Source organism: Streptomyces sp. NPDC058279 (genome assembly GCF_042881255.1).
In the GTDB taxonomy this organism is placed as follows: Bacteria; Actinomycetota; Actinomycetes; order Streptomycetales; family Streptomycetaceae; genus Streptomyces.
In genome coordinates this window covers 233,793-291,183 of sequence record NZ_JBHVYA010000005.1, presented here as the reverse complement: position 1 = coordinate 291,183, position 57,391 = coordinate 233,793, and the positions used below count along the sequence as shown (strand labels likewise).

The window sequence follows — 57,391 nt, the reverse complement described above, 5'->3', positions numbered from 1 at the left end:
TCGAGCCCTGCGGTGGAGGTGCCGTGTGAGAAGTGCCCCGGTGCATCCGGCATGAGCTGCTCCTGGCTTCACATCGGGCATCCGGGCGACCGGGAGAGGTCGGGAAAGGCCGTGCACAGCACCTGAGCCCCGGCCTCGCGGAAGTCCTCGGCGGCGTCGACCGCCTACCTCCTGGTTCCGCTGGAATCCGCCTACTCCCGGGCCGACCAGTCGGCGGGAAAGATGACGATCTCCGAGCCTGCGTCCCGCCACATCGGTTCCGCCCTCGTGTCAGCCCCCTTGGGACAGTGCCCCGAAAGAAGCCCCGGCCGACCGGCCGGGTGACGTTCTTGGGCCCCCAGCCACGCCCGGCGTCGTCGAATGTCTCAGGCATGCTCTTCGCCTCGTTCCAGCTGCGGGAACCGGTGACCAGGACGACGTGCGAGAACGACTCTGGAATCATTTCAGCAATCATTCGAGTCTCCTCTCCTGGTGACTCGGCGGTCTCCACAGCCGGAGTCGAGAGCCGCGGTCCTGGCGTCTGTGCAGGCGCGGCGGCCTGCGTGCCGCTGCCCCATTCCGGCCGCCCTCTCCCGCTGGAGCTCGACGCCAATCCGAGCGTCACCACACATCGGCATGAGGTGGACGATGTACATCCCGTCACCGCTGCGGGGGATGTTCACGGTGACGACCGTGCTGTTCTCGTCATCGGTTGAGTCGACGTCGTCGACGTCCCCGACTTCGCCGGAGCGCATCCTCGGCAACGGCTTCGCTGTTCGACTTCCACAACTTCGGCACGCAGCGGGCTCCTCCATCGCAGGACGAGTTCGGACCGGGGCTGTGTCGTCGTGTGCCTCTTCGTGGACTTGGGCGGACTAGCGACCATCGAGTGCGGACCCGGTGGGTCCGTGTGATCTCGATGTCCAGCCCAGCTCCTGCGGCGACCCTGCCGGCTGACGACCCGGAAGGTCCCGCTGGAGTGATCCACCACGGGTCGATCGCACTGCCGGCCACCGCGCGGAGCGTCACTCCTCGGCTGAGCCAGGCGCTGCGTGCCTGCCCATCCACTACGGCCCCCTTCACCCCTGCCCACACGTCTGTGGACGACTGCGGCGAGGCGGTGTCGGGGGTTGCCTCTCAAGCGCAGGGCCGGCATGGCCAGAGGGAGCGCCGGCGACCGACGGACCGGCGAGCCAATCGACCGGTGGGACCCGTCGGCCACGTCTGACACGCCATCGGAGCGCGGTGAAGAGGCCGAGCGGAGCGAGGATCCGCAGGACACGTGTTATCAGATTCCCTTATGCCCTTTCACGTCTCTGTCACCGTCCCACCGTTCCACGGCTGGAGCCTTGGCGGAAGCCTGGAACATCAGGGGAAACGGGCCGTACCCTCTCGACTCGTACCCCTCCCCCCTTTCGCGCCGCGGGGGTACGGGGCAGGCTGTCTCGCCTGGTCATCACGTCTTCTGGCGGTACTGCTGTTTCGCCGTTCGGGATAAGGCCGTACCCCGTGCCGAGCCGTCCTCGTGAGGCACGAACGAGGCGGGGTACGGGTCTGCTCCCGACGGGGCACAGCTCCGGTGCATCCCCTTGCCGCCGCAGGCGGCAAGGCCCTCGCCCAGCAGCGGATCCGTCCTCTCACGACGCCGTCTCTTCGGCTGTCGATGACGCTCGACTTCATCGCTCGCCGCTGACGGCATAGCCGGCCTCTCACCATCGTGCTGCGCCGGCTGCACCAACTGGCTTTGTGTGCTCCGGTCGTTGCTCCGGTGCTGCTGCGGCAGCGTGCCGACACGTCACCCGCACCGCGGCCGAGGCGGGCGTTCGGCACTACCTTGTCGAGACCATCGGGCCCCGGGCCGTGTTTCGTTTCGCGCTTGCGCGGCAAGCCCGGGGCGATCTCTCGTGGACGCATCGGAAGAAGAGGGCCCCGGCTGCCGCGACCAGCCGCCCATCGGGCACGGCGAGCAGCTCGAGCGGTATCGGAGCGTTGTCGCCTTCCTCCAGGCGGTGGCCTCCGCAGCGATGCCTCCGAGCCTCTTCCACCCCACGGCCCATGCTGCGCAAGCACGTCGTTCCTCCCACGCTCGCCGGGCGTGGGGGCCTACTCCCCCCTTCGACCCTTCTCTCTCCGCGTAACCTCGTCGGGTCGATGACACCCCTGCGCCGACCGCCGCGCCGGCACCGCGTCGGTGTCTCGCTCAGAGCTGTGCCGGCCACGCTCGGCCGGCGTCCGTGACCGTCGCGACGTACCCGCCGAATGGCTGCGGCAAGAGGTGCGGTCAGGCCTGGCGGCCCCAGGAATCAGCCCTCACCTCGCGTCTCTGTGGTGACCCATCGGAACGCGCAGGGGCCGTGACCGGGACACGCGCAAGACGCCGGCTGCTGCTACTGGGTCCCTCGAAGTCCCGCGCGTGTCCGCACGGCATCTCGCGCGCGCTCCAACGGTGCCGCCCCGGTGTCGCACACAGTGCCCTCGGAGGACACATCTGCGTCGGGAAGTCGGGCGGTGTCTCTCACGAGACACAGTCAGGACACGAGTGGAAGCCCGCGTGTGCCCCCGTGCGGCTTCCCCGAGACCACGCCCTGACGCCAGGTGTCTCGCAGATGTCCCGTGGGAGCCCTTGCCGCGTTGCCTGTGGGACTCATGGGCGCGTGGCGCCGCCTGCTTGCGCCCAGCCGTCTCCGGCTGGGGCACTGCGGCGTATCACGGGTGCCCCACCAGAGACGACTGGTGACACCAATAGAGTCTGACTCGTGTATCGAGTAGGACTTGCATGGGCCTCGATAGGGACACTAGAGTCGACTCATAGCGATTCACATTCGAAAGAGGAAATGACGGGTGGTGAGTCCGTGTGACAGAGCGAGAGACATCCCGCGAACGACCGGATGGAGTGCAGGAGCGAGTGGCAGGGCGAGGTGGGTGCGATGACGAATCGGCCGAGTGAACCTCGCAAGGTCCGCTGGACCGTGCCCGCTGCCGACACCTCGGTGATCGAGTGGCTCGATCAGCAGGAGAACATCTCGCAGTCGCTGCGACTGCTCATTCGGGAGTCCATCCAGCGCGACGGATACGTCGACGTCTACTACAAGCCCGTCGAGCAGCTGCCGCGTCGCGGCCGGCCGCCCCTGGAGAGCACCGAGCAGCGCGAGGACGACGAGGCGGTCACCGAGCGCCGTCCGGCCGCCATGCCTGTTCGGCGGCCACAGCCCGTGGTCGCCGACCAGGCCGACGCCGTCGAGAGGACGGCACCAGCGCCGGTAGCCCAACTCGAGCCGGTTACAACACCTGTTGAGACGGTCGAGGGTCCTGCGGTAAGTGCCACCGGCCCGAACCCGGAGCCTCCGAAGCAGGCCTCCATTGACGAAATCATGGCGAGTACTCGGCGCTGAGTGACGCGGTGAATTGCATTTTCCAGGCAGACGACACAGACACCGAGGGACCGAATTCATGAGCGCCAACAGCAACGACATCATCACCCTCACCGGCGGCATCGACGTCGGCAACGGCTACGTCAAGGGCGTCATCCAGAATACGAAGCGGGAGATCTTCGACGAGATCGATCTGCCCAGCGCGGTCGTCTCGACTTCCCGCACCTCGCCGAAGGTGCCGCTCCCCGACGCGGATGCGGCCTCCGTGATGGCCGGCGACTTCTACAACCAGATCGACTGCTCACTCACCACAACCCTGGTGGCGGCGTCGGACCGCCGAATCTTCGGCCGGGCAGCGCTGAGCGTGCGCGGCTCGAAGTTCACCGAGTTCGAGGTACTGGGCAAGCACTCCAAGGCTGATCAGGAGCTGAGCAAGGTCCTGGTCCTGGGTGTCTTCGCCGCGAAGGCCCTGCGCGACTACGTCCGCGAGAACGGCGCGCTGCCCGCTCACGAGCTGCGCGTGCAGGTGCGCGCCGGCCTGGCACTGCCGATCTCCGAGTTCGTCGCGCGCCGCCACGCCTACGCCGCAGAGTTCATCGGTCTGCTGGGCAGCTCCGACCCCGCGGTGCACCTGGTGACGATCAAGAACTTCAGCACCCCGGTCTCGGTGCGCCTGCAGTTCATCGACGTACAGGTGATGGCCGAGGGTGCCTCCGCGCAGTTCGCCATCACCGACAAGGGCGAACCGCTGGCCCAGGCTCTTCTCGATGATCTGCGTACTCGCGACGCATCCGTGGTGGAAGGGGTCTCGGCCTCCGATCTGGTGGCGGTGCAGAACACCATCGGTGTCGACGTCGGTGAGGGCACCGTGAACTTCCCGGTCTTCACCGATGGGCGGTTCAACCCCGAGGCGGCAGCCACGCTCGACGAGGGCTACGGCACCGCGCTGATGAACGCCATGGAGCGCATGAGTGAGTCGGACGCCACGCTGCAGTTCTCCTCGCGCAAGCAGCTGGCGGACTTCCTCCACGCGAAGCCGTCTGTGCTGGTGAAGAACCGTCACCAGCGCGCCGCCGGCTTCGTCGAGGACGAGGCCGGCTACCTGGTCGAGGAGATCGCCTCCTCCTTCGGCGACGTCCTCTCCCAGGCCGGTGCGACGACCGAGGTCGTCTACGTCTACGGCGGCGGCTCGGGCCCCATCAAGCACCTGCTGCACCCTGCTCTTCTGAAGGCCGCCGGCGATGTACCTGTGCTCTACCTCGACTCGAGCTACTCACGGCACCTGAACCGCGAGGGCCTGTACATCGCGGCACGGCACGTCGAGCAGCAGGCCCTCGCCGCGAAAGCCGGCGGGCAAGCACAGTAAGGAGGCGGCCTGATGTGTGAAGCACTGGACGCGACCTCGAAGGCCGAGGTCGAAGAGATCAGTCGTCCGAACACTGATACGCCCTGCCACACGAGGACGCTGCGTCTCCGCGGGTTCTGTTTCGCGAGCAGGCCCGGCTGAAGCCGCTCGGGTCGGATGAGGAGCTTCCGAGCATGGCGGGCAGGTCCCGGACCAGGTGCTCGAGGTCACGGGAGCCGCAGACCCGGCGCTACCCGCGGGCAGCGGGCAGCGGGTGACGGCCAAACGCGCACGCCGAAGAGGTACTTCGCGACCCGCGCCTGATCGTGGGCATCGAAACAGGGCAGGTAGGAGGAGGCGCTCGGGGCCTGGCGATCTCCCCCGGACGAGGTGATGGATTCGGCAGTGAGACTCCCGGCGCTGCTCTGCAGCGGAGCGCCTGGCTCACGGCTGTACTCCTGGCGTGGACGTGATCTTCCGAAGGCCAGACCGGATCAGCTCCGCTGATCATGCAGAAGAGAAGAGCCTGGCGCAGTTGCCGGCCACCGTTCGAGAAGAGACCACTCGGGCTTGCTGTGACGGAGCCGCTCGGTCATGGTGGCCGACACCTCGGAACACTCGCCGCCCGCGGCGGCCGTGCTCCACGTGGTGCCGCGCGCGCGGTCGCCCCGGTCGCAAGTTGCCGGCGTCGCCGTCTCGGGCGCGGCGGCGGCCGTTGGGCGACTCACCGGGAAGGTCGAACAGCCGGCCGTACGCCGTATTCGGCGCCCTCCGGCGCATGGCCGTTGGTCGGGGTGTGTCGGCGGTAGGAGCGGGGCACGATCTCCCGAACGATGCTGCGTGCCGTCGTGGTGGTCATGGTTTGGGATTCCTTCCCGAGTGCTGCGGTGGTCTCCGTACGCCGACCGAGGTGCGGTCGGCGCCCCCGCCCCGCCTCGAACCGGGAGGGACCGGCCAGAGGCCCCCGGATCCGGAGGCGCCGTGGCGTCAGAACGGAGGGCAGTAGCAGCGACCGGCGCACACGTGCGCGGCGGTCTCGGCTCCCGCCTCACACGGCGCGTTGTCGCACCGGCTGTGTCCGGTGATCCCGTTCGTGGACCGGTCAAAGCGGGTGATCAGGCCGTGGTCTTCGCACGAGCCGCACAGCGGTTCCGGGGCGTGCGGAGTCCTGCCGGACACGCGTGACGACGGGGCCGGGCGGTGGCGAGATCGACCTTCCGGCCTCGGGCGGCCTGGTGCGTGCGCGGCTGCTGCCAGGGCAGTTCGACGAGCAGGTCCTTCGGCCCCTCGTCTATGGTCACGGGCGGAGTTGGCAGGTAGTGGTTCAGCGAGCCTTCGGGGGCCTGGGCCAGCCGGGTCCTCAACGAGGTCGTCCGGCTTCGTCAGCCAGGAGAGGAACACCTCGGCGTTGTCAGTGCAGTTCCGTGGTACGGATGCTGGAGTTGCACGGGCCGGCACAGGACACGGCAAGGCGGTAGCCGCTCATGGAGTCGGCCAGGCCGACTCCTGGCGGAACGAGGATGTTCTTCGACGTCAGATCCGGATCAGCTCTGCTGATCCCTTGTGCTCACGGCCTTCACGGGGCGAGTAAGGCGAGCCACGAAGAAGAAAAGACAGCACCCCGGCGCCGCGGTTGCCCGAAGGCAGCGCGCGCACCGGGGTGCTGGGGTAGTTGGAGCTGCATAGATCTCCAGGGACACGCCTCAGGGATCATCTGCAGCGCTCAGGAGTCGAACCTGTTCCGTGGGTGGCCTGCACGGTGTTCCCAATGGCGTACGCCGAGGATCAGCCGGCGCACTGCGGATTAGAACCGCTCCGTGCAGAGCTTCACGCCCATTCGGACATGACCTTCTGGATCAGGGGCAGCACCCTGGGAGGCTGGAGGTTGAGGGTGGCCAGGGCCTCGGGGGTGGTGAGGGGGGTCTCGACGAGTTCGTAGGTGCCGCGATCGGCACGCGTGAACTCGCTGCCGGTACGGTCGTCGAAGGCCCAGGTGCGGACCTCGGCGAGATAGATGTGCTGGATCTCTTCGCGTTCGGTGTCGGCAAGAGTGCCCAGCAGCCGGACGATGTGAGCCTTCCCGGCAATCTCCTCGTGGATCTCACGGTGGAGAGCCGCTTCCGGTGTGGGGTCGCCGTCCTCGATGCCGCCGCCGACGAGGACGTGGTAGACGTCGCGGCCGGGGATGGTGCGGCGGATGATGAGCATGGTGCGGGCCGGTGTGATCAGGACGGCACGGACGCGTTCTTTCACTGTGTCTCCTCAGGCGTTGCTGTCGAGGAGATCAGTTCATCATCCGGCCGCCATCACCGTGGAGAATTCGACCGGTGGTGAACCCGGCCGAAGGAGATCAGCTCATCACCCACCCGCCATCAACGTGGAGGCTCTGACCGGTGATGAACCCGGCCGCAGGACTTGCCAGGAAGGCGACAGCGGCGGCCACGTCCTCCGGCCGCCCGCGGCGGGGAACGCACTGGCGGGCGATCTGGTGCTCGGGGGACACCCGGGCGGCGGGCGGGAGGGCATCTTCAGCAGGAACCTGGATCGCTCCGGGCAGGACCGAGTTGACGGTGATCCCGCCCACTCCGACATCGCGGGCCAGGGACCGGGTCAGTCCGATCATCGCGGCCTTGGCCGTGGCGTAAGGGGTGAGCAGGCGACGGCCCACGAGGGCGTTGATCGAGCCGATGTTCACGATCCTGCCCCACTGGCGTGCCGTCATGCTTGCGGTGACAGCCTGGCACAGGCGGCGCGGAGCGTGGAGGTTGACGGCGAGGGACTGCTCCCAGTCGGCCTCGTTCAGGTCTTCCCAGGCGATACGCGGGTAGGCGCCGGCGTTGTTGATCAGGATGTCGACGGGTGCCAGGGCGTCCGTGACGGTGGTGATCAGGGCGGCCGGGAACTTCGGATCGGTGAGATCACCGGAGACGGCGATGCCTCGGGTGGGCAGCTGGTCCAGGAGGTCGGCGGCGGCCGCGTCCTCGTCGTAATGGGCGACGGCGACGTGGGCGCCGGCGGTGGCGAGGCCACGGCAGATCGCGGTGCCGATGCCACCGGTGGCTCCGGTGACCAGAGCAGTTCGGCCGAGCAGGGGTCGGGCGCTCAGCGACTGATCAGTGATGGAGAGGGTGGGGTTCACGGGAGCTCCGTTTCGAATGTGTGCTGAGTGAAGAACTCGGTGGCGTTGCTGCTCGGCTGATGGAGTTCGGCAGCTTTGATCAGCGTCAGGAGGGTGTCGGTCGTCGTGATGGGCCAGGGACGGACGACACCGAGGACGCGGAGGGTGAGGAAGGGGCGCAAGTCGTGCCAGGGGATGTCGGGCAGGGCTCGCAGGGCGGTGGTGAGGGCGGCTCGGCGGCCGGGGCCGGTGTTCCAGCGGTAGTGGATGTCGAGGTGTCGGAGTCGGGGGTGGTGGTCCAGGTGGGTGATCCGGGGGGTCGTGAGGGGCGGGAGGGCGAGGCGCATGGTGCGCTGGTAGGTGTCGGGTTGATAGGTGGGGACGAGCCAGCCGCCCAGGCCCATCAGGTACCAGAGGAGGTTGGCGGCTTCGCCCGGAAGGGTGTTGAGGCCGGCGAGTGCGAAGTCGAGCCAGCACAGGGGGTCGGCGATGTTGGGCTCGGTGGGGTCTCCCTGAGTGTGTCCGCACACCCAGCTGCTGTCCGGTGTCAGGATCTGGCGGGTGGTACGGACGACGTCGGGGAGGTTGATGGTGAGCGGCCGACCGTTGACGGTGATCGTGTGGTCGGCGAGGTCGGCCACAGTGAGAGCGGGAACGTTTCCTCCGGCCGGAACGACGGAGTGGCCGGGGTTCAGGTACCAGGTGTCCAGGCGTCCACCGGGTCGGATGCGGTCGGCGTAGAGGGTGGGAACGCAGCTGCTCAGGGGGTATCGGCGTTCGTGCGTGAAAGCGGTGGTCAGGTCGTGACACACGGCTTCAACGAGCTTGACGAGACGGGGTATATGGCTCGGGTCGCGGTCGGCCAGGGCGATGAGGTCGCCGAGGAGGAGTTCGCACCGTCCCTGAGCGAACACGTCGTCGAAGACCACCTGGCTGCCGTCCGGCCCGTCGTGAAGACCACGGAGCCGGGGTACGGAGAGGCGGTGTTCGATCAGGCGGTGGCCACGAACCTCCCCCATCGCGGCCGTGCGATTGGGGAAGTCCTTCGCGAAGACTGCGTCGGTCACTGCTCCACTCCGTTCATGGTGTCGTCCCACAGGTCGAGGATGATCCGGGCGACCTCGAGGGCGGCGGCGCGGTCGGTACGGGCGGTGCGGGCCAGGGAGGTGTCGTGGCCGTGGGCGCCGAGGAGCGTGGTCAGGGCGTCCTCGTCGGCGGAGACCGGTACACGGCGGAACTCCAACTGCACCTTCGCGGACAGCGCCGTCACCTTGTAGAGGGCGTGCAGATCGCCGGCGCCTGCGAGGATCTGGCGGCGGATGTCGAAGGTTGCCTGGACCCCGTTCATGACGGTGGCGGCCACGATGGCGGCCGGGTCCGGAGCGGGGAGCCGCAGGCCGTTTCGGACCCACAGCGGGGTGATGGCACCGGCACCGATCTGGGCCAGCACGTGCTGGAGTCGAATGGACACGTTGCCGGTGCGACATTCGGCGAGCGTGACGACGCTGACGCCGACCTTGACGCCCTCCAGGTCGGCGCGGAGTTCGGCCAGCACGTCGGCGAGGGGACCCAAACGGGCGTTGTCGGCGACGACGAGCACGTCGAGGTCACTCCACCCGCTCTGGTACCTGCCCTTGGCGGCGGACCCGGTGACGGCCAGCAGGTCCACCACCGGGTCAGCGCCGCCGGTGGTGCGGTCCAGCAGCTTGTGCAGGTAGGACTCCAGGCTGATCGGGAGGCCCAGCATGTTCACGGGCTGCGTCTCCGGGTGCCGTGCGGGCCAGTGGTGATCGAGGACCAGCGCGTCCAAGCAGCGCTCCAGGCGGAGCCGTGTACCGGAGTTGTCGATCACCCGGTCCGCGATGCCCGCGATCCTGTCCGCGCCTCGACTCTCCTTGACGAGGTCGCGCACGGCCACGTCGTCGGCTCCGGTTTCGCTGCGTGCGCGGCGGGCCGCCATCGGTGTGTCGAGGTATGTGACGGTGACCTGCCGTCCGAGCAGTCGTCGCAGTGCGGCGGTGGACTCCAAGGAGTGCAGCGACTCGATCGTCACGTCGGTCAGGTAGTGGTGGGCCGTCAGGTAACGATCCAGGGCGTCGACGATCAACTCGGCCTGGACGTCCTCCGTGACCGCGTATGGGTCGGGGAAGCCGGCGTGCGCGGCGGCGGTGTCGAGCAGCCACCCGATCTTGAGGCGGGCGTGGCCGTGTCGCATGCGCAGGTACTCGCCGGCGCTGCTCTTGCCACTCTCGGACAGCCCGGCGAGCGCGATGACCTGCACCCCGTCCAGGGCACGGGCAGGGACGGCCGGGTGCCGCGGGTGCAGCAGACGCCGGATGTCCCGCTGCACCTCGACGATGGAGCGGCCACCGATCAGCACCGTGTGCGAGAAGCGGCCCTCTTCGGTGGCCATGACGTGGAGTCGTTCGTGCAGGGCCCGCTGGTAGCGGTCGTAGGGCGGGGTGACGCTCGCCTGATGGGCGAGGCTGTGGGTCACGTTCTTGTCGATCTCGTTGGAGAACGCCAGGTAGAGGGAGAGCTCAGCGTTCTCGGCGACGCGAAGGTCCGTGGCCCACGGTTCGAGCAGGGCCCGTGCGCGGTCGGCCGCCGCCGGGGCGGCCAGGTTCTCGCGGACGGCAACGGTCGCGGCGACCGACGCCTCCAGCATGGGGATGCCCCGGTCGAACAGTCGCAGGCTCCCGACGCCGGGGGCGGCGGATCGCGCGAGGTAAGAAGACGCCAGGACGTCCACGAACTCCTCGATGCGGCTCTTCTCGAACCACCACCCGGCCATGTCGCCCTGGATGTCGGTCCATCGAGAGTCGTGGTCGTGCAGGGCGCCGGCGAGCGCCGCAGCCGGACCGATCCGGCGGCCCAGCAGGCCGATCTGCGTGGTCTTACCCGTGTTGTCGGCCCCGCTGAACGCGACCGACAACTTCGTGGACTCGTGATTCATCAGGTTTCTCCTCTTACTGCGCGGGCAGCACAAAGCGCTGCCCACTACATGGGTGTTCAGGGAAAGGGGTTCAAGTGCGGGATCAGGTCTGGTCGCGGCCAACCCCGATGGGTTCAACACAAAGCCGGACGGGCCGTTTTGCCACACGCTCGCTACCGAATCCGACGGCTTCGAGATGCGCACCACGGCCGTACAGAGCCTCGAACTTCACCGAACCGACTACTGCCAGGTTCTGGCCGAGACCTGTCTGGGCCGCGCCAACGATTGGCCCCGCTGTCCGTTGTTCGGAGCGTTCGGAATGAGTTCTTCTCCTCGGATACAGCAAAGCGCCCGGATCGACGACGTCGTCCGAGCGCAGTTGGCTGATTGGGCTGAGATATTCAGTTGTCCGTCATGCCCCCATCCGGATCGGCTTCGCCGATCAGATGATTTTCTCTTTCAGTGCTTCATCCGAATCAGCTGCGCTGATCGAATGCGTCGTCATTCCGAGCCCCGGATCGGCTTCGCCGATCAAACTCGCGTTCTTCGCCGAGCAACCGGCCACTCCCGACCAGACCACGGCGTGATGTCCCCTGGCTCGGCATTCACTTGACCTGCGCCAAGGCGTGCCTTCTAGGGGTTCTGATGCGGGATCATGTCGGCACGGGGCGTCATCATGAGTCGACGAGTTCCGAGACAGCCGCGCTGACCGAATACCTCGCCATTCCGAACCCCGGATCGGCTTCGCCGATCAACTTCACTTGACCTGCGCCAGGGCGTACCGCCAAAGGGTTCTGATGCGGAATCATGTCGGCATGGCACGTCATCATGAGCTGACGAGTTCCGAGACAGCTACGCTGACCGAATACCTCGTCACTCCGAACCCCGGATCGGCTTCGCCGATCAAAATCACGCTCCTCGCGAGCAACCGACCACTCCCGACCAGACCACGGCGCGACGCCCCCCAGCCCGGCAACGAGGTTGGACGACCGGCGGGTGCTGAACGGAATCGTGTGGAAGCCGCAGACGGGGTCGGCGTGACGTGACGTGCCGGCACGGTACGGGCCCTGGAGGACCCTCTACACCCGTTTCCGCAGGTGGGTGCTGGACCGGACGTTCACGCGAATGCCGGCCGCCCGCCCAGGCCATGAGGGACGCGACCGGTGACGGCTGGCTGGTGTCGGTCGACTCCACGGTCCCGCGGGCCCACCAGCATGCCGTGGGCGCCCGTAAAGAGGGGCAGGACGGCGGGACGAAATATGTGATCACGCCCTTGGACGATCCCCAGGCGCACTGACCACGAAAGTCCACCTGTCCTGCGACGGCCGCGGCCGGCCTCTCGGCTTCGTCCTCACCGGCGGCAACGCCGCCGACTGAACCCGCTTCGAGGAGGTCATGGACACCGTCAAGGTCCGCCGGGCCGGCGGACAAGAGCCACAGCTCCCGGCAGCCGTCACCATCCCGCAGACGTTCACGGCTTGCGGATGGATCGGTTCGTGAAGCTGGTGAGAGTGGTGCGGGAGCGGGGCGGGAAGGGACCCGGTGGCGGCCGACCGTGATGTTTGCCGCTGGCGGGCCGCCTTCTGCCGGTGGCGGTGTACTACCGCACGAACCTAACGATGCGGCAGCCGGCCCCGCTGTTCGGTATCTCCTCGGCGACGGTCGGCCGGGGCATCCAGCGGCTGAGGCCGTTGCCGGCGCTGGAGCCGGCAACGCGGCCCGTCGCGGACGTACACCCGGCTGGTCATGGCATCGGCCCGGCCGGCGCCGAGAACAAGGCCGATGCCCACGTGTGGCGGGAGTCGAACCTGCCGGCCGTGGCCGCCGGGACGACGGTGATCGGGGACGTTGCCTACCTGGGCACCGGGCTGATCACCCAGCACCACAGAAGGGCCGGTCGGCCCGTTGCCTGGGGCAGGAGGGGGACAACGCCGGACACCGACGGGTCCGTGCCCGCGTCGAGCACACCTTCGCCCGGATGAAGACTTGTACGTGTCCGAGATCCGTGATCTCGCCCCCGCGGAGCGTTGCGGTGATCGGCATGACACCGGGCCGGCGGATCAGGGTGAAAGACCGCCGCGGCAGGTGTCCCGCTCGCCCCGAACCAGGGCGTTCACCCAGCCGAGCCGGCCGGGGTCGATCGGGACCGGTGCTGCTCGCCTGTCGCCGGGTCGGTGACTTTGGCGATCACGGGTGCTGTGCCTTCCGGGTCGGTCGGGTATGCGGCGGCCGGCCCGGCGAGCGTCTGGGCGAAACCGGCGGCGGCCGAGGTGGTCGCGGCACTCATGCGTCGGCTTTCGTTCGCTGGGCGATCTCTTCGTCGAGTAGGTACGCCTCGCCCCACTGGTTCGGCTCCTCGACGGGGCGGCCGCGCCCGATGTCGCGCAGCCGTTCGCGGCGGCGGTCCTGGACGTAGCCGCGGCAGAGCAGGGCGTCGTGCTGGGAGGTGGGCCAGTTCGAGGCGGTCGCGCACCACCCGCTGTGCGGCGTGCGGGTCAGGCTGCGCCGGATGGCGAGGGCGAGCAGAGTGGCCACGCAGCCGAGCAGCGCGTCGATCGCGAGCACCATGTCGTGTCTCCGTCCGTCGTGGTGGTGTTGGCGGCGCGGAAGACGCCGGCGGCGGCATCTGCGCTCGTGTCGTATGTGAGGTCCTCGGGTGCCTCGTGGACCTTGCGGTTCGCGGTGGTGGCAACTCACCACCGGGACGGGCTCACAGCCTCGGTGCTGACCGGTTGGGGCCGGCGCTTGCTGCGCCCTGGCGGGTCGTACCCCAGGCAACGCCAAGGTCTGGGTGGTGCGCGCCGTGCATTGTCCGGCGCTCTCCTTCCGAAGTGGACACGCGTCAGAGCGTGGCCCCCTGCATGAACTCCAGGCCTCCGGCGATGGACGCGAGCACTGCGCCGAAGGTCCGAGGGAGCCGACCGCAGCAGGTCGAGGCCATCTCGACTGCGAGGCACGGCAGTTCCTTGCACCAGGCTGCGCCCTGCTTTCGCAGAGCCCTCCGGATCAACTCTGTTGATCCCCAAGCGCCAGACGGGCCCGCAGGCACTCTGCGCAACCGAGTCCCGCTCTGCACAGCCTCTACAACCCCTATCGCGCGACATTCTGACTCATCACAGATCATCATTGAATGGCTACTCAAATAAGATACCCTCAGAGACCAGTAGATCCAATCAGACTGGTCGGCAACAGGGGATGCGAGGCGAGAAGAGATGAGGACCTGGAGGACGAGGAAGGTTGGACTCTCCACTGCGGCGCTGACTGCGGGCGTTGTGCTCGTTGGGTGCTCCAGCGGCAACGGCGGAACGGCCAAGGAGACACTGCCGTCGCCTGCATCAAGCCCGGCGGCGAGCACAGCCAAGGTCGCCGACACGGCTCTCGGCAAGGCGCTGGACAAGCTCGCCTTCCAAGGCGCCGGAAGCTCCGGAAAGAACAGCGGAGCTTGCCTTGGTAGCGCGGTGCGGAAGGCGGGAATGTCGGAGAAGGCGCTGGCCTACATCATCAAGGCCGACAGCGACGACATGGGCACGGTCATCGGCGGACTGAACAAGGTGAGCGAGGACGACGCCGCACTGCTGGCCTCGCGGTCGCTGCGCGAGGACTTCGACGGATGCGTCAGCGAAGCCGTACTTCCGAACAGCGGTAGCCCCAAGGCCCAGAGCTACACGCCGCCGGAGGCAGCCGCGAAGCCAGTGGTGGGCAAGCCGAACCTGAAGCCTGCCTACCCAGTCCGCGCGGATCAGCCAGTCAGCTCTTCCCTCGAGCTCACCAAGGGCCTGGTCTCGATGTTCTCCTCCTACGCCCGTGACGAGAGCCAGAAGAAGACCTACGCGGCGGCCGGCCAGTGCCTGGCGACCTCGGTGTACAAGGCAGGCTTCAGCCAGGAGACGCTGCACTTCCTCGCCGGTGGTGCGCCGCTCGGCACCGGGTCAATCGTCGACCACGTGCCGAACGACAAAGACAAGGCGATCTGGCAATCCCCGAGGTTCACCCAGGAGCTTGTCGACTGCACGGCGAACGCGACGCCGACTCCCCTGTCCGAGCCCTGAGCGGGCGCTCATCAGACTGGCCTACCTGCTGCGGCAGTGCGTGGCAAGGGGGCTGACTGGGCGCGTCTTCGACTCTGCCGATGCTCGACAGAAAACAAAAAGAGTGGCAGATGTCTTATCCCCCAGCGCCGATAGGGCGACTTCACGGATTGGCGAGGCAAGGCATGGAGAAGCCGCAGATGACTGCCGCACACGAGTTGGACAAGGCGACGCAACCTGTGCGCGGCGCGAGGAAAAAGCCGTCGGGCGGGACACAGACCGGCAGCGGTGGCCGCCAGGGCATGTTCGTCCGGCTGAGCTCGGAGGAGAAGCAGCGCGCGGAGTACTGGGCCGACAAGCGCGGGTTCTCCTCGGTGAGCGAGTACGTGGCCGAGGCGGTGGTCGAGAAGATCCGGCGCGAGAACCTCGACTACGACCTGCCGACCCTGGAGATCGCGCGGCTCAATGAGCTCGTCGATCAGGTCGCGGCGCTGGCGAAGAACTCGGCGAACCTCGAACGCGTCGTCACCACGGGCTTCGACTCGCTGATCGGGCTCACCCGCGGCGACAACTACCTGCTCGACGAGGAGCACGGTGAGCTCGTATGAGCCGGGACTTCGCAGAGATGCTGGAGGCGGCCACGCCCACCGACGAGGTGATGGATGTGGACACGTCCTTCCTCGACGCCTACCGGCGTGGTGGGAGCGAGGAGTTGAAGCGCGTCCAGGCTCAGGCCGCACAGCCTGGGCCTGCGGCGCCAACACCCGAGCCGGAGGTGCGGTTCGATGAGACCGGCGCCATCGACTCTCGACTCGGGGTCGAAGGTCCGCGGGCTGATCTCGACGGGGAAGCCGGAACGGATCGTCCGAACCTGGAGCCGGACCGCGAGCCCGACGTCGGCAACTCCGAACGCACCGTCAGATCCAATCAGCGCGGTGGCGCCGGCGGCGGACAGAGCACCGCTGACGGGGTGCTCCCGGGCGGTGTGCCGGCGGGCCCTGCGGCCGATGCCGTTTCCGCTCCCGGGTACCGGCCGGACGTGGAGGGTGCCGCTACAGCCGAAATCGCTGCTCATGACGACATCGCCGCACCGGACGAACCCGAGCAGGTGGGGCCCGGATCGCCGCAGTTCACCGGTGATCCGCGCGCCGCGCAGAGCGCGCCCTCGAAGAGGGGCTCGGGCAGTACAGCCGAGACCGCCACGCTCCCCCAGTCGGGCTTCCGGCTCGTCGGCATGCAGAGCCAACCGCACATCAAGGCACTGCCCGAGAGCGTCATGAACGCGCTGCGGGAGCAGCTGCGAGCAGCCGCGGTCCGTGAGCTGGGCGCGAGCGACAGCGCCGCTCGGGAGTTCAGCCGGCGGCTGAGCCAGGGCACCCTGGTGATGGCGTTCCTGTTGGCACATCTCGACCTGCACCTTGATGCCGATCCTGCCACCGAGCGCGCCGTGGAGCTGTTCCGCTCCCGCGACCCGCTGCTGGGCAGCGTGTTGACACGGTTGATGAGCATCGAGGCTGTCGAACGCGAGCGGGACGGGCTGTTGCGCAAGCTGCGCGACGAGCTGGGCGAGGTGCGCCAGACCAGCGCGGTGATCGAGCAGGCGCTCGCATACTCCATCGCCGACCGCACGGAGAACTTCCTGCGGGGCTCGCACAACCTTCATGACGCGCCGATCACACACAAGGAGGCGATCCATCTCCGGGACATGGCCCGTGAGGCGACCAGGAAGCAGTCGAGGCTCGAACGCGAGCGGGAAGGGCGGCCGATCCGATGACCGCGAGGAGCAAGGAGAAGCTCTTTTCCGTCCGTAAGCGCTGCAGGGCTTGGGGTTGTCGGGTCTCTGTGTCCAGGACGCGGGTGTGCGGGCATGGCCGCGTCGGCCTCGCGCCCCGAGGACGCGCCGCGCCTCACCGGCAGCCTCGTTCCACGCACGTGAAGCCCCAGGGCGCGCACGGCCCGAACCGTCCGGGTCCGAAGGTGCCCTCGTCGCTGGACGAAGTCGAGCGCAAGTACGGAAGCAAGTGCGGCAAGGCCGGGCTGGGCCCCAGCGACACGGCGAAGTACCCGCTGCCTACCGAGAAGGGCCGGAAGCTCAGGCCGGCGCGGGCCAGTGAAATGAGCTCGCCACGATGACGAAGAACGCCTCGTCCATGCGCGCCGAGCCGGGCCTGGGAGACCAGGTCGGCGCCGGCCGCGCCGAGGGCGTGTGGCAGGCCGCTCCAGGTGGCCCGAAGAGGGTCGCCTTCAAAAAGGTCTGGTCGGGCCACGAGTTCAGCGATGACGAGGTGGCAAAGCTGCTCGCGGGCGAAACGATCTCGTTCGAGGCGAGGCCGAAGGGGAAGAAGCCCTTCCCGGCCACCGGTGCGCTCGGCGTCGGCAACTTCAGGGGTCGCACATTCGTCGGGTTCCAGCTGGAGGTGCCGGACAAGCCGACGAAGTGGTCCGGCCGGACGTTCACGCCGGCGGAGGTCGCGGCGCTCCTGGCGGGCCAGGCGCTGGAAATCGACGACTTCGTCAGCGCGCGGACTCGCAAGACCTTCGGTTGCAAGGTCACCTGGGACGCGAAGGCCAGGAAGATCATCCCTGATTTCGGCTCCGACGACGAGCCACCTCGGTCCTGGTGCCAGGTGACCTTCACCGATGCGCAGCGCAAGGACCTGGCGGCCGGTAAGACCATCCAGGGCACGGGTTTCGTCTCGGCCAAGGGCAAGACCTTCGACGCCCGCATCTCCTGGAGGAAACAGGGCGGCAGGAAGAAGATCGTCCCGTCGTTCGGTTGATGGCGGCCGGGTAGTGACGCGTGGGAGCGGGTCCCGGACCTCGGGGCCCGCTCCCGCTGCTGCCATTTCACGACAGGAGGCGTCCGGTCCGGTCCGGTCAAGGAGACGCTGTGCGGCGCCGGGCACGCCCCCCCTCGGCACTCTGAGCCGGCAGTGCTCGACGGGATGTCGGTTCGTCAGGAAAACCTCGACCAGAGCGGCTCCGTCGATGCGTTGGCCGTGCTCGGCCTGGGCGACGACGTTCCGCGCCTCGAGGCGGAAGCGATGGACTGAGCGCGACCGCTTCCGCGGTGCGACTGATCCGTCAGCCGTTCAAACAGCACTCGATGACTCGGATCCGCCAGTCGGACTCGCCTCACATCGCCATCCGACTACCTTTCACTCTCGTTTCGAATGACCCGCCTAAGATAGGATGCCATTCGCGCGCCTCACATATGAAGGCTTCTCGACAGGTCGAGCAATGGCCATTGCGGTGGCAGGGGGATGGGAGATTCATGGCGAAACTGTCCTACAAGGTGCCAAGTTCGCTGAACAGGAGCTTCCTGGATCACGAGATCACGCTCAGCAAGGGCGGCTGGGCGGCGAAGCCCTCCCCGATCAAGCAACTGCTCTTCTTCGGTGGCGGCATCCTCGCCCTGCTGTGGTTCAGCACGTCGACGTTCGTCGCGAGCTCGGGCCCAGTCGCCATCACGTTCTTCGTTCTCTGGGGACTGGCGGCGATCGCCTACTTCGGCGGGCTGATGAAGACGAAGGAACTGCGCATCATGCGGGTGCCGGCCTTCCTTGCCTACCTGCCCCGCAAGGCCCGCCACGTCTTCACCCGTCGCAGCTCGAACCCCACGGACTTCTACTCGATCGTCGGCATCGACGGGATCGACGAGGGCGGGCTGATCCGTTTCTCCGACGGCGGCGAAGGCCGGGTCTACCTGGTCGTCGGCTCAGCGAGCTATCTGCTCTTCGACGAGGACCGGATCGGGATCCTCGACCGGGTCGACTCCTTCTGGCGCAAAGTCGAGACGACGTGCGAGCACAGCTTCATCACGACGAAGGAGCCGCAGCGGATCTACCACCAGGTGGCGAACCTGGAGCGGCGCAACCAGGCCCTTCAGCTCCGTGACCCCGATCTGATCGAGCTGCAGAACGAGCAGTACGACATCCTCACGCAGCACGTGGGCGGCAAGTTCCCCTCGATCCACCAGTACCTGCTGCTCAAGGGCAAGAACACCGACGCACTGCGCAAGGGACACCAAGTCCTCCAGGCCGAGGTCGGCGGCTCCACCCTCATGATCAAGGAAGCCACGATGCTCGACCGCGAGGAGGTCGAGCCGATGCTGCGGGTCTTCTACCAGGGCATCGACGACGAACTGCTCGACCTCAAGACGTCGCTGAACTGACAGCGCCAGGCCGACCCACACGACGAGGAACGAACGAAGGACACCATGGCGCTGATGACGAAAGTCCGGGCACAGCTCGGCGTCCCGGGAAAGAAGCCTGACGAGACGAATGAGAGCGGGGAGCTTCTGGTCGGTGATCTGCCCGCGGACGACGCTGCTCAGACTGAGGGCGTGCAGACCACTGCGGCAGCTCACGGCGTGGCCGACGAAGCCGCCGAGCCGAAGAAGAACTGGTGGCAGCGCCGCCGTGAGGTGAAGCACCTCCAGGGCGCATTCGACGCCTATCCGCATCTGCTCGCGCTGAAGCCGAAGGAGAAGTACCTCTTCCGCTCCGACTACTTCGAGGTCGACGGCTCGGTCGCCTGCATCCTGGCGTACTTCCACGACGACGCCGCGCACGACAACTTCGCCGCCTTCTGGGGCATCGATCGGATCCCGGACGGCCTGGGCGAGCGGGTCACCGCGGTCGTGCTTGAGCAGGTCAAGCGGATGGACGACAAGTGGATCGACTCATATACGAAACAGTCCGAGAAGCTGGAACGGCTCGATGCCAACGAGCAGGAGGAGACGGGCACAACCTCCTCCAAGCGCAAGGCCGCGAAGATCTCCGGTGACCTCGGGGTCACGATCGGAGAGCTCCAAGACGGCGCGAGCTACCTCTCGGTGCACAACCGGCTCTTTCTCAAGGCCCCGGATCTGGCGACCCTGGACGACACGATCGACCGGGTCACGCGCCTGTACATCGACCGCTTCGGCACGCTGAAGGCTGCGCCCTACGCCGGCGAGCAGCGCCAGGAGCTCTCGGGCCTGTGGAAGAACAACGAGAAGAAGAAGGGCAAGGGCTTCCACTTCACCTCGACCGAGCTGGCCGGCTCGTACTCACTGGTGACCAACGGCCTCAACGACAAGGGCGGCGAGTACGTCGGCTACATGGTCGGCGACGTCAACAACAGCGCCGTGCTCATGGACGTAAACGCCTACGCCCACCACGTGATCGTCGCCGACGCCACCCTCAGCGAGTACCTCGACCGCCAGCGGGTGGCCAACATGTGGTGCTCGAAGATCTCGCAAGCGACGCTGCTGAACAACGGCCAGGTCGTCCATCTCGTCCTTGACGGGGCGAATCTCGACAAGCTCGGCCCGAGGTTCGAGCGGCTCACCTCGCGCGTGGACCTGAACCAGGGTGACGTGAACATGTTCGAAATGTTCGGCGAGGAGGAGGACGAGCTGACGGTCTTCTCCGCTCAGATGGAGAAGCTCAAGCTGATGTTCGAGCAGCTCTACGAGACCACCGACGGTGCCGTCGGCTCGATCATCCGCAGTGCCCTCGAAGACACGGCCACGGACTTCTACATCGAGCAGGGCATGTGGCGGCACAACGCCAAGGAGCAGCGCAACCGCCTGCGCGTGGTGAACATCCCGCACACCCAGGTGCCGCGTCTTCAGATGTTCGTCTCCTACCTGGCGACCGCGCACAAGGCGCTGTTGAACTCCAGCAAGACCGACCCGGACCAGCTGCGCGCCTACAACGTGCTCAGAGGCATCGCCAACGCGATGCTGAGCACCAATGGCGACCTGTTCAACAACCACACGGCCTCGGCCGTGGACGGGGTCCGGGATTCGCGGCGCGTGGTCTACGACTTCTCGCGGCTCATGCGCCGCGGCAAGGGCGTGGCGATGGCGCAGCTGGTGAACATCGTCGGCTTCGCCGTCGGCAAGCTGGGAATCGGCGACACAGTGATCATCCACGGCACCGAGCACATCGACGACCGGGTGAAGAAGTACCTCAAGGACCAGTTCGACCATATGCACGAACGCGGCGGCCGGGTGGTCTACAGCTACAACGACGTCGACAAGATGCTGGCCGACAGCGACTTCAACAAGTTCGACGCTGCGGACTACACGCTCTTCGGTCCGATGCGCGACAAAACGGTGGCGGAGTACCAGAAGCAGTTGCACCAGCGGATCCCGCCGGATCTCGCCCGACTCATCACGACCAAGGACGAGAACCTCACGTACCTGCGCCGGGGCGTCTCCAACGTGGTCTTCCACCTGGATTTGGCACTGGGGATCAACCCCTACCGCGAGGCCCAACGCAGGCAGGTCCGACTGGAGGCGGCCAAGGCCGAAGAGACGGCGCGGATGGACTCGATCATGCACGACAAGCCGACGCCGGGCGCGAACCTCACCAGCATCCGGAAGCACAGCGAGGGCGACGGCGGTGGGGCCGACGCGGGCCAGGCTGACGCGATCAAGCGCAGCGACGGCAAGAGCCTGCAGCGGCCCGAGGACAACGCAAGGCGACCGGCAACAAGGCCCAGGCCCAAGAAGCTGGAAAAGACATGAGCGAGGTCGGCACTGATACGAGGACGAGGAGCAGAGGAGAGAGCATGAACCGGACGATCACGGCGGTGGCGAGGCTGCGTGCCCGGGCCGGCCACAGCGTGGGTGCAGTCCGCCCGGGCAGGCCCGCGCGCGGGCTCGCCCTCATGCTCCTGGCGGCGCTGCTCGTGCCGGTCTTCATGATGGCGACGTCTTCGCCGGCGTCTGCGGACGACAAGAAGGAGCGCGACAACTACAGCCTCTACCAGCTGGCCTCGAACGCGAGCTCGTACTTCAGCGAGAAGAACTCGCCGCAGAACGACAAGGGCATGCACGAGAACTGGAAGCCGGTCACGTCCAGCCCGTCCTCGGGCGGTTCCTTTCTCGGCTACGCCGACCCGGAGTTCAGCCTGGGCAACATCGTGGGCTGGTTCTTCGCCGAGGTGTCGGGGTCCTCGCAGACCGTCACCTACGAGACCCTGGCCGCGAAGGATGACAAGGGCAACGCCAAGTACGCGGGCATGCTCGACTACGCGCACTTCGGGGCGGCCAACAACGACCTTGGCCTGGACACGATGTCCTCGGGCATCGGCGGCCAGATCGTGAGCGTGATCGGGGGGTCGATCATCTGGGTCCTCTACGCCCTGGCGCTGGCGGTCGGCACGCTGTTCTACGTCATCATCCAGTTCCTGAAGCTCGTCAACCCCTTCGTGTGGTTCTACAGCGCGGTCGCGGCGGTGAATCCGACTCTTGCCGAGGGTATGACCGGAGGCGATACCGGAGGCGGCGCGCTCTCGGGTCTGCAGCACTGGATCAGCGGCTGGTACGGCTTGCTCGTCGACATCTCGTGGCAGGCGCTCGTGCCGATCTTCATCGGCTTCCTGCTCATCGGCCTGGTCATGTTCAAGAAGATGGACCGAGGCTCGGCGATCAAGAAGCTCGTCGTGCGCGTCGTCTTCATCGGCGTCGGCCTGCCGCTCGTCGGGTCGATGTACTCCAGCGTGCTCGGAAAGTTCGACGACTCCGTTCTCGGTCAACACGCCGGTCCGACGCGCGTCGTGCTGAGCACTTACGTCGACTTCGAGGCGTGGATGATGAACGACCGCCTGGGGATTCCGGACCAGGCCACTGTTTCCTGGGACGATGACCAGGCCAGCCCGGACGCGATGATGTCTGTGCGCACGAGTGCGCTGGCGATCAACAAGCAGTCCCACGGGGCGACGTTCAACGGCATCAACATCGGGACGAAGGCCAAAGACGCCGAGTCGGCTTGGAAGGACGGCACCGTCTCCGTCAACGGAGGCCGTGCCTCGGACGACTTCAAAGCGGTGTTCTCGACCTTCGGGATCATCGGCAAGTACATCGCGAGCAACGAGGTCGCGGCCTCCGACTTCGAGTCGGGGATCAAGACCTCGATCACGCAACTGGACGAGAGCTCGGATACCAAGAAGCGCTGGTTCGTCGACAAGTCCAGCTACGGCGACGTGAAGAAGTTCGGTGAGGAAACGGGGCCGAAGCCGGTCGATCACCCGGTGATCTCGACCGACGGCACGGGCTTGACCTCCTCTCGTCCCGGTAAGGATTCGACGGTCTTCACCACGACGGGGACGAAGGGTGGCTGTGGCTTCACGGTGGGCAAGACACCCTCCTCGTGCAACCTGTCTCCCCTGGCGGCGTACAACTACCTCAACACCGGGTTCAACCCCGGCTCACTGGCCATGTACTCGTCGAACAACGCCACCAGCGGGTTCACCCGCGAGAACCACATGGCCGTCAGCCAGGTGGGCACGGGGCCGGCGAAGTTCATGTACTGGAGCAACGCGGCCACGGTCCTGGGCTCCATCGTCCTGCTCGGCTTCTGGTACGCCATCGGCATGCTGGCCGGGGCGATCAAGCGGACCTTCGGCCTGGTGGCCGCCGTACCGTTCGCGACGCTGGGCGCCCTGCAGGCGATCGCCAAAGTGATCGTGTACTCCACGGCGATGATCATGGAAGTCCTCGTCACGCTGTTCGTCTACCAGTTCGTCTCGGAATTCCTGATCTCGGTCCCGGACATCATGGCCGGCCCCGTGTCGAGCTTCATGAGCCCGGGTGGCTTGTGGGGCAGCGCCGCGCTCGGCGGGATCATCGTGGTGGTCCTGACCCTGATCTCCTCGCTGGTGATCATGGGCATCACCTTCGCCCTGCTACGGGTGCGCAAGACTGTGCTGCAGGCGCTGGACGAGGTGGTCACCAAGCTCGTGGACAAGTTCCTCGAGACGAACACCACGCCGAAGCCGGACAAGGGTGGGCTGATGCCATCTCTGGCCGCGGGTGTGGGGTCTGGCGCGGGAATGGCCATGGGGAACAAGCTCGCCAACGGGTTCGACAGCAAGACCAGCGGTCCGCCGTCCCCGAGCGGGGGCAGGCCCACGGGCAAGACGGCGTCGACGAACGCCGGCGGCACGAACGGTGGCGCCGGGGAGTTGACGTCCGGTAAGCAGCAGCTGACCCTCGAGGGTGGCGGGCAGGATGGTCCGGATGGACCGGACAGTCCGGCGCTGGATGGTGGTCCTGGTGGTAGTGGCTCCGGCGGCGGCAGTGACGGCGTCAAGGCTCTGCCGGGCGGCATCGGTCCCGCCGGTGGTCTGGGCACGCCCGGTCGCGACGGACAGGCCGACAAGGGTGGTCCGCTGCAGCTGACGAGTGGCGGAGCGGGCAGCTCGCGCTCGGACAAGCAGACGGCGCAGGGTCTGAGCAACCAGGGTGGCCTGTCGAACCTCGGGTACACCGCGGACGGCCACAAGGTCATCCGCGGTGAGGTACTTTCCTCGTCGACGGAGCCGTCGAGTTCTCGTGGTGGTGCTCAGGGCGAGAGCGGCGCCAACGGCGCTGGTTCTGTCCCGACCAGCGGATCCCGTAAGGCTGTCGCCGGTCAGACGGTACCGACGCAGTTCGGCGCGGGTTCCCAGGGTGCGCAGAGCCAACAGGACGGCAACCAGCAGGCTGCACCGCAGCGCTTCAGCGGCGACGCCGTGCCTGCCCCGGCTCCGGCTCCGTCACAGCCGGGTGCGCCGAGCGCGCGTCCGACGCAGTTCGGCGCGGGTTCCCAGGGTGCGCAGAGCCAACAGGACGGCAACCAGCAGGCTGCACCGCAGCGCTTCAGCGGCGACGCCGTGCCTGCCCCGGCTCCGGCTCCGGCTCCGGCACAGCCGGGTGCGCCGAGCGCGCGTCCCACGCGCTCCGCTCAGAGCACCCCTGCCCCGGCTCAGGCCCAGACCCCCATCCGGCCGCCGGCACGGCAGGAGCAGGCCGAGGCGCAGACGAACAGTGACCGGCTGCTGCCCGTGAACAACGCCCGCCGCGACGGCTCCTCGGCTCCGAGGCAGCCAGGGGCCGGTGCTCCGGCTGTGGGTCGGGCTCCGGCTGCGCCTGGTGCGCGGACTCCGGGTCGGACGCAGGCAGCGCGTCAGCCGGGTTCGATCCAGACGTCGACGCCGCGCCAGACGCCTGCCCCGTCGGGGCGTGCTCCGCGGCCGCCGGCTCCTGCACCGGCTCCTTCGCCGCGGCAGGCTCCGGTTCCACGTCCGCGCCGGACGGCCGATCCGGCCCCCCAGAGCGTGGAGACCCCGGAGCCGCAGCAGCGGCCGGCCGTTGGCCCCCGCCGAGGCCGGCGCGAGGAGGACTGATCCTCCGATCGAGGGCGAGCGTGGAGGCCTGACGCACCCGGTGAGAACGATCAACCTCACCGGGTGCGTCGTCCATACCGGGCGCCGCAGCTTCAGGAGGAGACGTCAGAGGCTTGACCAGCCGAGGAAGCACAGAACCCCGTGGACGCGATGCCACGGGGTTCTGTGCTGCTTCGCCGGCCAGGCGGGACGTCGACGCTACTTGGCGCACTTGGCCTTGAAGCCGTCCAACAGGGTCTTTCCGGCATCGGAGTCGTCACGCACGTACACGCTACCGCCGATGCTGATCGAGGTGTTGCTGGTCGAGATCGACTCGCTGCCGGTCCGCTTGTTGCGGCTGTCGTCTCCGGCGACCGTCCAGATGATCTGGGTCTGATCCTTGGTGAACTCGCCGGTGCTGGTCACGTCCGGCTCGTCATAGACACCATCGCAGGTGTACTCATGATGCGAGACGCTGTTGCCCTTGACGACCAGCTGGCCGAGTTGGGACGTGCCGTTGACGTCCTTGACGTAGTAGGTGCCGTCGAGCTTGCCGGCGCTGTCGCTGCTTCCGCCGCAGGCGGTGAGTATGAGTGAGCCCGCGGCCAGGGCCGCGACGGACACGGCAATCCTGGCCCGCGTCCTACGTGCAGTCCTGGTGATCCTCATGGCGTTTCCCTTCGTTCGTTATGGCAGTCGATTCGAGACGGACAGGCCAGTCAAAATAACCTATGGATAGGGGACTTTGGCGGTCCGGGACCGTTTGTCAGGTGCCCTCTCGGACGTTGTCAAGCCGATGCCCAGTCAGCGCCATTGCGGCCTGGGCCTGATTGGGCGCGTGTTCGCCGTCCTGGATGCGCCACTGCGGACGCTGCACCGGCGGGGCGTCTGCCGACCACGAGTACCTGTTCCCGGCCATTGGCGGCGGGCTGCTGGCCAACACGAACTCGGCTACCAGAAGACCGAGGCCGTCCTCGGCACCAAAGCCGCGCTCGCGAACCTGGTCGGCATCGCTCCTCTGGAGGATCGCGACGCCGTCGCCGCCGCCGTCATCAAGGCTGTCGGCGTCAAGGAGATCGCTCCCCTCACCCTCGGCAAGCAGCTGTCCGCCTCGGCCGTCCGGCAGCCCCCGGGCGTCACCGGCTCCGCGCACCGGGGCCGCTCGCGATGAGCGCCCACCACCACGTCCAGTCCCCCGCCACCACGCGGAACGACGACGCCGACCTCGCGCGATGGGACGACGACGGCGCCCCGCCCGCGCAACCCCGTTCCTCCCCGGACGCGCGGCTGCGCGTGGGAGCCGAACTCGGCGATCGGCTGGTCGCCCTCTCCGGCCGCCAGGACCTCCTCGTCACCTGCCGCCCCGGCGCGCGCAGCGGCGCACCGGCCGCGTTCTTCCCCACTCTGGGCGAGGGCGAGTTCGGCGCCGGCCTGTTCGCCCCGCTCCAGCCCCACGAGATCCATCCGCGGATCGTGGGCGACGCGGAGCGGTATGCCGCCGCCTGGGGAGTGTTCGTCCACGAGGCCGCGCACGCGGCCCACTCCGTCTGGACGGCGCCGGCCGGAGCGAACCCCCGTGTCGTCGAGGCCGCGCTCCTGCTGGAGGAGAGCCGTGTCGAAGGCGCACACCTGATCACGCGGCCCACGGACCGCACCTACCTGCGCACCAGCGCCCGAACCCTGGTCATGCCCGACATCGCCAACCCCACCCTCCAGGGCATCGAGCACGCCGCCGCCGTGGCGGCCCTGGTCCTCGGCCGCCGTGACGTCGGCGAGCGGACCGAGGAGCGGACCACCAGCCCCACCCCGCCCGGCCGCCTCAATATGCGCGCGGCCCTCGCCCGGGACGCTCAACGCGCGGCCGGGTCGGTCCCCACCGCGGAACCGTTCACCCACACCCGCCGCCGGAACTCCCCCACCCCACCGCTGCGCGTGGGTATCGCCGTCGACGTCTCCGGCTCCATGCGTGCCGCCTGCGCGCCCGTCGCGTCCGCTGCCTGGATCGTGGCACGCGCAGCAGCCCTGACCGACCCCGACTCCTGTACCGCCACCATCGCCTATGACAGGCACCTGACCGCATTGACCCGACCCAGCGCTCGCCACGATGCCGTTGGCCGACTACGGCACCACGAACATGGACCTCGCTCTCCGGGGGGCTGGAACTCAAGACGCTCGACCCCTATCTAGCCGGTTGGCGGCTCCGCGTTGTCCCTTCCCTTGGCCATCTCCCGGTCCCGGTGATCACCAACGGCGCCGTGGACCGGACGGTCTACCGGTGGATCGCTGACGAACACAGCCGCTCCACCGTCAAGAACACCATCGCGGTCCTCGTGCGTGTGATGGAGCAAGCCGTTCGAGACGGGCTCATCAAGGTCAACCCTGCGAGGGTCAGTGAGGATTTTCAGCGTTGACGCTCCAGAGTGAGGACGGCGGCGGCGATGGTCGTTATGCGGTTGGGGCTGCAGCGGGCTTTGCGGAAGATGCGCCAGGACTTGAGTCGCGCGACGCTTCGTTCGACGGGTGCCCGCGCCGCTGACAGGACTCGGTTGATCGTCTGCTGGGTCGTGGTCAGGTCCCGGTTCGGGAGTCGTCTGAACGGTGTGGTCACCCAGGGGCCGGCCCCGATGTAGGCGCGGTCGGCGAGGACGGCGACGCCCTGGCGTTCGCAGATCCGGATGATGCGGTGGGTGCGGGCGGCGCTCAGGTCGTGGGTGCGGCCGGGCAGTGCGGGTGAGATCCACAGCAGGTCGCCCGCGGGATCGGCCACGACCTGCACGTTCACTCCGTGGCGACGGTGCTTCTGGGAGAAGTCGGCCCGGCTGTCGCCGACACGGTCGCACTCGGCGAGCGTCCCGTCGAGCAGGACGTAGTCCGGATCGGCCTCGCGCAGGACCCGCAGGAGGCCCGGTGCCCGACCGGACAGGTGCTGGACGACCGCCGTGACGTAGGCGTGGGCGGTGCCGACGGATATGCCGAAGCCGGCGGCGATCTGCGCGAGCGTGTCGTGCCGGCGGAGGTAGACCAGGCCCACGAGGGCACGCTGATGGGGCGGCAGCTTGCAGCGGCGGTCACCCTCACGGGTGACGATGAGCATGGATACCCACTCGACCAGAGCATGAGGCAGGTCGAGTGCGGCAGGATGGGGAACCAACAGGGCTCCTGTGCCAATGGGTTGAGACTTCGAACACCTCCCCCAACGGCGCGGGAGCCCTGTGCGTTGCGGTCCTCATCCTGACTCGGCCTGGATCACCCGATCAGTGGCCACTCTGAAAATCTGACCCGCACTGACCGCCCTGGTCCCCAACTGGTCCCCAAAAACGATCAAGGGGCCGTTTCGGATTGCTCCAAAACGGCCCCTGATCTGCGACTCTTTCGAGTCGGGACGACAGGATTTGAACCTGCGACCCCTTGACCCCCAGTCAAGTGCGCTACCAAGCTGCGCCACGTCCCGATACCCGCTGACCTGGGGTTTTCTCCCAGGCCGAACGCGCAGGGAAACAATACCGCACTTCGCCGGGTGGTCGCGCGCACATTGCGGCGGTGCGGGCGGTCTGACGGATCGGGGCGGGGGCGGTTGACCTCAACCGCGCTTGAGGTTGCACGGTAGGTGCATGACGCAAACACCGGCGGACACGGAGCTCCGCTACCACGACCTGGGTCGGCTGATCGCGCTCATGACGGGCGCCGAGAAACACGGGCCCGCCGCCACCTCCACGCTCGACGTGCTGTGGGTGCTGTACGACCGGGTGCTGCGGGTGGGGCCCGGGTCCGTCGATGACATGGGGCGCGACCGGTTCCTGCTGTCCAAAGGGCACGGCCCGATGGCGTACTACGCCGTCCTCGCCGCCAAGGGGTACTTCCCCGCCGAATGGCTCAGCGGCTTCGGCGGGTTCGACTCCCCGCTCGGCCACCACCCGGACCGCACCCTGATCCCCGGGGTCGAGATCGGCAGCGGCTCGCTCGGCCACGGGCTGCCGCTGGCCGTCGGCACCGCGCTCGGGCTGCGGGCACAGGGGCTGGACGACCCGGCCGTGTGGGTGCTGATCGGGGACGCGGAACTCGACGAGGGCAGCAACCACGAGGCGCTGGCCTACGCGGGTTCGGCCGGCCTGGAGCGGCTGCACACCGTGGTGATCGACAACGACTCGGCGACCCACGGCTGGCCCGGCGGGATCGCCTCCCGCTTCGAGGCCGCCGGCTGGTCGGCGACCACCGTCGACGGGCGGGACCACGCCGCGCTGTACGCCGCCTTCACGGCGCCCCACCCGGGCCGGCCGCACGCCGTCGTGGCCCGCGTGGAGAAGAAGTTCTGAGACCGGACACCACCAAGGGGCAGGGGAGAAATGGACACCATGCGGGAGCGGTTCATCACGGTCACGTCGAAGATGCTCGACGAGGACCCCCGGCTGGCACTCGTGCTCGCCGAGATCACCATGGACGGGTTCCGGCCCGCCCGACAGCGCCACCCCGACCGGGTGGTCAACGTCGGAATCCGGGAGCAGTTGCTCGTCGGAGTGGGCGGCGGCCTCGCCCTGGCCGGGCTGCGGCCGATCATGCACACCTTCGCCAGTTTCCTGGTGGAGCGGCCGTTCGAGCAGGTCAAGCTGGACTTCGGGCACCAGGGCACGGGCGGCGTCCTCGTCAGCGCGAGCGCGAGCTACGACTGGCCGGCCGGCGGTTTCACCCATATGGCGCCCGGCGACGTGGCCCTGCTGGACACCCTCGACGGCTGGACGGTGCATGTGCCGGGCCACCCCGACGAGGCCGAGGCGCTGTTGCGCGCCGCGTACGCCGCCGGGGACGACAAGGTGTACGTCCGCCTCAGCGCGCAGTCCAACGCCGAGCCGCGCCCCGCGACCGGCCCCGGGTTCCACACCGTACGGGAGGGACGCGCGGGCGTGGTGCTGGCGGTCGGACCACTGCTGGACAACGTGCTCGCCGCGACCGAGGGCCTGGACGTGACGGTGCTGTACGGGACGACCGTGCGGCCCTTCGACGACGCGGTCCTGCGCGCGGCCGCCGGACGGGGCCCGGCGGCCGACGTGGTCCTGGTCGAGCCGTACCTCGCCGGAACCTCCACCGCCGCCGCCAACGACGCCCTCGCCGACCTGCCGCACCGGGTCCTGGGCCTGGGCGTCGGCCGCGCCGAACTGCGGCGCTACGGAACCATCGCCGAGCACACCGCCGCCCACGGCCTGGATCCCCGCTCGCTCAGGGAGCGGATCTCCGCCTTCCTGCGGCCGGCCGCCTGAGGTCCCCGGTCAGCGGCACCGGTCCTCCCGTTCCCGCAGCAGCTCCGCCAGCTCCGCCGCGAGGGCCTTCACCGTCCCCAGCCCCTCCGTCCCCCACCGCCTGGGCACCACGTCCACCGCGCACACCGTCCCCAGGACGAGCCCCCGTCGGTCCGTGAGCGGCGCCCCGGCGTACGAGCGCACCCCGCTCCCGTCCACGACGGCGTTGCCCGCGAAGCGCGCGAAGTCGCGTACGTCCTCCAGCACCAACGCCCGCCCCCGGACCACCACATGGGGGCAGTACCCGAGGTCGCGGGTCAGCACGCGGGCCGGGTAGCCGCTCGGCGGGGCGTCGGGACGGTGGTGGAGGCCCGCGAAGAACTGCCGTTCCTCACCGACGAAGTTGACCCCCGCATACGGCACCTCCAGGGTCTGCGCGATCCGCCGCGCGAAGGCGTCGAGTTCCGCGTCGGGCCGCTCGCCGAGGTGCAGTTCGCGCAGCCGGACGGCCCGGCCGGGCGCCTCCCGGTCCACCGGGGTGAGCAGCAGGTGGCCGGTCGATTCGTAGTACGTCATGACGGTTCCCCCGATCCTCCTAGGTGGCCGGTTCCGTCGCCCGCCCGGAACCGGCGTTGAACAGCAGGTGGTGGACGAGGGCGGCCAGCGCCCCCGTACCGGAACTGGTCAGCCGCGCGTCACACCGCACGACGGGTACGTCCGGCCCCAGCCCCGCCGCCTCCCGGACCTCCCCGGGCGTGTAGCGGTGGCAGCCGTCGAACTCGTTGACGGCGACGACGAAGGCGATCCCGCGCCGCTCGAAGAAGTCCACGGCCGGGAAGCAGTCCGCGAGGCGGCGCGTGTCGGCCAGCACCACCGCCCCCAGCGCGCCCGCGCACAGCTCCTCCCACAGGAACCAGAAGCGCTGTTGCCCGGGCGTGCCGAAGAGGTACAGGACGTGGCCCCGGTCGAGGGTGAGCCTGCCGAAGTCCAGGGCGACCGTGGTCGTCGTCTTCGCCTCCACCCCTTCGAGGGGGTCGGCGCTCTCACCGAGGTCGCTCAGCAGTTCCTCCGTGCACAGCGGTTCGATCTCGCTCACCGCGCCCACGAAGGTCGTCTTTCCCGCCCCGAACCCGCCCGCGACCAGGATCTTCAAGGTCGTGGGCAGGCCCCGGTCGTCACAGCCTTCGGCGTAGGCCATCGAGCACCGCCCGCAACAGGTCCAGGTCGTCGGCGGCGAGCGAGTCGCCGCCCGGGAACCTCGGGGCCCGCGCCTCGACGGCTCCGTGTTCCATCAGATCGGACAGCAGCACCTTCACCACCCCCGCCGGCAGCCTCAGCTGCCCGGCCACCTCGGCCACCGTCACCGCCGACGCGCCGGCGCACAAGCGCAGTGCGAGGGTGTGTTCCGCGCCGAGCGGCACGCGCGGGCGTACGCCCGTCGCCGTGACCAGCGAGAGCAGGTCGAGCGCGACGGCCGGCCGGGTCCGCCCGCCGCTCGCGGTGTAGGGCCGCATGACCCGGCCCGCCGTGTCGTCCAGCCAGGGGGCGGTGTCCCGCCCCGGACCGGACCCGTACGCCCCCCGCGCCCGGGCCCTCATCGCTCCGGATCGGCGACGGGCCGACGCGGCGGCGCCGCCAGGTAGGGACGTACGCTCTTCACCAGCATCGCCATCTCGTAGCCCAGCACCCCCGCGTCGGCCTCCCGGTCGGCGAGTACGGCCAGGCAGGTGCCGGACCCGGCCGCCGTGACGAACACCAGCGCCGTGTCGAGCTCCACCACCACCTGCCGTACCTCCGCGCCGGCCGCGAACCGGGAGCCGGCGCTGCGGCCCAGCGAATACAGGCCCGAGGCCAGCGCCGCCATGTGGTCCGCGCTGTCGGTGTCGAGGCCGTGCACGCAGCTCACGAGGCCGTCCGCCGTGAGCAGGACCGCGCTGCGCGTGTACGGCACCCGTTGGACCAGGCCGCCGAGCAGCCAGTCGAGATCCGAGAGCCGGCTTGTCCTGGTGGCCACTTCGCCGCTCATGAGGGTGTGCTCCTTGCCGGGGTGGGGGGTGGGGTGAGAAAGGGGGAGGCGAGGGGACGCGGGCCGGGGCGCCGGGCGGGGTCACGCCCGGGGCTCCGACTGGGCCCGGTCGAAGCCCCGTTGGAAGGCCGCCATCAGGCCCGGGTCGTGTACGGGCGGCTCGGCTTCCGGGGTGCTGCGCGGGGCCGGGGCCTCGCGCAGCTCGGGCACGACGTGCTCCTGGGCGCGGCGCCGGGGCAGCAGCGGCCGGTCGGGGTCCGTCCGCGCGGCGGGCACCGTGAAGGCGACCGGAACCGGGTCGGCGGCGGGGGCAGGGGCGGGGGCAGGGGCAGGGGCAGGGGCGGGGGCGGGCTCCACCACCGCATGCGGAACCGGTGCCGGAACCGGCTCCGGCCGCCACTCCGGTTCCGGCTCCCAGTCCCGAGCCGACTCTCCCACCGGCTCCCCCACTGGCTCCGGTACCGGCTCGGCCCACGTCGGTACCGTCGGAGCCGCCTCCGCCGGCTCCGGCCGGCGTGGCGCGGGGGTGATCGTGCGTACGGGTTCCAGCGGGGGCATCTGCGCCCCCGCCCCGGTCCCCCACGAGGTGGCCCGCGCGACATCGTGCGCGTCGGCGGCGGTGGACGCCTCCGCGCCCAGCAGCTCCTGCGGCAGGACGAGCACCGCGAGCACACCGCCGTAGATGTTGGACTTGAGCTCGACGGCGACCCCGTGCCTGCGGGCCAGCGCGGACACCACGTACAGGCCGATCCGGCCGTCCGCCAGCAGGTGCCGCACGTCGACCTGGTCCGGATCGCCCAGCAGGGCGTTCATCCGGCGCTGTTCCTCGGCCGGCATGCCCAGGCCCCGGTCCTCCACCTCGACCGCGATCCCGGCGGTGACGCGTTCGGCGCGCACCACCACGTCGGTGTCGGGGGCGGAGAAGACGGTGGCGTTCTCGACGAGTTCCGCCAGCAGGTGGACGACGTCGGCGACGGCGTGCCCACGGACGGTGCCGCCCGCCGGGGGCACCACCTTGACCCGCGTGTACTGCTCGACCTCCGCGACGGAGGATCGGAGCACCTCGCTCAGGTCGATGGGCCGGGTCCACTGCCGCCGGGAGGCGGCGCCGCCGAGCACGGCGAGGTTCTCGGCGTGGCGTCGGATCCGGGTCGCGAGGTGGTCGACGTGGAAGAGCTCCTTCAGCAGGTCGGGATCCTCGACCGTGTCTTCCAGGTCGTCCAGCAAGGAGATCTCGCGGTGCACGAGGGATTGCAGCCGACGCGCGAGGTTGACGAAGACCTCGACCTTGCGGTCGCTGTCGGACGGGGCGGCCCGGCCGGCGAGCCGGACGAGGGTCCCGTACACCTGCTCGCGCGCACCGCGCAGTTCCTGCCCCAGCAGCCAGAACTCGTCCAGCCGGGCGGGGTCGTCGCCCGGCGGCGGCCCGCCGGCACCGCCGCGCACCGGGCGGGGCGGCGTCTCGCCGCACTCCAGCCGATCGAGGGCCGCCCGCAGTTCCTGGCGGCCGCGCAGGCTGGAGCGGCGCAGGGACTCGCACCGTTCGCGTACGGCCCGGGCCCCGCGCTGGGCACCGAGCAGGGCGGCGGCGAGCGCACCCATCACGAGCAGCCCGCAGCCGGTGAGGACGGGCCAGAGCCGGGGGTCCCGGGCGCCCGATCCGCCTCCGAGTTGCAAGGTGAAGATCACGGCGGCCGCGCCGCTGAGTCCGGCGGCGAGGGTGGGCAGGACGGCGGCCCGGACCAGCTGGGGGCGTAAGTGCCGACCGGGGCCGGTGACGGCGTGTCTCGACGGAGCGTGGCGGGCGGCGCGGTATCCGGACATCGGGGTCCTCGGTACGTGGGGCCCGGTCCTCGGCACTGCGAGGACCGGTGTTGATCACCGGGTACCCACGCTAGACCGCACGCTCCCGCCCCGGGCGCCGAGTCGGGCAACTTCACCGGGCTGCTTACCGCCTGGGAAGGAGCGCTCGCACGAGAGCCCGAATCCACCGCCCGCCTCGGAGCCGCCCATCCGCCCGGCCGCCCAGCGGACCAGCGGACCAGCGGACCGCTGCACGGCCACCGCCCGCCAGGTCGCCACGCGGCCGCTACGAGCCCACCGCCTCCGGCTCCTCGTGGACCGGCGCCGGCTTCGGCGGCGTGGCGGTCGGGTGGGAGGGGGACGGGGTCGCGGCGGGGGCGGCGTTCGCGACGAAGGGACGCCACCACGGCTCGGCCGGCGCGTCGGCGGCTCCCGGCTCGAAGGGCCGGCCCGGTACCGGCAGGGCGATCGCCGCACCGGCCGCTTCCGCCGCCGCGAAGGTGCCCTCGCCCGGCTCGTCCCACGGGTGCGGTGCCAGGTTGAAGGTGCCCCAGTGGATCGGGAGCATCGTGCCGCTCGGTGTGCCGCCCTGGAGGTCGAGATGGGCTTGCATGCCCTCCTCCGGGGTCATGTGGATGTCGGGCCAGTACTCGGAATACGCGCCGATCTGGATCATCGTGGCGTCGAACGGGCCGTGCGCGGCGCCGATCTCCGCGAAGCCCGGGAAGTAGCCCGTGTCGCCGCTGTGGTAGATCCGGTGCGCGTCGCCCGCCACCACCCAGGACGCCCACAGGGTGAACTGCTGGTTGCGCAGACCGCGCCCGCAGAAGTGGCGGGCGGGGGTGGCGGTGAGGGAGAGCCCGGCGACCTTGGTGCTCTCGTTCCAGTCCAGCTCGCGCAGCCGGTCCGCCGGGACCCCCCAGCGCTCCAGATGGGCTCCGACGCCGAGCGGGACGGCGAACACCGTGTCCGTGCCGGCGAGCGCCTTGATCGTCGGCAGGTCCAGGTGGTCGTAGTGGTCGTGCGAGATCACCACGACGTCGATCTTGCCCAGCGAGGCCAGCGGTACCGGTACCGGGTGCAGCCGCCTCGGTCCGGCGAACGGGAAGGGAGAGCACCGCTCTCCCCACACCGGGTCGAACAGCACCCGACGGCCGTCGATCTCGGCGAGGACGCTGGAGTGCCCCATCCAGGTCAGTCGTAGCCCGCTCACCGGCGGCTTGGCCAGCTCGGCCAGCGTCGTCGGGTAGACCGGGATCGGCGCACCCGGGCTGCGCCGCAGGCGCTGCTCCTTGTGGAAGTAGATCTTGGCGAACTCCGCCATGGAACCGGACGGCCTGGTCCGGGCCCCCACCGGGTTCTGGAAGACCCCGTCGGCGAAGTGGGGCGAGCGCAGGATGCGCTCCAGCCGCGCGCCGGACGGGTCCGCGCCGAAGGCTTCGGGTCGCAGGGCACGCAGCCGCGGACGCAAGGGACGGGAGCCGGACAAGGCGCCTCCTGTGAGGATGGGGGCAGGACGGTCGTGCGTGACTACGATCATCCCAACGCACACCGGGCCCCGAGGATTCCGCTCGCGCCCCCCGGCGTGTCGCGATCCACCGGCCCCGCCCGCCCCGCTCCCGCCGACCCGACCCCCTTGCGCCGCCCCGCCGCCCCGACCCCCCGTCGGCGCGTACGCCCTACAACGGCAGCAGGTCCGGCCGCTTCGCCTCGACGTGGTCCCCGGAGGACTCGCCGCGCAGCCGCCGTCCGATCCAGGGCACCAGGTGCTCGCGCGCCCACTGGATGTTGTCCCGCGTGACGTCCACCGAGCCGCGCGGTCGCTCCGGCGGCCACGGCTGGTCGGGGTCGGCCGGCACGTCCAGGCCGAGGACCTGGGCCGCGCGCAGCGCCACCCGGGTGTGCCCCTCGGGCGAGAGGTGCAGCCGGTCGGCGTCCCACGCCCGCCTGTCCTGCACGGACTTGAGGGACCAGAGGTCGAGCACCGGGCAGTCGTACCGGTCGGCGATGGCGCGCACGTGCGCGCTGTATGTCGCCACCTTGCCCCGGAGGTGCTTGAGGACCGGCACGCCCCGGGTGTCGAAGCCGGTCGTGATCATGACGCGGCCCACGGAGCCGGCGAGGTCGGCGACGGCCGCCTCGAAGCGCTCCGCCACGTCGTCCGGGTCGGTTCCCGGGCGGATGATGTCGTTGCCGCCCGCGCAGAAGGTGACGAGGTCGGGTGCGAGGGCTTTCGCCCTCGGCACCTGCACGGCCACGATCTGGTCGAGGAGCTTCCCCCGGACGGCCAGGTTCGCGTACCGGAAATCGTGTTCGTCCCGCTGGTCGGCCAGGAGTACGGCCAGCCGGTCCGCCCAGCCCAGGTACGAATCCCCGGGTCCCGGGTCCCCCACGCCCTCGGTGAAGCTGTCCCCGATCGCCGCGTACGAGCCGATGGTCTTGAGTGTCGTCGTCGTCGCTGCCACAGCACCACATCCTTCACCCCCACGGGCGACCTACGCCAACGTAAGCAGGGTTTGACGGACCGTGATCTACGCCACGATGCACATGAGGAATAAGAAACGCGTGAGGCCGGCACCACCTCGGGGGTGCCGGCCTCACGCGTCCACGGGCGCCCGCCCTGGCCCGTCAGACGTTGACGCCCTTGGAGCGCAGGTACGCCAGCGGGTCGATGTCGGAGCCGTACGCCGGGCCGGTGCGGACCTCGAAGTGGAGGTGCGGGCCGGTCACGTTGCCGGTGGCGCCGGAGAGTCCGATGCGCTGTCCGGCGGTGACGCTCTGGCCGACCGAGACGGAGATCTGCGAGAGGTGGCCGTACTGGGAGTACTTGCCGTCGGCGTGCCGGATCACTACCTCGTTGCCGTACGCGCCGCCCCAGCCGGCCGTGACGACGGTGCCGGCGCCGACGGCCTTGACGGTGGTGCCGGTGCTCGCGATGAAGTCGACGCCGGTGTGGTAACCGGAAGACCACATGCTGCCCGCCTGCTTGTACGGGGTGGAGGTCCCGCCGTCGACCGGGGCGACGAATCCGGACGCCGAGACCGTGCCGGCGGCGGAGCCGGAGCCCTGCGCGGACGGCGCGGCCTGCGGCGCCTCGGCGGAACCGCTGCCGGAGCCGGGCTCGGAGGGTGCCTGAGCCGTGGTGGAGGAGTCGTCCGAGGAGGCCGGGGCCGAAGCCGCGCCGGAGTCCCGGGAGGCCGTCTCGGCGGAGGCGTGGTCGCCGTGCGCGTCGTGGTCCGCGCGGGCGCCGAGGGTCAGCTTCAGGCCCGGGTGGATGAGGGAGGGATTCGCGCCGACGGCCTCGCGGTTGTCGGCGTACAGCCGCTCCCAGCCGCCGGAGAGATGGCGTTCGGCGGCGATCTTCGAAAGGTAGTCGCCGGGGACGACGGTGTAGACGCCGGGGGCGGTCGCCGGGGCCGCGACGGGCGCGGCCTGCTGGGAAACCGGGAGCAGCGGGGCCTGGACGGGCGGTGCGGCGGGGGCGGCGGCCGGGGCGGCGTGGGCGCCGGCGGCACCCATCAGCGGGAGCGCCAGGGCGGCGCCACCGGTGCCGGCGGCGGCCAGTCCGCGGGACATGGCACGGGACTTCGGGCGGCGGTGCTTGCCGTGTGCGGGCATGACGAATTCCTCTCCGTCGCCTGCGAGGTGAGCTGTCGGGTTCGGACTGGAGATGTCCGGCCGTACGCAGCGGTGTACGACTTCACCCCGAGCCGTTCCGGCGGGAAGATCCGGAACAGCGGCTTACCTGGTTCCCCCGCTCCTGCCGCGCGCGTGAATAGTCGGGTGCGGTTCCCGGGCGGCGGCAGGATTCGGCGGTCCACCCGGATCGATCGCGAAGGTAATCGAGTGGGGGCACACACAACAAGCCATGAATTCCCTGACGGAATAGCAGATTTGAGAAGGCCACTGAATTCCCGTCACCCTCCGTCCATTCCGGCCCCGCAACAACCGCCCGGACAAGGGAATTCGGGTTTCGCGATCAGGCACGCTCGGTCACCGTATGATCTGGCTCACGGGATCCGGCGCGATCTCGCCCCCGGATACGGCAAGTTGTTCTCAACCGACCTAATTCGGACAGCGTGGCGTCGGCCCGACGGTCGCGGCCGCCACCCGGCCGCGACGGCCCATGACGATGCGGAGGACCCGACTCGTGACCCAGCAGATAGCCGCCGACCCACCCACCGGGCCCGAACTGTCCGGAGTGCGCAATTTCCGTGACGTGGGCGGACTGCCGACCACCGACGGACGAAGGGTCAGGTCGGGACTTCTCTTCCGAAGCGGACATCTGGCGCATGCCACCGAAAACGATGTGGAATTCCTGTCCTCGCTCGGCCTCCACACCGTTTTCGACTTCCGGAACGGGGCCGACCACGCGCTGGAAGGACCGGACGTCGATCTGCCTGGCGTCCGGAACGTGAACATCCCGCTGACGGATCCGGCGGACGGCCGGGAATTCTGGACCATGGTCCGGGACGGCGACCTGGGTCAGCTCCGGGGGCTCCTGGGCGAGGGCAGGGCCGCCGCCCGGATGCGGACCTCGTACCGGGCGATCATCAGGGGCCGGACGGCCGAGCACAGCCGGGTCGTACACGCGCTCGCCGAGGACAGCGTGCCCGCCCTGATGCACTGCGCGGCCGGCAAGGACCGGGCGGGACTGTCGATCGCCGTCACGCTCCTCGCCCTCGGCGTCGAGCGCGAGGCGATCGTGGCGGACTACCTGGAGTCGAACGCCCCGCACAACCGCTACCGGGTGCGCCGCGGCGACGACTCCGCCGACGCGCGCTCCCCCGAGGTGATGGAGCTGTTGGCTCCGCTCTTCGACGCCCGCGCCGAGTTCGTGACCGCGGCCTTCGAGACGATCGACGAGACCTGGGGCGGGGTGGAGCCCTACCTGGCCGAGGGACTCGGACTCACGCCCGCGACCCTCGGCCGGCTCAGGGACCGGCTCCTCGACTGACGCGACTGCCGGGCGGGCCGTCAGCGGTTGCCGACGGCCTGCTTCACCAGCGTCCTGCCGAAGTCCCACATCAGGGCGCCACCGCCGTGCGCCTCGTCCATGACCTCGCGGAAGGCGCCGACGAACCGGTCCACGTCCTGCTCGTCGATGATCAGCGGCGGGATCAGTTTGATGACCTCCAGGTGGTCCCCGGAGACCTGGGTGAGGATCCGGTGCTTCTGGAGCAGCGGCACCACGACCATCTGCGCGAAGAGCCCCTTGCGGGCCGCCTGGAGCATCGTCCAACGGCTGCGCAGCCCGAGCGAGGACGGCCGGCCGAACTCGATGCCGATCATCAGCCCGCGGCCGCGCACCTCGTGCAGCAGCTCGTACTCGTCCACCAGCGCCGCGAGCCGGCCGCGCAGCAGGTCGCCCGTCGCCCGGGCACGGGCCACGATCCCCTCGTCCTCCATGACGCTGAGCACGGCCAGCCCCGCCGCCATCGCCTGGGCGTTGGATCCGAAGCTGGCGGAGTGCACCAGCACCCGGTCCATGGAGGAGTAGACCTTCTTGAAGATCCAATCCTTGCCGAGGGTCGCCCCGACCGGTACGTAGCCCCCGGAGAGGGCCTTGGCCACGCACACCAGGTCAGGTTCCACTCCCGGTTCGTTCTGGTACGCGTAGAAATCACCGGTACGTCCGAGGCCGGTCTGCACCTCGTCGGCGATCAGCAACGCCTTGTGGCGGCGCAACAGGTCCTGCGCGGCGAGCAGGAAACCGGGTGGGGGCGCGAGGACCCCCTTGCCCTGGACTGGTTCCACGACAAACGCGGCCACGTCGCCGCGTTTCAGTTCCCGCTCCAGCGCGGCCAGGTCGCCGAGCGCGATCTTCGTGTCGGGGAGGAGGGGCGCGAAGCCGTCGCGGAAGCCGCCCTCCCCGTTGACCGAGAGGGAGCCGGTGGTCAGGCCGTGGAAGGCGTGGTCGCAGTAGAGGACCCTGGGGCGTCCGGTGGCGTACCGGGCGAACTTGAGGGCCGTCTCCACCGCTTCCGTGCCGCTGTTGCCGAAGAAGACCCGGTCCAGGTGGGGGCTGTGGGAGAGCAGCTTCTCGGCGAGCAGGCCGGGCAGGGGCTGGCAGTCGAAGCGCGTGAGGTCGGCGAGCTGGGCGTCCAGGACGTCGTGCAGCGCCCGGCGGACCACCGGGTGGTGCCGGCCGAGGCCCATCACGCCGAACCCGGCGAGCATGTCGAGGTAGTCGTTGCCCTCGGCGTCCCAGAAGTGGGCGCCTTCGGCCCGCTCGTAGACCTTGTCGAAGCCGATGGTGCGCAGCATCCGGGGCAGCTGGTGGTTGAGGTGCCGGGCGTGCAGCTCGTACCGCTCGGCACCGCGTTCCGCGAGCAGGGCCCCGAGGTCGAAGCCCTTGCCCCCGCCGGTCGCGGACGTCATGCCGACGTGCCGCGGTTGCCGCCGATCGTCTCCCTGGCCGCGCGCAGGGACTCCTTGAGGGAGCCCATCGTGGCGAGGACGGCGGTCGGCTCGTACCCGCAGTGCGCCATGCAGTTCGCGCAGCGGGGGTCCTTTCCGCGACCGTACTTGCTCCAGTCGGTGTCGTTGATCAGTTCCCGGTACGTCGGGACGTATCCGTCGCTCATCAGGTAGCAGGGGCGCTGCCAGCCGAAGAGCGAGTAATTCGGAATGGCCCAGGCGGTGCAGGGGAAATCGGCCTTGCCTTCCAGGAAGTCCAGGAAGAGCGGCGAGTGGTTGAGCCGCCAGCGCCGCCGGTTGCCGCCTGCGAATGCCTTCTTGAAGAGTTCCCTGGTCTGTTCGACGCCCAGGAAGTGTTCCTGGTCGGGGGCCTTTTCGTAGGCGTAGGCGGGCGAGATCATCATTTCGTCGACCTTGAGGTCGTCGTTGAGGTAGTTCAACACCTCGATGATCGTCTGCGGGGTGTCGGTGTTGAAGAAGGTGGAGTTCGTGGTGACCCGGAAGCCACGCCTCTTGGCCTCCTTCATGGCGGCCACCGCCTCGTCGAAGACGCCTTCCTTGGCCACGGACTCGTCGTGCCGCTCACGCAGCCCGTCGATGTGCACCGCGAAGGCGAAGTACGGGGAGGGGGTGAAGTTCTCGATCTTCTTGCGGAGCAGCATCGCGTTGGTGCAGAGGAAGACGTACTTCCTGCGGGCCACCAACTGGCGCACGATCTCATGGATCTGGGGGTGCATCAGGGGCTCGCCACCGGCGATGGACACCATGGGAGCCCCGGACTCCAGCACGGCGCCGACGGCCTGGGCGACGGGCATGCGCTGCTTGAGCACCCCCGCCGGGTGCTGGATCTTCCCACAGCCCTCGCAGGCCAGGTTGCAGGCGTAGAGCGGTTCGAGCTCGACGATCAGCGGGAACTTCTCCCGCTTGCGGAGCTTCTGTTCGAGAAGATAGGTCCCGACCCTGATGGACTGTCGCAACGGCATGGCCATCTGGCTCACCTCCTGGGGAGCGGCAAAGAACGGTGCCAGTCATAAAACGCGGGCAGTACGGCACGCAATACGCGGAAGGCCGATATTCCTCCGCGAACCGTGCCGATTCGGACGAGCTCATGCTCCGGAGCGTCCACGATCACCCGGACGGCCGCAACCGGACGGCTCGCGCCGCTGGTGGCGGTCCACAGGGTGGCCGCGGATTCCATGTCGACGGCGATGGCGCCGGTGGCGCGCAGCCGGGCGCGCTCCTGGCCCCGTACGACGTGGTCGGATCCGGTCAGTGCACCGGTGTGCACGGTCCGGCCGGGAAGGGCCCGGGCCAGTGCCTCGGCGAGCAGGGGGGCGCCGGCGCAGACGACGGTGCCGCGGGGGTCCCGGGTCTCCTCGGCGACGACCAGGTCGCCCGGATTCATGCCGGGGGCGAGGCCGGCGCAGAAGCCGGTGGCGAGGACGGCGGCGCCGGCCATGTCGGTCGGGGCGAGTGCCCGGGAGACGGCGCGGTCGGCGGCGCGCGGGCCCATGCCGGTGCGCAGGACGGCGTACGCGCGCGGCGAGCCGCGGTCGCCGCCGCTGCGCAGGGCGAGCCGTTCGATGCGCAGGGCGCAGGCGATCAGCAGCGGTACGGCGCCGGGGTCGGCGCGGTCGCCCATCACGCCTCCTCGGCCAGGATCGCCGTGGCCTCGCGCACGGGGTCCGCCACGGCCTCGCCCGCGGATGTCGCCGCGGTCTCGTGCGCGGGGACCTCGTGCGCGGGCCTGACCGGGGTCTCGTTCGTGTGCCGCACTGTCGCCTGACCGGCGGGCACCGTGGCCTGACCGGCGGGCACGGTGGCCTGTCCGGTGAGCCGCACCGCGCTCTGCCGGGCGGGGCGCACGGTGGCCCCGGCCAGGGGCCGCGTCCTGCCGTCGGGGCCGAACGGTTCCCCGTACAGGTAGCGGCCGAGCGCGGTCAGCGGGAACACCTGCCGGTACAGGTGGTAGTTGATGGAGAAGTCCCAGGGAAAGCCGGTGCCGGTGAAGTACGGCTCGTCCCAGGAGCCGTCCTCGCGCTGGGTGTGCACGAGGTGGGCGATGCCGCGTTCCACGGCCTTGCCCTCGCGTTCACCGGCCGACAGCAGGGCCATGAGCGCCCAGGCGGTCTGGGAGGGCGTGGACGCGCCCTTCCCCGCCCAGGCCGGGTCCTTGTAGGACCGCTGGTCCTCCCCCCACCCCCCGTCCTCGTTCTGTACGGACTCCAACCAGGCCACGGCGCGTCGGATCGCGGGGTGCCCGGTCGGCAGCCCCGCGGCGGTGAGGGCCGGGACCACCGAGCCGGTGCCGTAGACGTAGTTGGTGCCCCAGCGGCCGAACCAGGCGCCACCGGGCTCCTGTTCGGCCAGCAGCCAGTCGATGCCGCGCCGGGTCCGGGGGTCGCCCGCCTTGCCCTCGACGGCCAGCATCTCGACGACGTGGGCGGTGACGTCGGCCGAGGGAGGGTCGATGACCTCGCCGAAGTCGCAGAAGGGCAGCCGGTTGGGGAACGGGCTGGTGTTGTCGGCGTCGAAGGCGCCCCAGGCGCCGTTCCTCGACTGCATGCCGAGGTTCCAGGACACCCCGCGGGCGATGGCGGCCTCGACCCTCCCCGGTTCGGGGTGGGCGATCCGGCGCAGGGCCAGGACCACCTCGGCGGTGTCGTCGATGTCGGGGTAGGTGTCGTTGTGGAACTCGAACGCCCAGCCGCCGGGGGCGAGTCCGGGACGTCGCACGGCCCAGTCGCCGCTCCGGGTGATCTCCTCCCCGAGCATCCAGTCCGCGGCCTTGAGGAGCGCCGGGTGGTCGGTCGGGACTCCCGCGTCGGCCAGGGCGATGGCGGCGAGGCAGGTGTCCCAGACCGGCGACTGGCACGCCTCGATCATCCGGGAGCCGTCCTCGCGCCAGACGGCGAACCGGTCGAGGGATTCCAGACCGGCCCGCATCACGGGGTGGCCGAGGTCGTACCCGAGCAGGTGCAGCGCGATGACGGAGTAGACGGCCGGCGGCTGGATCCCGCCCCAACAGCCGTCGTTCTCCTGGCGCTCGATGATCCAACGGGCGGCGGTGTCCATGGCGGCCTTGCGCAGCCGGCGCGGGGCGAAGCGCCGGTAGAGGTGCAGGGCCTTGTCCATGCGCTGGAAGACCCCGTCCCAACTCGTCACCGCGGCGAGGGGTTTGACCGGATTCGGGTGGCGCGCGTCGGTGTGCAGCTCGTCCAGCGCGAACGGCGCCGGACGGACCGGGCGCAGGGCGGAGACCACGGTGAGCGGGACGATGGTCTGGCGGGCCCAGCAGCCGAAGTCGTAGATGTTGAGGGGCACCCAGCGGGGCAGGAAGATCAGTTCGGGCGGGAGTTCGGGCAGGTGCTCCCACTTCCACCAGCCGAACAGGGCCAGCCAGATCCGGGTGAAGACCCGGGCCGCGGCGATCCCCCCGTGGGCCCGGACCCAGGCCGAGGCGCGCGCCATGTGCGGGGCGTCGGGCGGGTCCCCGGCCAGCCGCAGCGCCACGTACGCCTCGACGGTGGCGGAGAGTTCGGGCGGTCCGCCGTGGAAGGTGGCCCAGGTGCCGTCCTCGCGTTGCCCACCCCGGATGAATTGGGCGGCGGCCCGCGTGGTGGCCTCGTCCCGGATGCCGAGGAACTGCCGCAGCAGCAGGTCCTCGGCGTCCATGGTGACGTTGGTCTCCAGGTCGCCCTTCCACCAGCCGGCCGGGTCCTGCGAGTCGAGCAGGTGGCGGGTGGCGCGCTCGGTGGCGTCCCGGACCCCGGGCAACGGGCCCGGGGTGGCGGCCGGCTCGCGCGCGGGCCCCGCGCCCGGGGTTCCGCCGCCGTCGGTCGTCGCTGTCATGGCTTCCCCTTCGTGCAGTGGTCTCTGCTGTGCTGGGGTCTGCCGTCGGCCGGTGCACGCCTAGGCGGTGCCGAGTGGGTGGGCGGCGCCGGCCGGCGACTCATGATTCATATCCGCGCCCGGACGATAATCACCTCTTGCGCACGACGACGAAGTCGGCGAGGGCGACGAGTTGGTCGCGCACCCGCTGCGGCATGTCGACGTCGTCGAGCGCGCGGATCGCCACCGTGTGCTGGCGGCGGGCCTCGTCGGCGGTCCACTGGCGTCCGCCGGCCTCCTCGATGAGGGCGGCTCGGGCGGCGAACTCCGCTTCCGAGAAGTTCTCGAAGTCGTTGCTCTTGGCGTCGGCGGCCAGCAGCCGGGCCAGTTCCTCGCAGGCGGGTCCGCCCGCCGCGAGGGCGGCGACGACCGGCAGGGACTTCTTGCGCTGGCGCAGGTCGCTCCAGGTCTGCTTGCCGGTGGCCTCCGGGTCGCCCCAGATGCCGAGGAGGTCGTCGACGGCCTGGAAGGCGAGGCCGAGGTGGTACCCGTACTCCTCCAGCTTGTCGGCGGTCCGGTCGTCCGCGCCGCCGAGGACGGCGCCGATGGAGACCGCGCAGGCGAGCAGGGCGCCGGTCTTGTTGCCCTCCATCTCCAGGCACTCCTCGACGCTGACGCGCTCGCGGTGCTCGTAGGAGATGTCCTGCGCCTGCCCGTCGATGAGCTTGCGGGTGGCGGTGGTCAGTCGGCGCGCCGCACGGCCCGCCTCGACGGTGCCCAATTCCAGCAGGACCTCGTTGGCGAGGGCGAAGAGCGCGTCGCCGACGAGGATGGCCTGCGCCGGACCGTGCACCTTCCACACCGTGTCGCGGTGGCGGCGCTGCTCGTCGCCGTCCATCAGGTCGTCGTGCAGCAGGGAGAAGTTGTGGACGAGTTCGACGGCGACGGCGCCCGGGACGCCGACCTCGGCCGGGACGCCCGCGGCTTCGGCGGAGAGCAGCGCGAGGGCGGGGCGCACGGCCTTGCCCTGGTCGCCGTCGGCGGGGTTGCCCTGCGCGTCGATCCAGCCGAAGTGGTAGGCGGCGACGGTGTCCATGGGCGCCGCGAGCCGGTCCACGGCGGCGCGGAGCACGGGGGTGGACAGCGTGCGGCCGCGTTCCAGGAGGGCGAGCGTGTCCGCTGCCTCTCCACCGGCCGCGCCCACACTGGCGCCGGTGTTCTCGACAGCCGGATTCCCCGGGTTCACTGGCTCTCCTCTGGTTCCTGTACGTGCTGCTGAGCGTGGAGCGGGTGTGCCGCTGGTGCTGGTGGTGGTCATGCCGCCTCTTGCAGGGGGTGTTCGCGGTGGCGGCCGAGCGCGGCGAGTGCGGCGTGTGCCGCGCCCAGTCCGCTGCGGACGGCGCTCTCCATGGTCGCGGGCCAACCGGTGGCGGTCCACGCACCGGCGAGAAACAGCCCCGGCGTGTCGGTCCGGAAGCCGGGGCGCAGCCGGCCGACGCCGGGGGTGGGGGCGAAGGTGGCGGTGCGTTCGCGGGTGACGAAGAAGTCCTTCACCTTGGCGCCGCGTGCGGCCGGCAGCAGCCGTTCCAGTTCGGGGAGGTACTTGGTCCGCAGGACGGAGACGGGCTCGTCGATGTCCTGTTGGGCGACGGACTGGGACAGGGCCAGGTACTGGCCGCCGTCGGTGAGTCCGGAGGCGTCGGTGCGGTCGAAGACCCACTGGACCGGGGAGCCGAGCGCGGCGAAGAAGGGCCGCTTGAGCACCTTGCGGTCGTAGACGACGTGGACGTTGAGGATGGGGGCGGTGCCGATGTCGAGGAGCTTGTCGGGGTCGGCCAGGGCGCCGGGCGGCAGCAGGCCGTGGGCCTCGCGCTGCGGGACGGCGAGGACGACCGTGGCGGCGTCCAGGGTCTCGGTCTCGGTGTCCACCCGCCAGTTCCCGTCCTCGGAGCGGGTGATGTCGGTGACCCGGGCGCGCAGTTCGGTGCGGACTCCGGCGGCGTCGAGTTCCTTGCGGGCGAGGGTGTCGTGGAGTTCGCCCAGCGGGACCTTGGCCCAACCGATGTCGGCGGCGCCGTTCTCCGAGAGCAGGCCGGTCTTGAAGACCATGGCGGCCAGGCCCAGCGAGGACTGGTCGGCGGTGGCGTTGAGGGTGGCGATGCCGACGAGGTCCCACAACGCCTCGATGGCGCGCGGGGACTGGCCGTAGCGGCCCAGCCAGGTCGCGAAGTCCAGGCCGTCCAGCGCCGGGTCGGCGGGGTCGAGGCGGCGCAGCGCGAGGGCGGCGCGCCCGACGGACGCCCGTTCGGCGAGGGACAGGTGCGGGTAGCGCGCCAGGGAGGAGGCCAGGTGCAGGGGTACGGGCAGGGCGCTGCGGCGCAGTCGGCCCAGGCGCGGGCCTCCGGGGTGGGCGACGTCGAGCACGGGGACGTCGAGTCGCTCCTGCAACGGCGCGAGGGCGGCGCCGCCGACCCGGTCGAGGAACCAGCGGTAGGCGGTGCAGCAGCGGAGGTAGACGTGCTGGCCGTTGTCGACGGTGAGGTCGCCGCGTTTGAAGGAGAAGGCGAGGCCGCCGAGGCGGGGCCGGCTCTCCAGGAGGGTCACCCGCAGTCCGGCGTCGGCGAGTTCGAGGGCGGCGGTGACCCCGGCGAGGCCACCGCCGATGACCACCGCGTGGTTCGAGGTCATGCGCGCTCCCTTGTCGCCCCGAGGGACGCGGGGGCGTCGCAGGGGGTTGCTCCGGCGGCCATCAGCTCCGCCTCCTGGTGCTCTGGCGGGAGATGGTCCGCGCGTCGAGGCCGGAGAGGCCGCGGACCGCGACGTACGCCTTCTCGTGGGTCGGCAGCGAGACGCGTCCGCGCAGGACGGCCTCGGGTTCGCGTTCGATGCGGTCCAGGAGGCGCCGGTAGATGCCGGCCATGGCGGCGACACAGGCGCCGCTGCGCCGGTCGAGCATGGGCAGCAGCCGGTACCCCTCGACGAACAGTGCGCGGGCGCGGCGGACTTCGTGGTGGACGAGTCCGGCGAAGTCGGCGCCGGCGGGCGCCCGGTCGGCGTGGAAACCGTCGGCGCAGCCGAACTTGGCGAGGTCCTCGGCGGGCAGATAGGTGCGTCCGTTGCCGGCGTCCTCGCGAACGTCGCGGAGGATGTTGGTGAGTTGCAGCGCGAGGCCGAGGGTGTCGGCGTACTCGGGGGCGCGGGCCGCGTCGGCGGCGCCGGGGGCCGTGCCGAACACGCCGAGGGAGAGCCGTCCGATGGCGCCGGCCACGCAGCGGCAATAGACCTTGAGGTCGTCCCAGGTCTCGTAGGTCTGGCCGCGGACGTCCATCAGGACCCCGTCGATGAGTTCGTCGAGGCCGCCGAGGGGGATCGGGAAGCGGCGGGCGGCGTGGGCGAGGGCGACGGCGACCGGGTCGGTGTCGTCCTCGTCGATCTCCTCGGCGCGGATCCGCCCGAGCAGGCCGCGGGTCTCCTCCAGCCGGGCGAGCTTGGCGTCGGCGGGCAGCGTGCCGTCGCCGATGTCGTCGACGCGGCGGGAGAAGGCGTACAGCGCGGACATCGCCTGCCGCTTGTCCGTGGGCAGCAGGCGGATGCCGTACGCGAAGTTGCGCGCCTGGGCGCCGGTGACGGCCTCGCAGTAGCTGTAGGCCGCGGAAATCGGTGCGGACAGCACGGTCGGTGTGGACGGTGCGGACGCGTGTGTGGGGCCCTCCACGTTCGGGCTCACCCCTTTCTCGGCGCTGTGCGCAGGACGGCGGCCACCTCGCGGAGCAGGCCGCTCCTGGTGGGCTTGGGCGGGCCGGGGGCCACGTCGAAGCCGGCGGCCGCGATGGCGTTCAGGGCGGCACGCCCCCCTCCCACGAAACCCGCGAGCAGCAGCCGGAGCCTGCCGCGCACGCTGCCGACGAGCGGGGCGCCCTCGTCCAGCAGCGCGCGGGCGCGTTCGGTTTCGAATGCGATCAGGGAGCGCACGGACGCTCCGGCGGTGGGCGCTTTGAGGTCGGTCTCATCGACGTGGAAGCGGCGCATGTCCCGGCCGGGGAGGTAGATCCGGTCGCGGCCGAGGTCTTCGGTGACGTCCTGGAGGTGCTCGGCGATCTGCAGGGCGGTGCAGATCGCGTCGGAGTGGCGGACCCGCTGGGGGGTGCCGGTACCGGTGAGGGAGAGGACGAGCCGGCCGACCGGGTTGGCGGACAGCTCGCAGTACGCGACGAGGTCCTCGTAGGTGTCGTAGCGCGAGATCCGCTGGTCCTGGCGGTTGGCCTCGATGAGGCCGAGGAAGGGTTCGGGCGTGAGGCCGTGGGCGCGGACCACGGGCCTCAGGTCCTGGAGGAGCGGGTGGCGCGGGGGGCCGTCGGCGGCGCCGAAGACGCGCTTGAGGTCGGTTTCGAAGGCGTCCAGCATGGCGAGCCGGTCGTCGGTGGCGGCCGGGTCGAGACCCAGCAGTACGGCGTCGCGTCCGCCGGGGGCGAGGTCGCCGTCGCCGATGTCGTCGACCAGCCGGGCGTACCCGTAGACCGCCATCAGGCCCGTGCGCCAGGCGCGCGGGAGGAAGGCGGGGGCGACGGGGAAGTTCTCCGTCCGGGCCTTGCCGAGGGTGGCGCGCGCGTGGGCCTCGGAGGCTGTGGGGGCCGTGCGCCGCCCGGGTCGGGTGTCGTGCCCCGGGGTCACCGCCCGCCGCCCGGGGCGGGGACGGCCGCCGTCCCTGTGGGCCGGAGAATTCCCATAGCCATTGCCGTCACATCTCCCGTTCTACACTGCCGACCCAAGTCATCCTATTTCGGACACGCCGCCGGACTTTACCCGGGGGTACCCCCGGCTTTTTCGACTGCGGGGAAACGTCCCCTCTTGGCGCGATTGGAGAACCGGTCCAGCTTACGCTGTACAACGCCGCGAGGGCCTATCGGGTATTCGTCCGAGAGGTAATGTCGAGGACCGGAATACACGCCTCACGCCGAGGCCCCCACCGCGTGGAACGGCAGGGGCCTCAGGCCGTCACACGGGGTGCGCCGTCAGTGGCTGGTGGCCTTCTCGTACGCCGAGACGACTTCCTCGGTGGGCCCGTCCATCAGGAGTTCGCCCTTCTCCAGCCACAGCACCCGGTCACAGGTATCGCGGATGGACTTGTTGTTGTGGCTCACGAGGAAGACCGTGCCGGCCTTCTCGCGCAGCTCGCGGATGCGGGCCTCGGAACGCACCTGGAACTTCCGGTCACCGGTCGCCAACGCCTCGTCGATCATCAGGACGTCGTGGTCCTTGGCGGCGGCGATGGAGAAACGCAGGCGCGCGGCCATGCCGGAGGAGTAGGTGCGCATCGGCAGCGAGATGAAGTCGCCCTTCTCGTTGATGCCCGAGAAGTCGACGATGTCGTCGTAGCGCTCCTGGATCTGCTCGCGCGTCATGCCCATCGCGAGTCCGCCGAGCACCACGTTGCGCTCGCCGGTCAGGTCGTTCATCAGCGCCGCGTTGACGCCCAGCAGCGACGGCTGGCCGTCGGTGTAGACCCGGCCGGACTCGCAGGGCAGCAGGCCCGCGATGGCGCGCAGCAGCGTCGACTTCCCCGAGCCGTTGGAGCCGATGAGGCCGATGGCCTCGCCGCGGTAGGCGGTGAAGGAGACACCGCGTACGGCGTGCACCCGACGGACGCCCGGGGAGTCTCCCTTGCCGCGGCGCATGATCTTGCTGAGCGCCGCGGTGGCGCTGCCCTTGCCGGCGCTGCCGGTGTTGACGCGGTAGACGATGTGGACGTCGTCGGCGATGACGGTGGGGACGGCGCCCCTGTTGTTCTCAGCCACGGCCGTAACGCTCCTCAGCCTTCCAGAAGTACACGAAACCACCCAGGCCGATGACGACGGCCCAGCCCACCGCGAAGGCCCAGACGTGCGGCGGCAGGTGGTGCGGACCGTAGCTGTCGATGAGCGCGAAGCGGATCAGGTCCATGTAGATCGCCGCGGGGTTCCACTGGAGCACGTCCGCGATCCAGTGCGGCCTGCCCTTGAGCATCTCGCCGATCGAGAACATGACGCCCGAGGCGTACATCCACGTGCGGGTGATGAACGGCATGAGCTGCGCGAGGTCGGGGGTCTTGGACCCCATCCGACCGAAGATCAGCGCGAGGCCGGTGTTGAAGACGAACTGCAGTGCCAGCGTCGGGATGACCAGCAGCCAGGACAGCCGAGGGTGGTTCCCGAAGGCGAGCACGACGACGAACACCACGATCATCGAGTACAGCAGCTGCCCGAGCTGCTGCAGCGAGAAGGAGATCGGCAGCGAGGCGCGCGGGAAGTGCAGGGCGCGGACCAGGCCGAGGTTGCCCGGGATCGCCCTGACACCCGCCATCAGCGAGCTCTGGGTGAACGAGAAGACGAAGATGCCGATCACCAGGAACGGGATGTACGCGCCCTTCGGCATGCCGCGTCCCGCGTTCAGGATCAGGCCGAAGATCAGGTAGTACACCAGGGCGTTCAGCAGGGGGGTCGCCACCTGCCAGATCTGGCCGAGCTTCGCCTCGCTGTACTGCGCGACGAGCTTCGCCCGGGAGAAAGCCATGATGAAGTGGCGCCGCCCCCAGAGCTCGCGCACGTACCCGCCCAGGCTGGGCCGGGCGCCGCTGACCGACAGGCCGTACTTCCTGGCGAGCTCGGCGGGGGCGAGACCCGCGTCTTCGGACGGCGGCTTGCTCGTGGCGAGGGCGCCGTCGTGGGTTGTGTCACTCACAAGTTGAAACTTTCCGTCTTCAAGATGCGGCAGAAGGGGGCATCGGACCCTGGGGCGCGGGCCCGGTGATCGGGCCCATGCTCCCAGACCCGAGCTTGTCAGATGACAGGTGGTCGGCCCAGCCGGGTCAACCGCCAGACCGTACGCCACTTCATCGGGCGGCGGCGACCGCAGGGAACGGTCCAGCCCTCCTTGAACCCGCCGAACCAGGCTTTGAGGGCCGGGGCGGAGGGCTTGCGCACGAGGGTGAGGGCCAGCCAGACGCCCAGGTACACCGGCACCAGGGGCGCGGGCAGGTTGCGGCGGGCGAGCCACACCCGGTTACGGGCCACCATACGGTGGTAGACGGCGTGCCGGGAGGGGGCCGTCGTCGGGTGCAGCAGCACCATGTCCGCGCGGTAGTCGATCAGCCACCCGGCGTCGAGCGCCCGCCAGGCCAGGTCGGTCTCCTCGTGGGCGTAGAAGAACTCCCCCGGCAGAACGCCGACCTGCTCGAAGACCTTGGTGCGGACGGCGTTGGCGCCGCCCAGGAAGGTCGTCACCCGGGACGAGCGCAGGGGGTCCGAGGCGCGCAGCCGCGGTACGTGGCGGCGCTGTGTCTCGCCCGTGTCCGGGTCGGCGATCCGGAAGCTGACGATCCCCAGCCGGGGGTCCTCGGCGAACGCCCGCCGGCACAGTTCGGCGGTGTCGGTCCGCTCCAACAGCCCGTCGTCGTCCAGGAAGAGCAGGGCGTCCACGTCTCGGCCGCCGGGGCCGAAAGCCTCGATGCCGACGTTGCGCCCGCCCGGGATGCCGAGGTTCTCGGGCAACTCGACGGTACGGATGCCCGCCGACGGGTCGGCGAGCCCGGGGAGCTCGACCCCTTGGCCGACGACGACGACCTCGATGGGGTCGCCCTCCTGCCGGGCCACGGAGTCGAGGAGCGCCTTGAGCTCGGCGGGCCGGTTGCCCATGGTGATGACGACGGCGCCGAGCCGCATCGGGGCACTCACCGCAGCCTGCTCGACGCGAGGACCGACACCAGGTGCAGCACGGTCTGGAGCAGGGCGATGCCGGCCAGCACCGCGACGCCGAGCCGCGAGTAGAACAGGTCGCCGCGGACCTGGTCCAGCACGGCCAGCAGCAGGATCAGCAGGGACGCCTCGATGCCGAGGACGAGCCGGTGGAACTTCAGCGCGGCGGCGGCCCGGCGGGCCAGGGCCACACCGGAGGAGCGCGGCTCGGCGGCGGCCTCCCGCACCGGCGGGAGACCGCCCTGGTGCCGGGCGACCCCGACCAGGTCGGTCTCGGCCTTGATCAGGATCGCCCCGAGCGCCGCGAGGGTGCCGAGGAAGGCCCACAGCCAGTCGATCCGGCCGCTCCCCCACAGGTCGGCGGCGCGCAGGCCGAAGCCGACCAGGACCGCCGCGTCACAGAGGTAGGCGCCGACCCGGTCCAGGTAGACCCCGGAGAGCGAGAACTGCTGCTTCCAGCGGGCCACCTCCCCGTCGACGCAGTCGAGGAGCAGGTACAGCTGGACGGCGACGACGCCGAGGACGGCGCCCCAGACGCCGGGCACCAGCAGGGCCGGTGCGGCCAGGACGCCGGCGAGGGTCATCACGTAGGTCAGCTGGTTCGGCGTGATCTTGGTGGTGACCAGGACGCGGGTGATGCGCAGGGAGATCTCGCGCATGTAGAGGCGACCGCCCCAGTGCTCGCCACTGCGCCGGTCCTTGACGCCCGCCGGGTGCACGACGGGCCGGAGTTCAGCTACGGATGGTCTTGGCATAGTCGGCGTAAGCGTCCCTGATCTCGGCGGCGGACAGGTTGAGGTGCTCCAGGATGGTGAAGCGTCCCGGGCGGGTCTGGGGGGCGTACTCGACGGCCGCGACGAACTCGTCCTCGCTGAACCCGATCTCCTCGGGCACGGTCGGCAGGCCGTGGCGGCGCAGCACCTCCACGAAGAGCCCGGCCTGTTCCCCGGCCCCCCGCAGGTGCATCGCGAAGGCGGCGCCGATGCCGACCTGCTCGCCGTGGAGCGCGGAGCGGCCGGGGTAGAGCAGGTCGAAGGCGTGGCTGATCTCGTGGCAGGCGCCGGAGGACGGGCGGCTGTCGCCGCTGATCGACATGGCGATGCCGGAGAGCACCAGGGCCTCGGAGAGCACGGTGAGGAACTCGTCGTCGCCGCAGTCCCCGGGGTGGCGCAGCACGGACTCGCCGGCGGTGCGCGCCATGGCGGCGGCGAGGCCGTCGACGGCCTCGCCGGTGATCCGGTGCGACAGCTCCCAGTCGGCGATGGCGGAGATGTTGGAGATCACGTCGCCGACGCCGGCGCGGATGAACCGGACGGGCGCCTCCTTGATCACGTCGAGGTCGATGACCATCGCGATCGGGGTGGGCACCCCGTAGGAGCCGCGGCCGTTGTCGTTGTCCAGGATGGACACCGGGGAGCAGATGCCGTCGTGGGAGAGGTTGGTGGCGACGGCCACCATGGGCAGCCCGACCCGCGCCGCGGCGTACTTCGCGACGTCGATGATCTTTCCGCCGCCCAGGCCCACGACGGCGTCGTAGCGGCGACCCTTTATGTCGTCGGCCAGCTTCACCGCGGAATCGATGGTCCCGTCCACGACCGAGTACCAGTCGGCATGCGGCAGGACGGGCTCCAGCTTGGTGCGCAGCGCCACGCCGGAGCCGCCGCTGATCGCGATGGCGAGCTTGCCGGAGGCGGAGATGCGCTGGTCGGCCAGGAGGCCGGCCAGATCGTCCATCGCCCCGCGGCTGATGTCGACGACGACGGGCGAGGGGATCAGCCGCGTCAGTACTGGCATGCGATGGTCCGGCCCTTGGCGAGGTCGTCGTGGTTGTCGATCTCGACCCACCTGACGTCACCGATGGGGGCCACGTCGATGGTGAAACCGTCGTTGACGAGCTGCTGGTAGCCGTCCTCGTAGTAGAGGTCGGGGTCGCGCTCGAAGGTGGTCTTGAGGGCCTCGGCCAGCGCCTCGGCGGCCTCGGGCTCGATGAGGGTGACGCCGATGTACTCGCCCGTCGCCGTGGCCGGGTCCATCAGCTTGGTGATCTTCCGGACGCCCTCGCCGTCGGCCGTGATGACCTTCATCTCCTCGTCGGCCAGGTTCTTGACCGTGTCGAGGGCGAGGATGATCTGCTGCCCCTTGCCGCGGGCGGCCAGCAGGGTCCGCTCGACGGAGACCGGGTGGACGGTGTCGCCGTTGGCGAGGATCACGCCCTGCTTGAGGACGTCACGCGCGCACCACAGGGAGTAGGCGTTGTTCCACTCCTCGGCCTTGTCGTTGTCGATCAGCGTGATCTTGACGCCGTACTTGGCCTCCAGGGCCTCGCGGCGCTCGTACACGGCTTCCTTGCGGTAGCCGACCACGATGGCGACCTCGGTCAGCCCGACCTCGGCGAAGTTGCCCAGGGTCAGGTCGAGGACGGTGAGGCTCTCCTCGTCGCCTTCGGGGCCGACGGGCACGAGGGCCTTGGGCAGGGTGTCGGTGTAGGGACGCAGGCGGCGTCCGGCACCGGCAGCGAGTACAAGGCCGATCATGCTGGTTCTCCTTCGTCGTGTACGGCGGGTGCCCCGGAGGAGACCCAGAAGCGGATGCTCTCCACGAGCACCACGAGTGCCACGGCCACGGCCAGGGCCGTGAGCGCGACGGGGAAGTCCGCGGCGCGCGTCGCCAGCACGGCGGCCAGGACGGCGGTGAGGAGCACCCGGCCTTCGTGACCGCCGGTCGTCCGCACCAGCCAGTGCGGGGGCGCGCCGGTGCCACCGCGGATGCGGTACACCGTGTCGTAGTGATGGTAGGCGACCGCCGCGACCAGTCCGAATGCCGCCGGAAGCGTTCCGGGGACGTCGGCCTTGACGGCGAGGACGAGCACGGTCGTGTACTCGGCGGCCCGGAAGACGGGCGGGACGAGCCAGTCGAGGGCGCCCTTGAGGGGGCGGGCGACGGCCACTCCGGCGAGCACCGTGTAGATGACTGCGGCGATCACGGTCTGGCGGGCGCCGAAGGGCTGGGTCGAGGCCGTCCACAGCAGGGCGACCGCGCCGATCACGGCGGCGACGAGGCCGGCGCCGGGGGCCTTGCGGCCGACGGAGCGGGCCACGAGGTCGGCGAGCGGGCCGGAGTCGGCGAGGTCGGCCAGGGCCCGGGCGGCGCGGTCGGTCCTCTCGGCCCTGCGGGTCAGCGAGCGCAGGACGCGGCCGGCGGTGGTGTAGAGCGCGCCGAACGCGCAGCCGACGAGGAGGGCGTAGAAGACGATCCTGGGGCTGGTCGTGGCGGTCAGCACGGCGATCATCGCCCAGCGCTCACCGATCGGGAGGATGATCATCCGTCGCACCCAGACCGTCCAGCCGACGCTGTCGAGGCGGTCGGAGAGCGCGGCCGTCGGGCTCGTGTTGGCCGCGGCGTCGTGGTTGGCCTCGTTGAAGGCGAAGTCCACGACGTGCCGGCAGGTCATGAGGATCATCGCGCCGAGCGCGAGGGCCCACACGTCGTCGCCGTTGCGGGCGGCGCCCAGCGCCAGGCCCGCGTAGAAGGCGTACTCCTTCGCGCGGTCGAAGGTCGCGTCGAGCCAGGCGCCCATCGTGGAGTACTGGAGCGAGTAGCGGGCGAGCTGCCCGTCGGTGCAGTCCAGGACGAAGGAGACGAGGAGCAGTACCCCGGCGGCGACGTACCCACCGCGGTCTCCCGTGGCGGCGCAGGCCGCCGCTATGAGCGCGGTGATCAGGGAGGCGGTGGTGACCTGGTTCGGGGTCAGGCCGCGGCGCGCGCACCAGCGGGCGATGTAGCGCGAGTACGGGCTGATGAAGAAGGTGGTGAAGAACCCGTCGCGGGACTTGACGGCGGTGCGCAGGCGCACGGCCTCGTCGTCCACGGCGGCGACGGCGGCGACGGCCGTGTCGCGCTCGGTCGCGGTGGCGGGCACGGTGGCGACGAGGGTGCCGAGGTCGGGGCGCTGGACCGGGGTCCCGGCGGCCTCGACGGCGGCCGCGAGGCGGTCCGGGTAGGGGCCCGGGCCGGCGGACGCGAGGGCCGCGGCCGCGTCGAGGGCGGCTCGGGCGCCCGGCTGGACGGCGAAGGCGCCGGTCACGGCGCAGGCGTCGAAGCGCGGGTCGGTGAGCGCGAGGCGCAGCGCGTGCCGGTGGCCGACGAAGTCCCCGTCGACGACGGCGACCCGCTGGTCGGCCGGGACGCCGGCCAGGGCGGTCGCGGCCTCTTCGGGCCCGGCGACGGGGCGGACGTCGAAGCCGAGCGACCGCAGCTCGTCGGCGAGCGGTGATCCGGGGACCGGCAGGCCGGTGAGGATGACGGTCGGCAGACGAACCCACTCCTTGCAGCGAACACGGGACGGCCGCGGCGCGGGGCCGCGGCACGACGGCAGAGGCTATCGGATGAACGGAAGCCGGGGTTCACCAGCCGTTCGGGCCCGTACAAGCCGAATGTCCCGGGCGGTGGCCCGGGCCCCGCCATCATTGACGATCACGCGGAGGGACTACAAACCGCGTGTATGTTCCGTCGCCGGGTGCGTAGTGCCTGTGCCGGTGGGCCGGGTAGTGCCCAGGTGCCCCGCACGGGCCCGCTCGGCCCGCCCGACCCGTTCCGTCCCGCCGCGTATCACGCGTCGGGGGCCGGACATGCGCGGATCGGCGAAGTGGGGACAAGCCGCTTTTGTACGGCAGACTTGCAAGCCGAAGTCCGAAGCGAAGGATGGGTATGCCGATCACACCAGCCACCGCCGGGAACAGCGCGTCCGCCGGCACCGGGACCCGGGAACCGATCATGCTCGAACTGGTCGACGAGTCCGGCAACACCATCGGCACGGCGGAGAAGCTCTCCGCGCACCAGGCGCCCGGCCTGCTGCACCGGGCGTTCTCCGTGTTCCTCTTCGACGAGCAGGGCCGTCTGCTGCTCCAGCGGCGGGCCCTCGGGAAGTACCACTCCCCCGGTGTCTGGTCGAACACCTGCTGCGGTCACCCCTACCCCGGCGAGTCGCCGTTCGCGGCCGCCGCCCGGCGGACCCACGAGGAGCTGGGGCTGTCGCCGTCACTGCTCGCGCAGGCGGGGACGGTGCGCTACAACCACCCGGACCCCGCGTCGGGGCTGGTGGAGCAGGAGTACAACCACCTGTTCGTGGGATTGGCGCAAGCCGCGGTGCGGCCGGATCCGGAAGAGGTCGGGGACACCGCGTTCGTCACCGCCGAGGAGCTGGCCAAGCGGCACGCCGAGGCTCCGTTCTCCGCGTGGTTCATGACCGTGCTGGACGCGGCCCGGCCCGCGATCCGCGAGCTGACCGGCGAGGCCGCGGGCTGGTAGCCCGCACGTCCCCGCCCGCGCGTCCCCGCGCCCTACGCCCTCGGGACGGGGGCGCCGACCGGGGCGGTGAGGGGCAGGGCCGCCCAGATGACCTTGCCGCCGGTGGAGGTGTGCTCGACGTCGC

At 70.1% G+C, this 57,391-nt stretch carries 46 protein-coding genes, 1 tRNA gene, 4 pseudogenes and 1 riboswitch (1 of these 52 running past the window's edge); of the genes and pseudogenes, 19 read left to right on the top strand and 32 right to left on the bottom strand.

The window, feature by feature from the left end; translation table 11 throughout:
• Positions 1-2,906 precede the first annotated feature (2,906 nt).
• Together ACFVXJ_RS13195 and ACFVXJ_RS13190 are read left to right on the top strand one after the other, a co-directional pair.
• The gene (locus ACFVXJ_RS13195) at positions 2,907-3,371 is read left to right on the top strand and encodes a hypothetical protein (RefSeq protein ID WP_389661803.1); all 465 of its coding nucleotides are present in this window, start codon (positions 2,907-2,909) and stop codon (positions 3,369-3,371) included.
• A gap of 58 nt (positions 3,372-3,429) precedes the next feature.
• Positions 3,430-4,716: a hypothetical protein gene (locus ACFVXJ_RS13190; RefSeq protein WP_389661802.1), complete on the top strand. Its 1,287-nt coding sequence runs from the start codon at positions 3,430-3,432 to the stop codon at positions 4,714-4,716.
• A gap of 1,806 nt (positions 4,717-6,522) precedes the next feature.
• Here ACFVXJ_RS13190 and ACFVXJ_RS13185 read toward each other — a convergent pair.
• The 4 genes from ACFVXJ_RS13185 to ACFVXJ_RS13170 form a co-directional block, all read right to left on the bottom strand.
• On the bottom strand, positions 6,523-6,948 hold the full coding sequence (locus tag ACFVXJ_RS13185; protein ID WP_285523261.1) for an NUDIX domain-containing protein: 426 nt from the start codon (positions 6,946-6,948) through the stop codon (positions 6,523-6,525).
• A gap of 97 nt (positions 6,949-7,045) precedes the next feature.
• The gene (locus ACFVXJ_RS13180) at positions 7,046-7,834 is read right to left on the bottom strand and encodes an SDR family NAD(P)-dependent oxidoreductase (RefSeq protein WP_389661801.1); all 789 of its coding nucleotides are present in this window, start codon (positions 7,832-7,834) and stop codon (positions 7,046-7,048) included.
• Positions 7,831-8,880 (bottom strand): hypothetical protein, encoded by a 1,050-nt coding sequence (locus ACFVXJ_RS13175; protein WP_389661800.1) that lies wholly within the window; start codon positions 8,878-8,880, stop codon positions 7,831-7,833. The genes ACFVXJ_RS13180 and ACFVXJ_RS13175 overlap by 4 nt, the downstream gene beginning before the upstream one ends.
• A complete protein-coding gene (locus ACFVXJ_RS13170; protein ID WP_389661799.1) occupies positions 8,877-10,769 on the bottom strand; it encodes a nucleotidyltransferase domain-containing protein in 1,893 nt (630 codons plus the stop codon). Before ACFVXJ_RS13170 ends, ACFVXJ_RS13175 begins: the two co-directional genes overlap by 4 nt.
• A gap of 425 nt (positions 10,770-11,194) precedes the next feature.
• Here ACFVXJ_RS13170 and ACFVXJ_RS13165 point away from each other — a divergent pair, with 425 nt between their 5' ends.
• From ACFVXJ_RS13165 to ACFVXJ_RS13155, 3 genes and pseudogenes are all read left to right on the top strand, one after another.
• Positions 11,195-11,335: a hypothetical protein gene (locus ACFVXJ_RS13165; protein WP_389661798.1), complete on the top strand. Its 141-nt coding sequence runs from the start codon at positions 11,195-11,197 to the stop codon at positions 11,333-11,335.
• Between the two features lie 560 nt (positions 11,336-11,895).
• On the top strand, positions 11,896-12,045 hold the full coding sequence (locus tag ACFVXJ_RS13160; protein WP_389661797.1) for a hypothetical protein: 150 nt from the start codon (positions 11,896-11,898) through the stop codon (positions 12,043-12,045).
• Positions 12,046-12,232: 187 nt separating this feature from the next.
• A pseudogene (locus tag ACFVXJ_RS13155) lies at positions 12,233-12,732 on the top strand (transposase family protein); the annotation flags it as partial.
• Between the two features lie 299 nt (positions 12,733-13,031).
• On the opposite strand, the gene ACFVXJ_RS13150 reads toward ACFVXJ_RS13155, so the two are convergent.
• A complete protein-coding gene (locus ACFVXJ_RS13150) occupies positions 13,032-13,316 on the bottom strand; it encodes a hypothetical protein (protein ID WP_389661796.1) in 285 nt (94 codons plus the stop codon).
• Between the two features lie 905 nt (positions 13,317-14,221).
• On the opposite strand from ACFVXJ_RS13150, the gene ACFVXJ_RS13145 reads away from it, so the two are divergent.
• The 7 genes from ACFVXJ_RS13145 to ACFVXJ_RS13115 all read left to right on the top strand — a co-directional run bounded on the left by ACFVXJ_RS13145 (position 14,222) and on the right by ACFVXJ_RS13115 (position 24,940).
• Positions 14,222-14,797 (top strand): hypothetical protein, encoded by a 576-nt coding sequence (locus ACFVXJ_RS13145; RefSeq protein ID WP_389661795.1) that lies wholly within the window; start codon positions 14,222-14,224, stop codon positions 14,795-14,797.
• A 179-nt stretch (positions 14,798-14,976) separates the two neighbouring features.
• Positions 14,977-15,384 carry a hypothetical protein gene (locus tag ACFVXJ_RS13140; protein ID WP_389661794.1) on the top strand — a complete coding sequence of 136 codons (408 nt, stop codon included), beginning with the start codon at positions 14,977-14,979 and terminating at the stop codon, positions 15,382-15,384.
• Positions 15,381-16,550 carry a hypothetical protein gene (locus tag ACFVXJ_RS13135; RefSeq protein ID WP_389661793.1) on the top strand — a complete coding sequence of 390 codons (1,170 nt, stop codon included), beginning with the start codon at positions 15,381-15,383 and terminating at the stop codon, positions 16,548-16,550. Before ACFVXJ_RS13140 ends, ACFVXJ_RS13135 begins: the two co-directional genes overlap by 4 nt.
• 355 nt (positions 16,551-16,905) lie before the next feature.
• On the top strand, positions 16,906-17,556 hold the full coding sequence (locus ACFVXJ_RS13130) for a DUF3945 domain-containing protein (protein WP_389661792.1): 651 nt from the start codon (positions 16,906-16,908) through the stop codon (positions 17,554-17,556).
• A 494-nt stretch (positions 17,557-18,050) separates the two neighbouring features.
• Positions 18,051-18,950: a hypothetical protein gene (locus ACFVXJ_RS13125; protein WP_389661791.1), complete on the top strand. Its 900-nt coding sequence runs from the start codon at positions 18,051-18,053 to the stop codon at positions 18,948-18,950.
• Between the two features lie 171 nt (positions 18,951-19,121).
• Positions 19,122-21,296, top strand: a complete 2,175-nt coding sequence (locus ACFVXJ_RS13120) for a hypothetical protein (RefSeq protein ID WP_389661790.1) — start codon at positions 19,122-19,124, stop codon at positions 21,294-21,296.
• Between the two features lie 44 nt (positions 21,297-21,340).
• The gene (locus ACFVXJ_RS13115) at positions 21,341-24,940 is read left to right on the top strand and encodes a hypothetical protein (RefSeq protein ID WP_389661789.1); all 3,600 of its coding nucleotides are present in this window, start codon (positions 21,341-21,343) and stop codon (positions 24,938-24,940) included.
• 198 nt (positions 24,941-25,138) lie between these two features.
• On the opposite strand, the gene ACFVXJ_RS13110 is transcribed toward ACFVXJ_RS13115, so the two are convergent.
• Positions 25,139-25,543, bottom strand: coding sequence for a hypothetical protein (locus ACFVXJ_RS13110; protein WP_389661788.1), 405 nt, complete (start codon positions 25,541-25,543; stop codon positions 25,139-25,141).
• A 322-nt stretch (positions 25,544-25,865) separates the two neighbouring features.
• Between ACFVXJ_RS13110 and ACFVXJ_RS13105 the strand changes: the two are divergent.
• The 3 pseudogenes from ACFVXJ_RS13105 to ACFVXJ_RS13095 all read left to right on the top strand — a co-directional run.
• Positions 25,866-26,090, top strand: a pseudogene (locus ACFVXJ_RS13105) (hypothetical protein); the annotation flags it as partial.
• Positions 26,087-27,019, top strand: a pseudogene (locus ACFVXJ_RS13100) (hypothetical protein); the annotation flags it as partial. The pseudogenes ACFVXJ_RS13105 and ACFVXJ_RS13100, both read left to right, overlap by 4 nt.
• A gap of 4 nt (positions 27,020-27,023) precedes the next feature.
• Positions 27,024-27,312 (top strand): annotated as a pseudogene (locus ACFVXJ_RS13095) (site-specific integrase); the annotation flags it as partial.
• Positions 27,313-27,320: 8 nt separating this feature from the next.
• Here the strand turns inward: ACFVXJ_RS13095 and ACFVXJ_RS13090 are convergent.
• Both ACFVXJ_RS13090 and ACFVXJ_RS13085 read right to left on the bottom strand, forming a co-directional pair.
• Positions 27,321-28,070: a transposase family protein gene (locus tag ACFVXJ_RS13090; RefSeq protein WP_389661787.1), complete on the bottom strand. Its 750-nt coding sequence runs from the start codon at positions 28,068-28,070 to the stop codon at positions 27,321-27,323.
• 226 nt (positions 28,071-28,296) lie between these two features.
• Positions 28,297-28,370: transfer RNA gene (locus ACFVXJ_RS13085), tRNA-Pro, on the bottom strand.
• A gap of 160 nt (positions 28,371-28,530) precedes the next feature.
• Between ACFVXJ_RS13085 and ACFVXJ_RS13080 the strand changes: the two genes are divergently transcribed.
• On the top strand, positions 28,531-29,232 hold the full coding sequence (locus ACFVXJ_RS13080) for a transketolase (protein ID WP_389661786.1): 702 nt from the start codon (positions 28,531-28,533) through the stop codon (positions 29,230-29,232).
• 30 nt (positions 29,233-29,262) lie between these two features.
• Positions 29,263-30,171: a transketolase gene (locus tag ACFVXJ_RS13075; RefSeq protein ID WP_389661785.1), complete on the top strand. Its 909-nt coding sequence runs from the start codon at positions 29,263-29,265 to the stop codon at positions 30,169-30,171.
• Between the two features lie 9 nt (positions 30,172-30,180).
• On the opposite strand, the gene ACFVXJ_RS13070 is transcribed toward ACFVXJ_RS13075, so the two are convergent.
• The 8 genes from ACFVXJ_RS13070 to ACFVXJ_RS13035 form a co-directional block, all read right to left on the bottom strand.
• Positions 30,181-30,726: a GAF domain-containing protein gene (locus ACFVXJ_RS13070; protein ID WP_389661784.1), complete on the bottom strand. Its 546-nt coding sequence runs from the start codon at positions 30,724-30,726 to the stop codon at positions 30,181-30,183.
• Positions 30,727-30,745: 19 nt separating this feature from the next.
• On the bottom strand, positions 30,746-31,348 hold the full coding sequence (locus ACFVXJ_RS13065; RefSeq protein ID WP_389661783.1) for an ATP/GTP-binding protein: 603 nt from the start codon (positions 31,346-31,348) through the stop codon (positions 30,746-30,748).
• On the bottom strand, positions 31,326-31,748 hold the full coding sequence (locus ACFVXJ_RS13060) for a DUF742 domain-containing protein (protein WP_389661782.1): 423 nt from the start codon (positions 31,746-31,748) through the stop codon (positions 31,326-31,328). The genes ACFVXJ_RS13065 and ACFVXJ_RS13060 overlap by 23 nt, the downstream gene beginning before the upstream one ends.
• Entirely contained in the window at positions 31,745-32,176 is a 432-nt protein-coding gene (locus tag ACFVXJ_RS13055) for a roadblock/LC7 domain-containing protein (protein WP_389661781.1), read from the bottom strand. The genes ACFVXJ_RS13060 and ACFVXJ_RS13055 overlap by 4 nt, the downstream gene beginning before the upstream one ends.
• A gap of 81 nt (positions 32,177-32,257) precedes the next feature.
• Positions 32,258-34,000, bottom strand: coding sequence for an ATP-binding protein (locus ACFVXJ_RS13050; RefSeq protein ID WP_389661780.1), 1,743 nt, complete (start codon positions 33,998-34,000; stop codon positions 32,258-32,260).
• A 265-nt stretch (positions 34,001-34,265) separates the two neighbouring features.
• On the bottom strand, positions 34,266-35,468 hold the full coding sequence (locus ACFVXJ_RS13045) for an MBL fold metallo-hydrolase (protein WP_389661779.1): 1,203 nt from the start codon (positions 35,466-35,468) through the stop codon (positions 34,266-34,268).
• 190 nt (positions 35,469-35,658) lie between these two features.
• Positions 35,659-36,444: an SGNH/GDSL hydrolase family protein gene (locus tag ACFVXJ_RS13040; protein WP_389661778.1), complete on the bottom strand. Its 786-nt coding sequence runs from the start codon at positions 36,442-36,444 to the stop codon at positions 35,659-35,661.
• 163 nt (positions 36,445-36,607) lie between these two features.
• Positions 36,608-37,597, bottom strand: coding sequence for a LysM peptidoglycan-binding domain-containing M23 family metallopeptidase (locus ACFVXJ_RS13035; protein WP_389661777.1), 990 nt, complete (start codon positions 37,595-37,597; stop codon positions 36,608-36,610).
• Positions 37,598-37,601: 4 nt separating this feature from the next.
• Positions 37,602-37,771, bottom strand: a riboswitch (cyclic di-AMP (ydaO/yuaA leader).
• A gap of 358 nt (positions 37,772-38,129) precedes the next feature.
• Between ACFVXJ_RS13035 and ACFVXJ_RS13030 the strand changes: the two genes are divergently transcribed.
• Positions 38,130-38,936, top strand: coding sequence for a tyrosine-protein phosphatase (locus ACFVXJ_RS13030; RefSeq protein WP_389661776.1), 807 nt, complete (start codon positions 38,130-38,132; stop codon positions 38,934-38,936).
• Positions 38,937-38,956: 20 nt separating this feature from the next.
• Here the strand turns inward: ACFVXJ_RS13030 and ACFVXJ_RS13025 are convergent, their stop codons facing one another.
• From ACFVXJ_RS13025 to ACFVXJ_RS12955, 15 genes are all read right to left on the bottom strand, one after another.
• Positions 38,957-40,360 carry an aspartate aminotransferase family protein gene (locus ACFVXJ_RS13025; protein WP_389661775.1) on the bottom strand — a complete coding sequence of 468 codons (1,404 nt, stop codon included), beginning with the start codon at positions 40,358-40,360 and terminating at the stop codon, positions 38,957-38,959.
• The gene (gene hpnH, locus ACFVXJ_RS13020; protein WP_389661774.1) at positions 40,357-41,388 is read right to left on the bottom strand and encodes an adenosyl-hopene transferase HpnH; all 1,032 of its coding nucleotides are present in this window, start codon (positions 41,386-41,388) and stop codon (positions 40,357-40,359) included. Before hpnH ends, ACFVXJ_RS13025 begins: the two co-directional genes overlap by 4 nt.
• A gap of 5 nt (positions 41,389-41,393) precedes the next feature.
• Complete coding sequence (locus ACFVXJ_RS13015) at positions 41,394-42,041, bottom strand: 1-hydroxy-2-methyl-2-butenyl 4-diphosphate reductase (RefSeq protein ID WP_389661773.1); 648 nt, start codon at positions 42,039-42,041, stop codon at positions 41,394-41,396.
• Positions 42,041-44,251 (bottom strand): squalene--hopene cyclase, encoded by a 2,211-nt coding sequence (gene shc, locus ACFVXJ_RS13010; RefSeq protein ID WP_389661772.1) that lies wholly within the window; start codon positions 44,249-44,251, stop codon positions 42,041-42,043. The genes ACFVXJ_RS13015 and shc overlap by 1 nt, the downstream gene beginning before the upstream one ends.
• 130 nt (positions 44,252-44,381) lie before the next feature.
• Complete coding sequence (locus ACFVXJ_RS13005; RefSeq protein ID WP_389661771.1) at positions 44,382-45,476, bottom strand: polyprenyl synthetase family protein; 1,095 nt, start codon at positions 45,474-45,476, stop codon at positions 44,382-44,384.
• Between the two features lie 68 nt (positions 45,477-45,544).
• The gene (hpnE, locus tag ACFVXJ_RS13000) at positions 45,545-46,918 is read right to left on the bottom strand and encodes a hydroxysqualene dehydroxylase HpnE (protein WP_389661770.1); all 1,374 of its coding nucleotides are present in this window, start codon (positions 46,916-46,918) and stop codon (positions 45,545-45,547) included.
• Between the two features lie 61 nt (positions 46,919-46,979).
• The gene (gene hpnD / locus ACFVXJ_RS12995) at positions 46,980-47,957 is read right to left on the bottom strand and encodes a presqualene diphosphate synthase HpnD (protein ID WP_389661769.1); all 978 of its coding nucleotides are present in this window, start codon (positions 47,955-47,957) and stop codon (positions 46,980-46,982) included.
• Positions 47,954-48,901: a squalene synthase HpnC gene (hpnC, locus tag ACFVXJ_RS12990; protein WP_389661768.1), complete on the bottom strand. Its 948-nt coding sequence runs from the start codon at positions 48,899-48,901 to the stop codon at positions 47,954-47,956. The genes hpnD and hpnC overlap by 4 nt, the downstream gene beginning before the upstream one ends.
• A gap of 341 nt (positions 48,902-49,242) precedes the next feature.
• Complete coding sequence (locus ACFVXJ_RS12985; protein WP_389661767.1) at positions 49,243-50,025, bottom strand: ABC transporter ATP-binding protein; 783 nt, start codon at positions 50,023-50,025, stop codon at positions 49,243-49,245.
• A complete protein-coding gene (locus ACFVXJ_RS12980; RefSeq protein WP_389661766.1) occupies positions 50,018-50,947 on the bottom strand; it encodes an ABC transporter permease in 930 nt (309 codons plus the stop codon). The genes ACFVXJ_RS12985 and ACFVXJ_RS12980 overlap by 8 nt, the downstream gene beginning before the upstream one ends.
• Before the next feature lie 98 nt (positions 50,948-51,045).
• Complete coding sequence (locus ACFVXJ_RS12975; protein ID WP_389661912.1) at positions 51,046-51,927, bottom strand: glycosyltransferase family 2 protein; 882 nt, start codon at positions 51,925-51,927, stop codon at positions 51,046-51,048.
• Positions 51,928-51,935: 8 nt separating this feature from the next.
• Positions 51,936-52,715 carry a CDP-alcohol phosphatidyltransferase family protein gene (locus ACFVXJ_RS12970; protein ID WP_389661765.1) on the bottom strand — a complete coding sequence of 260 codons (780 nt, stop codon included), beginning with the start codon at positions 52,713-52,715 and terminating at the stop codon, positions 51,936-51,938.
• Positions 52,693-53,754 (bottom strand): iron-containing alcohol dehydrogenase family protein, encoded by a 1,062-nt coding sequence (locus ACFVXJ_RS12965; RefSeq protein ID WP_389661764.1) that lies wholly within the window; start codon positions 53,752-53,754, stop codon positions 52,693-52,695. Before ACFVXJ_RS12965 ends, ACFVXJ_RS12970 begins: the two co-directional genes overlap by 23 nt.
• On the bottom strand, positions 53,742-54,494 hold the full coding sequence (locus ACFVXJ_RS12960) for a sugar phosphate nucleotidyltransferase (RefSeq protein WP_389661763.1): 753 nt from the start codon (positions 54,492-54,494) through the stop codon (positions 53,742-53,744). The genes ACFVXJ_RS12965 and ACFVXJ_RS12960 overlap by 13 nt, the downstream gene beginning before the upstream one ends.
• Positions 54,491-56,272: a DUF5941 domain-containing protein gene (locus ACFVXJ_RS12955; protein WP_389661911.1), complete on the bottom strand. Its 1,782-nt coding sequence runs from the start codon at positions 56,270-56,272 to the stop codon at positions 54,491-54,493. The genes ACFVXJ_RS12960 and ACFVXJ_RS12955 overlap by 4 nt, the downstream gene beginning before the upstream one ends.
• Positions 56,273-56,667: 395 nt before the next feature.
• Between ACFVXJ_RS12955 and idi the strand changes: the two genes are divergently transcribed.
• Positions 56,668-57,267 carry an isopentenyl-diphosphate Delta-isomerase gene (gene idi / locus ACFVXJ_RS12950; protein WP_389661762.1) on the top strand — a complete coding sequence of 200 codons (600 nt, stop codon included), beginning with the start codon at positions 56,668-56,670 and terminating at the stop codon, positions 57,265-57,267.
• 32 nt (positions 57,268-57,299) lie between these two features.
• On the opposite strand, the gene ACFVXJ_RS12945 is transcribed toward idi, so the two are convergent.
• On the bottom strand, positions 57,300-57,391 hold the 3' end of the coding sequence (locus ACFVXJ_RS12945) for an ATP-binding protein (RefSeq protein WP_389661761.1). Its footprint extends 451 nt past the window's final position; the window shows 92 of its 543 coding nt (coding positions 452-543); the start codon falls outside the window, past its right edge — the gene reads right to left on this strand; it ends in the stop codon at positions 57,300-57,302.

Coding starts and splice junctions, on each gene's coding strand:
- ACFVXJ_RS13140 (WP_389661794.1), top strand. CDS start 14,977: ATGACTGCCGCACACGAGTTGGACAAGGCGACGCAACCTGTGCGCGGC.
- ACFVXJ_RS13065 (WP_389661783.1), bottom strand. CDS start 31,348: ATGGCCTACGCCGAAGGCTGTGACGACCGGGGCCTGCCCACGACCTTG.
- ACFVXJ_RS13195 (WP_389661803.1), top strand. CDS start 2,907: ATGACGAATCGGCCGAGTGAACCTCGCAAGGTCCGCTGGACCGTGCCC.
- ACFVXJ_RS13050 (WP_389661780.1), bottom strand. CDS start 34,000: ATGTCCGGATACCGCGCCGCCCGCCACGCTCCGTCGAGACACGCCGTC.
- ACFVXJ_RS13165 (WP_389661798.1), top strand. CDS start 11,195: ATGATTTTCTCTTTCAGTGCTTCATCCGAATCAGCTGCGCTGATCGAA.
- ACFVXJ_RS13060 (WP_389661782.1), bottom strand. CDS start 31,748: ATGAGGGCCCGGGCGCGGGGGGCGTACGGGTCCGGTCCGGGGCGGGAC.
- ACFVXJ_RS12960 (WP_389661763.1), bottom strand. CDS start 54,494: ATGATCGGCCTTGTACTCGCTGCCGGTGCCGGACGCCGCCTGCGTCCC.
- ACFVXJ_RS13150 (WP_389661796.1), bottom strand. CDS start 13,316: ATGGTGCTCGCGATCGACGCGCTGCTCGGCTGCGTGGCCACTCTGCTC.
- ACFVXJ_RS13160 (WP_389661797.1), top strand. CDS start 11,896: ATGAGGGACGCGACCGGTGACGGCTGGCTGGTGTCGGTCGACTCCACG.
- ACFVXJ_RS13035 (WP_389661777.1), bottom strand. CDS start 37,597: ATGCCCGCACACGGCAAGCACCGCCGCCCGAAGTCCCGTGCCATGTCC.
- ACFVXJ_RS13055 (WP_389661781.1), bottom strand. CDS start 32,176: ATGAGCGGCGAAGTGGCCACCAGGACAAGCCGGCTCTCGGATCTCGAC.
- ACFVXJ_RS13080 (WP_389661786.1), top strand. CDS start 28,531: ATGACGCAAACACCGGCGGACACGGAGCTCCGCTACCACGACCTGGGT.
- ACFVXJ_RS13070 (WP_389661784.1), bottom strand. CDS start 30,726: ATGACGTACTACGAATCGACCGGCCACCTGCTGCTCACCCCGGTGGAC.
- hpnE (WP_389661770.1), bottom strand. CDS start 46,918: ATGACCTCGAACCACGCGGTGGTCATCGGCGGTGGCCTCGCCGGGGTC.
- ACFVXJ_RS13115 (WP_389661789.1), top strand. CDS start 21,341: ATGAACCGGACGATCACGGCGGTGGCGAGGCTGCGTGCCCGGGCCGGC.
- ACFVXJ_RS13190 (WP_389661802.1), top strand. CDS start 3,430: ATGAGCGCCAACAGCAACGACATCATCACCCTCACCGGCGGCATCGAC.
- idi (WP_389661762.1), top strand. CDS start 56,668: ATGCCGATCACACCAGCCACCGCCGGGAACAGCGCGTCCGCCGGCACC.
- ACFVXJ_RS12965 (WP_389661764.1), bottom strand. CDS start 53,754: ATGCCAGTACTGACGCGGCTGATCCCCTCGCCCGTCGTCGTCGACATC.
- ACFVXJ_RS13145 (WP_389661795.1), top strand. CDS start 14,222: ATGTCGGAGAAGGCGCTGGCCTACATCATCAAGGCCGACAGCGACGAC.
- ACFVXJ_RS13135 (WP_389661793.1), top strand. CDS start 15,381: ATGAGCCGGGACTTCGCAGAGATGCTGGAGGCGGCCACGCCCACCGAC.
- hpnH (WP_389661774.1), bottom strand. CDS start 41,388: ATGGCCATGCCGTTGCGACAGTCCATCAGGGTCGGGACCTATCTTCTC.
- ACFVXJ_RS13025 (WP_389661775.1), bottom strand. CDS start 40,360: ATGACGTCCGCGACCGGCGGGGGCAAGGGCTTCGACCTCGGGGCCCTG.
- ACFVXJ_RS13015 (WP_389661773.1), bottom strand. CDS start 42,041: ATGGGCGACCGCGCCGACCCCGGCGCCGTACCGCTGCTGATCGCCTGC.
- shc (WP_389661772.1), bottom strand. CDS start 44,251: ATGACAGCGACGACCGACGGCGGCGGAACCCCGGGCGCGGGGCCCGCG.
- ACFVXJ_RS13130 (WP_389661792.1), top strand. CDS start 16,906: ATGACGAAGAACGCCTCGTCCATGCGCGCCGAGCCGGGCCTGGGAGAC.
- ACFVXJ_RS12975 (WP_389661912.1), bottom strand. CDS start 51,927: ATGCGGCTCGGCGCCGTCGTCATCACCATGGGCAACCGGCCCGCCGAG.
- ACFVXJ_RS13170 (WP_389661799.1), bottom strand. CDS start 10,769: ATGAATCACGAGTCCACGAAGTTGTCGGTCGCGTTCAGCGGGGCCGAC.
- ACFVXJ_RS12970 (WP_389661765.1), bottom strand. CDS start 52,715: ATGCCAAGACCATCCGTAGCTGAACTCCGGCCCGTCGTGCACCCGGCG.
- ACFVXJ_RS13125 (WP_389661791.1), top strand. CDS start 18,051: ATGGCGAAACTGTCCTACAAGGTGCCAAGTTCGCTGAACAGGAGCTTC.
- ACFVXJ_RS13075 (WP_389661785.1), top strand. CDS start 29,263: ATGGACACCATGCGGGAGCGGTTCATCACGGTCACGTCGAAGATGCTC.